This window comes from Paraburkholderia sp. BR13444, assembly GCF_040948755.1.
In the GTDB taxonomy this organism is placed as follows: domain Bacteria; phylum Pseudomonadota; class Gammaproteobacteria; order Burkholderiales; family Burkholderiaceae; genus Paraburkholderia; species Paraburkholderia youngii.
This window is the reverse complement of the sequence record NZ_JBFPKM010000002.1, coordinates 683,155-738,277: the sequence shown is the minus strand read 5'-3', so window position 1 is coordinate 738,277 and position 55,123 is coordinate 683,155. Positions and strand designations below refer to the sequence as shown.

The following is a 55,123-nucleotide window of genomic DNA, read 5'->3' as shown; positions in this document are numbered from 1 at the left end:
CTCCGAATTTTCCGTAGTCGGATGCGCGGTGCCTGTTTTGCGTGAAGCGGGAATAGCCAAAGCATTACGCTCGTTGCGACTGTTTCGTCGTAACGGAGATACAGATAGTGCGAGCGCGGTGCCGTCTGACTGTCGGTCAGCGATAGCAGCTTTGGCGGCCCGGTATTGGCCGCCGAACAGCGCCTTCTCTCCGAATCATCCCTCGCCCATAGACGGACCGTGAATCCACCGGTTACCTTTCTCACCGCTTATTTGGATGTTTAATTGAGGGAAGTGAAAATGAGTTTAATCACCGATATCCTCGCGGCGAGAGGCCCAACGATGGTCAGAATTTCCGATGTACTGGACTATTCAGATGACCTGTCCTTGGTGCTGTCCAAATTCGGCCTGACGCCCGACGAGAAGATGCTTATGCCCCAGGATAGAGCCGGGGCCATTGCTATTCTTACGAATCTGCTATGGAAAGAACAGGCTTATGATTGTGAGCGCATGAACAGGGGTAAAGCGGAAGAGCTTGCTGAAAGAATAATTTCTGAAAATGAATCAAAAGACAGTAGGTATTTTTCAAACAAGGAATCGCCATTGTCGAATTCATGGAATGGTCTTACGGACTCGACATTTGACTCGGGTATTATTATAAGTGGTGGAGATGGTCAATATTTCTGTATCTGGTTTGAAGATGAAGATTGATTTGACGCCTTCAGATAAATCATGGAAAACCAGTCAACTTATCCAGAGCTCAGTCATTTTCTTCGGAGCCTACCTCAATCAAGATTACGAACTTTCAGGAGACACAATCGCTGATGTCGTTGAATGCTACAAACAGGGAACGCCTGTGGACGCGCATGAAAGGATGTTGTCTGAGATGGGGCGATTCAAGCGCGAGCACCCTGACCCGGACAGGGCATTTGAGGAGACTTACGGGCAGGACTTTTCGCCAGACCTGTGGGGGCGCACGGCCGCCTCATTTTTTGAGGAGTTGACGAGGCTCCTGAGCGAGTAAGCTTCCAACCGCGCCATCTTGCGGCGCGTCTACACCGATCGCCCGCCTTCTTCTGCGGGCGTTTTTTCACGCCTCCAACGCCGCCCGCGCACACAACTCATCCGTCACAAGCCCCGACAACCACCCACCCTTGAGCACCGCGATCAACGCCTCACGCTTGCGCTGTCCGCCCGCAAACCCGATGGTCGGCCGGCGCGGCGGCGCGTCGAGCGCGATGCTCGTCACGCGCCGGCCGGTCGGCGATTCGACGTGCGCGCCGGCCGCATCGATCGGCAGGCCCAGCATTTCGGCGACCGCGCCGTTGTGCATCAACTCCTTCACCTCGCCTTCCGTGATGAAGCCGTCCTCGTGCAACGGACAGGTCATGCCGATGTTGCCGATGCCGACGAACGCCACGTCGGCCTGCGCGGAGAGCGACTCGACGATCCGATAGAGACGGTGATTGCACCACTGCGCGCGCTCGGCCTCGCTGTCGGCGAGCAGCGGCGCGGGCAGCAGAAAATGCTTGCCACCGGTCTTTTCGGAAATGTGCAGCGCGACGTCGTAGCGGTTCGAGGAGCCGTCCTGCGCGATCGCGCCGACCATCGATACCAACCGGTGCTGCGGACGGTCCAGCTGCGCGATCTGATCGACTGCGGCCTTCAGCGTGCGGCCACTGCTGACCGCGACGACCATCGGCTTTTCAGCTGTCAGATAACGCTCCATCACCTGCGCGCCGGCCACCGCGAGCTTGCGGTCGAGTTCCTCGGGTGTATCGCCATCGATCGGCACGACCTCGCACATGCTGAGGCCGTAGCGTTTCGACAGCTGATCGGCGAGCGACAGACAATCGGCGAGCTTGTGATCGACCCGCACGCGGATCAGGTTCTTTTCGACCGCGAATGCGACGAGCCGCTGCGCGACCGGCCGCGACACCTGCAGCTTCTCGGCGATTTCGTTCTGGGTATTGCCCGCGACGTAGTAAAGCCACGCGGCGCGCGTGGCGAGATCGAGTTTTTCTGTGGACCTGGGCACGATGAGATTTCGCTTGAAGTGTGCCGATGATAGCGGCCGGCGGCGCGTCTGTCGCGCAGGCCGGCCGCGGATGACGCTCAGGCGAGCGGGGCGCGGGCAGGATCGAACAGCGGCCGTACGTGGCGATACAGCGCGCGATACGCTGCGAGGCGCGTGCGCAATTCCGCGTGGCGGCGCGGATTCGGCGTGAACTCCTTTTCCACGGGCGGCTTGGTCAGCACGGTGGCTGGCTCGCCACCTGCGGCGAGCCAGCCAAGACGCGCCGCGCCGAGCGCCGCGCCGGTTTCGCCGCCGCCATGCTTGACGGTGACGGTGTCGAGCGCATCGGCGAGCAACTGGGCCCAGTAATCGCTGCGTGCGCCGCCGCCGAGCAGCGACAGCACTTTCGCTTCGGTGCCGGCCGCGCGCAGCGCGTCGAGGCCGTCGGTCAGCGCGAGCGTCACGCCTTCGAGCACCGCATAGCCGAGCAGCGCGCGGTCGGTGGCGTGAGTCATGCCGAAGAATACGCCTTGCGCGTAGGGGTCGTTGTGCGGCGTGCGCTCGCCCGACAGATACGGCAAGAAGAGCGGCGCGGTGGTCAACGCCTCGGCGGGCAGCGCCTCGATTTCGGCGAGCAGCGTCGGCTCGTCGGTCGACGTGAGCTTGCAGACCCAGCGCAAACAACTCGCCGCCGACAGCACCACGCTCATCTGATGCCAACGGTCCGGGATCGCATGACAGAACGCGTGCACGGCGGAAGCCGGGTTCGGCCGGAAGCTGTCGCCGACCACGCACAGCACGCCCGACGTACCCAGCGACACGAAGCCGTCGCCCGGCTGCGTCGCGCCGATGCCGATCGCGCTGGTCGCATTGTCGCCGCCGCCGGCCGCGACGATCACGTCGTCGCGCAGGCCGAATTCGCGCGCGAGTTCCGGCAGCAGCGTGCCGGCCGGCGCGCTGCCTTCACGAAGCGCAGGCATCTGCGCGCGCGTCATGTTGCAGGCAGCGAGCAGCGAATCGGACCAATCGCGTTTGGCGACGTCGAGCCACAAGGTGCCGGCCGCGTCCGACGGATCGGACACCTTCCCGCCCGTCAGTTGCAGGCGCAGATAGTCTTTCGGCAGCAGCACGCAGGCAGTCCTGGCGAAAATCTCCGGTTCGTGACGCGCGACCCACAGCAGCTTCGGCGCGGTGAAACCGGGCATCGCCAGATTGCCGGCGACGCTGTGCAGATCCGGCGCGCGTTCGGTCAGCTCCGCGCATTCCTTGTCGCTGCGCATGTCGTTCCACAGGATCGCGGGCCGCAGCACACGATTCTCCGCGTCGAGCAGCACCGCGCCGTGCATCTGCCCCGACAGGCCGATGCCGCGAATCTGCGCGAACTCGTCGGGATGACGCTCGCGCAACGCGGCGAGCGCGCTGCGCGTGCCCGCCCACCAGTCTTCGGGATTCTGCTCGGCCCAGCGCTGGTGCGGACGCGAAACGGTGAACGGCGAGCCTGCGGTGCCGATCACGCGGCCATCGGAGGCGAGCAGCAGAACTTTCACTTCGGACGTGCCGAGGTCGATGCCTAGGTACATGGGAGCGAAACCTTCGTCGTTGGAGATGCGCTACTTTATCCGCACATCGCGCGCGCTGTCATGCGCATTAAGCCTGGCTCGTCAAGCCGCGCCGCGTTTCGCGAGCCAAGCGTCGACACGCGCGAGCGCGCCCGCGAGCGCCGCTTCGAGCTCGGGCGTCTGCGCCATGCCGCCCCACAGCAGCCGGTCGGCCGCGAATGCGCGCAGCGGATCGGGCGCCGAGAAAAAGCCGTGCGCGACGCGCTCGTCCATCAGGCCGTCCTGATACGCGTAGGGCAGCTTGCCCGTGTGCCAGCGCTCCAGAAAGCGGAAGAACAACGCGGGCAGCATCGCGGTCGCCGCCGGCGTGACGCCACGCTCGAAGCATTCGGCGAGTGTCGGCGCGATGAAGCCGGGCAGCTTCGAGAAGCCATCGGCGGCGACGCGCTGGTTCGTATCGAGAATATGCGGATTGCTGAAGCGCTCGAGCACGACGTCGCGATAGCGTTCGAGATCGAGCGGGCTCGGTGTCAGACACGGGATCACGTCCTCGGTCACGTAGTCGTATGCGAACTGGCGGATGTCGGCGTCGAGCGTGCCTTCGTGGATGTAGTTCAGGCCGACCAGCGTGCCCGCCCACGCAATGCAGCTATGCGTCGCGTTGAGGATGCGGATCTTCGCTTCTTCGTACGGCAGCACCGAATCGACGAGTTCCGCGCCGACCTTCTCCCAGGCCGGCCGTCCCGCGATGAAGCGATCTTCGATCACCCACTGGATGAACGCTTCGCCCATCACCGGGCTCGCGTCGTCGACGCCGGTCGCGGCCTTCACGCGCTCGCGCACGTCGGGCGTCGGACGCGGCGTGATGCGATCGACCATTGAGCACGGGCACGAGGTGTTGTCGTCGAACCATTGCGCCAGTTCGTTCGCGCCGCGTCGTTCGAGAAACTCGCTCATGCCCGCATGAAAGCGCTCGCCGTTGCTGCGCAGGTTGTCGCAGGTCTGCAGCGTGACGGGTCCAGCGCCGCGTTTCACGCGCGCGCCGAGAATCGCCGCGAGTGCGCCATAGATCGTCTTGTGGCCGCCTGCGAGGTCGGCGGCGAGATCGGGATTCGCGGTGTCGAGCCGGTCGTGTTCGTCGAGGTAATAGCCGCCTTCGGTCACGGTGAACGCGATGATCTTGCAGGCAGGATCGGCACCCGCTTCGATCAACCCATCGAGGCTTTCGCTCCACGGCAGCACGCGCTCGATCGAGCGGATCGTCTCGTAGGCGCGCTGGCCTTGCGGCGTGACCGTTTCGAGCGTGTAGACGCCGTTCTGCGCAGCGAGCGCTTCGAGCACCGGGTTCATGTCGCCGCGGATATTGCCGACGGTCAGCGACCAGTGCGGCTCGCTGGCCGCGCCCGCTTCGTTCAGCCGGTGCAGATACCACGCCTGATGCGCGCGATGAAACGATCCCGCGCCGATATGCAGGATCACGTGTGCGGCCGCGCCGCTGCCTTGCCCGCTGTTCATGTCGTGTCTCCGGAAACTACGGCGCTCGTGGCGCGCGTTTTGTGCGTGCAGAGCATTTGCTCTGTATGTGAGCGAATGATCGTACCCGGCGAAACGAAAGTCAAGGCAACGGGGCGGGGTTTTGATGGCGCAGCGCGGCATGCTGGATGCGCGGGCGGCAGCGAGCAGTGTCCGAGGCTGGAACACGCGCTGCGCCCCTCATATTGCATTGCGTCAAATTTGACCACGCGCGCGTCCGGATTAACCCCAGTGCAAAAAAGTATCGGTCCGCGGTTTCTTTTTAAGTGGTCGCCAACGCGTTTGGCGGTTACTTTTCGCTTTACAAGATCAAGATCGGCGGCGCCTCACATGCGCCGCTTCATGGAGGCAGACAGTGCAACCTGATCTCGAAATCGTGGCCGTACGCCACGACGAGTCGTTCAAAGTGTGGTCGCATGGCTATCCGTATCGCACGGTGCGCTGGCACTTTCATCCGGAGTACGAGATCCATCTGATCGTCGCGACGACTGGCAAGATGTTCGTCGGCGATCACATCGGCAGCTTCGCGCCCGGCAATCTCGTGCTGATGGGGCCGAACCTGCCGCACAACTGGGTCAGCGACGTGCCCGAAGGCGAGAGCGTCGCGCAGCGCAATCTGGTCGTGCAGTTCGGCCAGGAGTTCGTGTCGAACTGTCTTGAGAGTTTTCCGGAGTGGCGTCAGGTCGAGGCGATGCTTGCCGATGCGCGTCGCGGCCTGTCGTTCGGTCACGAGACCTCGGCGCAAATCAAGCCACTCTTTCTCGAACTGCTCGGGGCGCGCGGACTGCGCCGGCTCGTGCTGTTCATGTCGATGCTCGAGATCCTGATGAACGCGCCGGATCGCGACACGCTCGCGAGTCCCGCATACCAGGCCGATCCGACCAGTTTCGCGGCGACCCGCATCAATCATGTGCTCGCGTATATCGGCAAAAACCTCTCGAACGAATTGCGCGAGTCGGAGCTTGCGCAACTCGCCGGCCAGAGCGTCAGCGCGTTTTCGCGTTATTTCCGCCGCCATACCGGGCTGCCTTTCGTGCAGTACGTGAATCGCATGCGCATCAATCTCGCGTGCCAGTTGCTGACCGACGGCGAACTGAGCGTGACCGACATCTGCTTCAAGGCGGGCTTCAACAACCTGTCGAATTTCAACCGGCAGTTTCTGGCCATGAAGGGCATGGCGCCATCGACGTTCCGCCGTTATCAGCAACTGAACGATGCGAGCCGCGACGCTTCCGAGCAAGCGGCCGCGCGTGGCCGGGGCATCGACAACGCGCCGGCGATCGTGCTCGCGCCGGGCTTGCCGCGTAGCGGCGTCGCATATCCGGTCACATAGTGCCCGCCCGGTAGTCCGCTGTTTTAGTCCACTCGCGTTTCAACACGCATCGATCGCGCTGTGCGCCCACAGCGCGAGGGGGCGTGCTCACTTCAAAAAATGGAGACAACCATGAAGCCGTCTACTCTTTCGCTCAATTCTTCGACGATGTTCGCGCGCCGCATCTGCGCGCTCGCGTTCGGTTTGTCGCTCGTCGCCGTGTCGGCTGCGCAGACCGCGCAGGCCGCGCCGCTGAAAATCGGCATGACGTTTCAGGAACTCAACAACCCGTACTTCGTGACGATGCAAAAAGCGCTGAACGACGCGGCCGCGTCGACCGGCGCGACCGTCGTCGTCACCGACGCGCATCACGACGTCAGCAAGCAGGTCAGCGACGTCGAAGACATGCTGCAAAAGAAGATCGACATCCTGCTCGTCAATCCGACCGACTCGACCGGCATCCAGTCGGCGGTCACGTCGGCGAAGAAGGCGGGCGTCGTCGTGGTCGCGGTCGATGCGAACGCGAACGGCCCGGTCGATTCGTTCGTCGGCTCGAAGAACTACGACGCGGGCGTGATGGCTTGCGACTACCTCGCGAAGTCGATCGGCGGCAGCGGCGAGGTGGCGATTCTCGACGGCATTCCGGTCGTGCCGATTCTCGAACGCGTGCGCGGCTGCAAGGCGGCGCTCGCGAAGTCGCCGGGCGTGAAGCTCGTCGATACGCAGAACGGCAAGCAGGAACGCGCGACCGCGCTGTCCGTCACCGAGAACATGATCCAGGCGCATCCGAATCTGAAGGGCGTGTTCAGCGTCAACGACGGCGGTTCGATGGGTGCGCTGTCGGCGATCGAATCGTCGGGCAAGGACATCAAGCTGACGAGCGTCGATGGTGCGCCTGAGGCGATCGCCGCGATTCAGAAGCCGGATTCGAAATTCGTCGAGACGTCGGCGCAGTTCCCGGCCGACCAGGTGCGCATCGCGCTCGGCATCGCGCTCGCGAAGAAGTGGGGCGCCAATGTGCCGAAAGCGATTCCGGTCGACGTGAAAATGATCGACAAGAGCAACGCGAAGGGCTTCAGCTGGTAAGGCAAGCGCAGGCCGCCACGCGTGGCGATCATGCGCGGCGGTGCGCAGCAAAGGAACTCGCGATGGATACGCTTCTGAAGCTCGACAACATCAGCAAGAGCTTTCCCGGTGTGAAGGCGCTGCAAGACATTCACCTGGAGATCGCGCGTGGCGAGATTCACGCGCTGCTCGGCGAGAACGGCGCGGGCAAATCGACGCTGATGAAAATTCTGTGCGGCATCTATCAGCCGGACGAAGGCACGATCACGCTCGACGGCGAGCCACGCCACTTCGCGAACTACCACGACGCGGTGGCCGCGGGCGTCGGTATCGTGTTTCAGGAGTTCAGCCTGATTCCGTATCTGAACGCGGTGGAGAACATGTTTCTCGGCCGTGAAATGCGCAATCGCTTCGGCCTGCTCGAACGCGCCAGAATGCGCCGCGCGGCGGCCGCGATTTTTAAGCGGCTTGGCGTTGCGATCGATCTGTCGGTGCCAATCAGGGAACTGTCCGTTGCGCAGCAGCAGTTCGTCGAAATCGGCAAGGCGTTGTCGCTCGATGCGCGCGTGCTGATTCTCGACGAACCGACCGCGACGCTGACGCCGGCCGAAGCCGCGCATCTGTTCACGATCATGCGCGAGCTGAAGCAGCAGGGCGTCGCGATGATCTTTATCTCGCACCATCTCGAAGAGATCTTCGAGGTGTGCGACCGCATCACGGTGCTGCGCGACGGCCAGTACGTCGGCATGACCGAGGTCGCGCAATCCGACGTGAGCCGGCTCGTGCAGATGATGGTGGGACGCCGCATCGAAAGCAGCTTTCCGCCGAAGCCGGCGCCGCGCGCCGATGCGAAGATCGTGCTCGACGTCGTGCGCTTGCAGTTGTTCAAAGACAGCCCCGAGTTGAGCTTCACGCTGCGCGAAGGAGAGATTCTCGGCTTCGCGGGACTCGTCGGTTCGGGGCGCACCGAGACCGCGCTCGCGGTGATCGGCGCGGAGCGCGCGTACGTGAAGGAGATTCGTGTCAACGGCACCGCCGCGAAGCTCGCCGATCCGGCCGATGCGCTGCGCGCGGGCGTCGGCATTCTGCCCGAGAGCCGCAAGACCGAAGGGCTCATTACCGACTTCTCGATCAAGCAGAACATCTCGATCAACAACCTCGGCAAGTACCGGTCGCTGCGTTTCTTCATCGACCAGCGCAGCGAGGCGCGCGCGACCGCCGACATCATGAAGCGCGTGGGCGTGAAGGCGCCGACGATGCACACCGAAGTCGCGACGCTGTCGGGCGGCAATCAGCAGAAGGTCGTGATCGCGCGCTGGCTCAATCACCACACCAACATCCTGATCTTCGACGAACCGACTCGCGGCATCGACGTCGGCGCGAAGGCCGAAATCTATCTGCTGATGCGCGAACTGACCGCGCGCGGCTACTCGATCATCATGATCTCGTCCGAGTTGCCGGAGGTCGTCGGCATGTGCGACCGCGTCGCCGTGTTCCGGCAGGGCCGCATCGAAGCGCTGCTCGAAGGCGACGCGATCGAATCGAACGCCGTGATGACCTATGCGACCGCCGGTTCGCTTGGAGCTTCTCATGAACATGCCTAATCCTTCCTCTTCACCGAAAACATCGAGCGTCAGCAGCGACACGCCGGGCGCGCCGGTGCGCTTCACCTGGGCCGCGCTGAAACGCTCGACGCTGTTCTATCCGTTCATCGGCCTCTTGGTGGTCTGCATCGTGATGGTGTTCGCGAGCGATAGCTTTCTGTCGGCCGCAAACATCGAGAACGTGCTGCGCCAGGTGTCGATCAACGCGATCATCGCGGTCGGCATGACCTGCGTGATCCTGACGGGCGGCATTGATCTGTCGGTCGGCTCGGTGATGGCGCTCGCGGGCACGCTGTCGGCCGGGCTGATGGTCGCGGGCATGAACGGGGTGGCCGCGCTCGCGATCGGCCTCGCGGTCGGTCTCGGCTTCGGCGCGGCCAACGGCTTTTTCGTCGCGTTCGCCGGCATGCCGCCGATCATCGTCACGCTCGCGACGATGGGTATCGCGCGCGGCCTCGCGCTGATCTACACCGGGGGCTACCCGATCGACGGTCTGCCCGAATGGGTCAGCTTCTTCGGCAGCGGCAAGATTCTCGGCATCCAGGCGCCGGTCGTAATCATGGCGGTGATCTATGTGATCGCATGGGTGCTGCTCGAACGGATGCCGTTCGGCCGCTACGTCTATGCGATCGGCGGCAACGAGCAGGCGACGCGCTTGTCCGGCGTGCGTGTCGCGCGCGTGAAGCTGATCGTCTACACGATCGCCGGCTTGACGTCCGCGTTCGCCGCGATCGTGCTGACCGCGCGTCTGATGAGCGGCCAGCCGAACGCCGGCGTCGGCTTCGAACTCGACGCAATCGCCGCCGTCGTGATGGGCGGCACGTCAATCTCCGGTGGACGCGGCTCGATCATCGGCACGCTGATCGGCGCGCTGTTACTCGGTGTGCTGAATAACGGCCTGAACATGGTCGGCGTCAATCCATACGTGCAGAACGTGATCAAGGGCGGAATCATTCTGCTCGCGATCTATATCAGCCGCGACCGCAGAAAGTAACGCTCACTTCCCCCCATCTTTTTTGCAGGACCATGCAATGACGACTCCATCCGACCAGCAGAACATGACCGCCATCGTCTGTCATGCACCGAAAGACTATCGCGTCGAGCAGGTGCAGAAGCCACGCGCCCGCGCGCACGAGCTGGTGATCCGCATCGCCGCGTGCGGCATCTGCGCGAGCGACTGCAAATGCCATTCGGGCGCGAAGATGTTCTGGGGCGGCCCGAGCCCGTGGGTCAAGGCGCCGGTGATTCCGGGCCACGAGTTCTTTGGCTATGTCGAGGAACTGGGCGAGGGCGCGGCCGAGCATTTCGGCGTGCAAAAAGGCGAGCGCGTGATCGCCGAGCAGATCGTGCCGTGCGGCAAGTGCCGCTACTGCAAATCAGGCCAGTACTGGATGTGCGAAGTGCACAACATCTTCGGCTTTCAGCGCGAGGTCGCTGACGGCGGCATGGCGGAGTACATGCGGATTCCGCCGACCGCGATCGTCCACAAGATTCCCGACGGCATCTCGCTCGAAGACGCAGCGATCATCGAGCCGCTCGCGTGCGCGATTCACACGGTCAATCGCGGCGATCTGCAACTCGACGACGTCGTCGTAATCGCGGGCGCGGGGCCGCTCGGTCTGATGATGACGCAGGTCGCGCATCTGAAGACGCCAAAGAAGCTCGTCGTGATCGATCTCGTCGAAGAACGCCTGGCACTTGCTCGCGAATACGGCGCGGACGTGACGATCAATCCTCAGAAGGACGACGCGCTCGCGATCATTCGTTCGCTGACCGACGGCTACGGCTGCGACGTCTATATTGAAACGACGGGCGCGCCGATCGGCGTGAACCAGGGGATGGACCTGATCCGCAAGCTCGGGCGCTTCGTCGAATTCTCGGTGTTCGGCGCGGATACGACGCTCGACTGGTCGGTGATCGGTGATCGCAAGGAACTCGACGTGCGCGGCGCGCACCTTGGTCCTTATTGCTATCCGATCGCGATCGATCTGCTCGCGCGCGGACTTGTCACGTCGAAGGGCATCGTCACGCACGGCTTTTCGTTGGAAGAATGGGACGAAGCGATCAGGATCGCGAATTCGCTCGACTCGATCAAGGTGCTGATGAAGCCGCGCGCATGAATCTCGTGTGCGGCGTTTCAACGGAGACTCTATGAACTACGTCATCGGCGTCGATATCGGCACGCAGAGCACGAAAGCGTTGCTGGTCGACGAGCATGGCGCGATCGTCGCGCAGCATGCGTCGAGCTATCAACCCGATACGCCGAAGCCGTTGTGGGCCGAGCAGTGGCCCGCGGTATGGCTGAAGGCCGTGGTTGAATGCGTGGCCGCGTGCGTCGGCGAGGCGAAGGCGGCCGGCATCGCGCCGGGTGCGATCAAGGCGCTGTGCGTGAGCAGCCTGTACGGCGGCTCTGGCATCCCGGTCGATAACGACATGCGGCCGCTCGCACCGTGCCTGATCTGGATGGACCGGCGCGCGACCGCGCAGGTGGACTGGGTGCGCGAGAACGTCGATCTCGAACGGCTCCATACGATCACCGGTAATGGGGTAGACAGCTACTACGGCTACACGAAGATGCTGTGGCTGCGCGAGAACGAGCCGGACGTGTGGGCGCATACGCGCTACTTCCTGCCGCCGAACGCGTACGTGATCTACATGCTGACCGGCGAGGTCGCCGTCGATCACAGCTCGGCTGGCAATATCGGCGGCGTCTACGATATCGCGCGGCGCGACTGGTCGGACGAAGCGCTCGACATGCTCGGCATTCCCGCGACGATGATGCCGGAGCGGCTCGTCGAATCGTCGGAGGTGGTGGGCGGCTTGTTGTCGCAATGGACCGCGCAGCTTGGGCTCGATGCAGGCACGGCGATCGTCGCGGGCGGCGTCGATGCGGCGATGGCGACGTTCGCGGCCGGTGTCACGCGCGCCGGGCAGCACGTCGCGATGATCGGCACCAGCATGTGCTGGGGCTATATCAATCAGCGTGTCGACGCGCGCCACGGTTTGGTCAGCATGCCGCACGTTTTCAACGGGCAGCACGATATCTACGTATTCGGCGGGGCGATTACCGCGGGCGCGTCGGTCAGCTGGTATCGCGAGCAGTTCTGTCACGCGGAGATCGAGGCCGCGCGCGCGACACCGCATGGCGATCCGCATCGGCTGCTTGAAGAAACGGCCGCGCAAGTGCCGGCCGGTGCCGACGGCGTGCTGTTCCTGCCGTATCTGATGGGCGAGCGAAGTCCGGTGTGGGATGCGAAGGCGAGCGGCGCGTTCGTCGGGTTGTCGCTGTTTCATACGCGTGCGCATCTGTATCGCGCGGTGCTCGAAGGGGTGTCGTTCGCGCTGAAACACAACATCGAGGCGGGGCACAAAGGCGCGCAATCGCTCGACGACAAGCTGATCGTCGTGGGCGGCGCCGCGCATTCGGACCTGTGGATGCAGATCATCGCCGATGTCACCGGCTATCCGGTCTACACGATCGAGCAGGACGTGGAAGCGGCGATGGGCGCGGCGTTGCTCGCCGCGCTCGGCGTCGGCCTCGTGTCGCGCGAAGCGGCGCAAGGCGGCTGGGTCACGCTGATCGAGCGCGCGCAGCCCGACGCACGGCGCATGGCGCTATACGAGCAGCGCTTCGGTGTCTACGTGGATCTCTATCCGGCGTTGAAGCCGGTCATGCATCGCTTGCAATCATCATGAACGCTACTTTCGATTTTTCCGGACGCTCGATCCTGGTGACGGGCGCCTCCAGCGGCATCGGCCGCGCGACGGTCGCGGCGCTGTGCGCGAGCGGCGCATCGGTCGTCGCGGCCGCGCGCAACGTGAACGAGCTCGCGCGGCTCGCCGAGGAAACCGGCTGCGAGCCGTTGAAGCTCGATGTTAGCGACGAAGCCGCAATCGACGAAGCATTCGCGTCGCTCGAACCGTTCGACGGGCTCGTCAATTGCGCGGGCATCGCGTTGCTGGAACGCGCGGTGGATACCACGGCCGCGAGCTTCGATCGCGTGATGGCGGTGAATGCGCGCGGCGCGGTGCTGGTCGCGAAGCACGTCGCGCGTGGCATGCTCGACGCGGGGCGCGCGGGCAGCATCGTCAACGTTTCGAGTCAGGCGGCGCTCGTCGCGCTCGACGATCATCTGAGCTATTCGGCGTCGAAGGCGGCGCTCGATGCGGTCACGCGCGCGTTGTGCATCGAGCTGGGGCCGCACGGGATTCGGGTGAATAGCGTGAACCCGACGGTCACGCTGACGCCGATGGCGGTGCTGGCGTGGAGCGATCCCGTCAAACGCGATCCTGCGTTGCAGGCGATTCCGCTCAGGCGCTTTGCTGAATCCGCCGAGGTCGCGGCGCCGATTCTGTTTTTGTTGAGCGATGCGGCGTCGATGGTTAGCGGGGTGTGTTTGCCGATTGATGGTGGTTATACCGCGCGCTAGGGGGTGTCAAGCGCCGTCGGTTGCCTGGTGAAATGAAAGTAGACGGAAGCCCCGCCAGACGGCGGGGCCGTCCGGCGGGCGGAAGTGCAGGCTACTCACTCAGAAGAAGACGTTTAAGTTTGTCGAGAAAAGACTCAGTGGTCTTGTCCCACAGTGTCGGGTCGCACTGATAGCCAAAGTTTTCCTCAAACGCTGCGTCAAGGTTCCCCGAGTGATCGCTCTTGAATCGGTCTATCTCGGCCACCGTAGCGTTAATCTCTTCCGGTGTGCATTCGCATGTAAAAGACAAAACCAATTCTTCAATTGTGTTTCCGAACAAGTCGAAATCTTCATGGAAACGGCCACAAATCAATTGAAACAAATTTTCGTATCTCATAGATCAATGTCCACGCGGAATCAACGCTGAGCGACGCGGCGTCGAGGGCCCCCGTTGAAGCGCAGGCTTACTCACTTAGAAGGAGACGCTTAAGCTCGTCAAGAAAAGATTCGGTGGTGTGACCCCACAGCGTCGGATCGAACTGCCTGCCGAATTCCTGTTCGAACGCAGCGTCAAGATTTCCAGCGTGATCTCTCTTGAATCGGTCTATGTCGGCCACCTTCGCATTAATCATTTCTGGCGTGCATCTGCTTACACAAGCCCGAACCAACGCTTCAATTGTGTCTCCCCAGTAGTCGGAATCTTCATTGAAGTAGACTCCGATCAATTGAGCTAGATTGTCGTAGCTCATGTATCGGCATTCACTCGAAATCAGTCACTGAGCACCCCGAACACGACACACCCGGCTTTGCTCGCCATCGTCGGATCTGGCAAAGCGCAAAGCGCACCCGCACCGACCATTTCCAGCACGCCGCCGACGACCTGTAAACCGCCCCAAAGCCGGTTGGAAAGCATTTCCGACTGGCTGATCGACTGACGAGATAGCACGGCCGCGAGTTGCGGAGCACTCAGTACAACCTTCACTCCTTCGGCGTTATCGGCACCGGGCATATCGAAACCCTCTGATGTTTTTTATGGGGTTCCGATGCTGCCATGCTGACCATCTCTCAAGAGTCGGAGAACTCCGAACTTTCCTCAGCCCGATGAACGGTGCCTGTTATGCAACAAGCGGGAATAACCGCGGCATTACGCTTGCCGTGATTTGCCGGTCATACCCTGTCTGACACGCGCCAACCGTTACAGCATCGTCCGCACATGCCAAAGCTCCGGGAACAGCACGACATCGAGCATCTTGCGCAGATACGGCGCGCCGCTAGTGCCGCCGGTGCCCTGCTTGAAGCCGATGATGCGCTCGACGGTCGTCACGTGTCGGAAGCGCCATTGGCGGAACGCATCCTCGAGATCGACCAGTTCTTCCGCCATCTCGTACAGCTCCCAATGCTCGGACGGATTGCGATACACCTCGAGCCACGCGGCCTCCACCGACGCATCATGTTCAGTAGGCCTGGTCCAGTCACGTTCGAGCCGCGCGGGCGAAATCTTGAAGCCGCGGCGCGCAAGCAGCCGCACCACTTCGTCGTAGAACGACGGTGCTTCGAGCGATGCCTTCACTTGCGCGTATACGTCGGCGCGATGCGCATGCGGCTTCAGCATCTGCTCGTTCTTGTTGCCGAGCAGGAACTCGATCTGCCGGTACTGATACGACTGGAAGCCCGACGAAGTGCCGAGGTACGGCCGCATCGCCGTGTATTCAGACGGCGTCATCGTCGCGAGCACGCTCCACGCCTGCACCAGTTGCTCCATGATCCGCGACACGCGCGCGAGCATCTTGAACGCCGGCGGCAGCTCGTCGCGATGCACGGCCGCGAGCGCCGCGCGCAACTCGTACAGCGCGAGCTTCATCCACAGCTCGCTCGTCTGATGCTGGATGATGAACAGCATCTCGTTGTGATCCGGGGACAACGGATGCTGCGCGTCCAGCACCGTGCCGAGCGACAGATAATCGCCGTAGCTCATCGACTCCGAGAAGTCGAGCTGCGCGTCGTGCCAGCCGCTATCGGTCGTGCTCGATGCCGGCGCCGAAGCCGTCTGTGCGTGCCCGAACGGACAGCGTTGTGCCGCCGTTTCTTCTGGCAAGCCCGGCGTGTGCATGTGATCGGTCATTCTGTCGTCCTCAGGTAACGGCGCCGCGCTGGGCGAATTCAGGAGCTTTCCAGGCCTCGCGGGTGAGCACGTCGCGCAACGTTTCGACGGCGTCCCAGACGTCGACGAAACGCGTGTACAGCGGCGTGAAGCCGAAGCGCAGCACGTGCGGCTCGCGATAGTCGCCGATCACGCCACGCGCAATCAGCGCCTGCATCACCTCGTAGCCGTGCGGATGCTCGAAGCTCGCATGCGAGCCGCGCTGCGCATGCTCGCGCGGCGTCACGAGCTTCAGTGGAAATTCGCTGCAACGCGTCTCGACCAGTTCGATGAACAGATCGGTCAGCGCGAGCGACTTCTCGCGAACCGCCTGCATGTTGGTTTGCAGGAACACGTCGAGCCCGCATTCGACGAGCGCCATCGACACCATCGGCTGTGTGCCGCACAGGAAGCGGCCTACGCCGTTGTCGGGCTGATACGTCGGATTCATTTCGAACGGCGCGCGATGCCCCCACCAGCCCGACAGCGGCTGCGCGAACTCGTTCTGGTGGCGCTTGGGCACCCACACGAACGCGGGCGAACCGGGGCCGCCGTTCAGATACTTGTAGGTGCAGCCGACCGCGTAGTCGGCGCCGACGCCGTTCAGATCGACCGGCACCGCGCCCGCCGAATGCGCGAGATCCCATAGCGCGAGCGCGCCCCTGTCGTGGATCAGCTTCGTCAGCGCGGCCATGTCGTGCATATAGCCGGTCCGGTAGTTCACGTGCGTGATCATCGCGATCGCGGTGTCGGCGCCGATCGCGTCGGGCAGCTCGGACGGATCGTCGACGAGGCGCAGCTCGTAGCCGCGATCGAGCTGTTCGATCAAACCCTGCGCGATATACAGATCGCTCGGGAAATTCGAGCGCTCGGAAACGATCACGCGACGCTGCGGATCGCGCGCATTCGCGAGCCGCAGCGCGGCCGACAGCAGCTTGAACAGGTTGATCGAGATCGTGTCGGTGATCACGACTTCGTCTTCGGCTGCGCCGATCAACGGCGCGAGCTTGTTGCCGAGCCGGCGCGGCAGCACGAACCAACCGGATTTGTTCCAGCTGCGGATCAGCCCTTCGCCCCATTCGGCGGCGATCACGGTTTGCGCGCGCTGCGCGGCGGCGGCCGGCGGTACGCCGAGCGAGTTGCCGTCGAGATAGATAGTCGTCGGCGATAGCGCGAACTGGTCGCGCAGCGCTGCGAGCGGGTCGGCGCTGTCGAGCGCCACGGCTTCGTCACGATGGTTCATGGTGGTTCGATGGGTTGGGTTGTCGGGTCAGTAGCTCGCCGCGGGCGTGGCCTGGCGCGAGCCGGGTAGTGCGCGCAGCACCGCGCGCACCGGGCTCGCGTCGAGCGTGGTCAGCTTCAGCGGCAGCGCGATCAGCTCGTAGTCGCCGGGTTCGACAGCGTCGAGCACAATGCCTTCGAGAATCGCCATCCGGTGCGCGCGAATGCGGTGATGCGCGTCCATCGTCTTCGATTCCTGCGGATCGAGCGATGGCGTATCGATGCCGATCAGCTTCACGCCACGCGCGGCGAGCAGATTGACGGTCTCGGGCGCGACCGCGCAGAACGCGCTGTCCCACTCGCGCGTCGGCGCATTCCTGTAAGTGCGCAGTAAGACTCGCGGCGGCAGATCGTCGAGCGAGCCGGTCAGGTGTTGTGGCGTCACAACAGGCGACGCGCCGATACAGTCAATCACTCTGCATAAACCGAGATATGGGTCGAGCGGCACGTCGCCGATCGCGGCGCCGTCGGCGTCGTAGTGCAGCGGCGCATCGGTATGCGCGCCGGTGTGCGGCGACATCGTCAGACGCGCGACATTGACCGGCGAGCCAGCCTCCATGCGCCAGACGCGTTCGATGCCGACCGGCGTGTCGCCCGGCCAGACGGGCGTGGCGGGATCGACGGCGGGGGTGATGTCCCAGAGTGCTCGCATGACGGTTTCGACGGAAGGTGACTATCTCTAAATGATAGAGGTCAAGCCGTGAAATGTGATTGCGAAAAAATCTCCTAACCAGCCGTGTCTTGGAACATAATTTGAGCCAAACCGGAAAGGGAGACCGAATATGAACGCGATCTCGCTCGACGCCACCGATTGCCGTATCTTGACGGTGCTTCAGCAGGAAGGACGGATCAGCAATCTCGACCTGGCGGAGCGCATCTCGCTGTCGCCATCAGCCTGTCTGCGACGCCTGCGTCTGCTGGAGGAGCAGGGCGTCATCGAACACTACCGCGCGTGTCTGAACCGCGAAGTTTTGGGGTTCGAGCTGGAAGCGTTCGTGCAGGTGTCCATGCGCAACGACCAGCAGAACTGGCACGAGCGCTTTGCCGAGGCGTTGCGCGACTGGCCCGAAGTGGTCGGCGCGTTCGTCGTGACCGGCGAAACCCACTACCTGCTGCGCGTGCTCGCGCACAACCTCAAACACTATTCGGATTTCGTGCTCAACCGCCTGTACAAGGCGCCGGGCGTGATGGACATCCGCTCGAACATCGTGCTCGAAACGCTGAAGGAAGATTCGGGCGTGCCGGTGTCGCTCGTGAAGAAGAGCAGCGGGCACGGGGCCACGCATAGCGACCGTTGACGATGACGAGGGGGCGCGCCGTTTTTGGCGCGTCCGACCGACAAGCACTACCGACGCGAGGGGCGCGCCGCGCCGCTCAAAGCGGCTTCAGGCCGTGGAACTGTCCGCTCTGGAACACGAGCGGCAGCATGTCCGCGGCATTTTCGTGCACGCCGCAGCGCTCCACTTCGCCGACGAAAATCACGTGGTCGCCTTCGTCGTAGCGGCTGCGGTTATGACATTCGAACCACGCGAGCGCGCCGTCGAGCACCGGCATGCCGGTGTCGCCCGCCGCGTGCGATACGCCCTCGAAGCGGTCGCCCTTCACGGTCGCGAAGCGCTTGCACAGATCGAGCTGCGTCGAAGACAGCACATTGATCACGTAGTGACTGTTGGCGCGGAACACCGGCATCGACGCCGAGCGCGTCGCGAGACTCCACAGCACGAGCGGCGGAGAGAGCGACACCGAGTTGAACGAGCTGGCCGTGATGCCGATCAGCTGGCCGGACGCGGCGCGCGTCGTGATCACGGTGACGCCGGTCGCGAACTGGCTGAGCGCCTGTCTAAACGCGGACTGGTCGAAGTTGGGTGGGCTCGCGCTCTTCATCGGGGCAGGGTCCCCGGCGCGCGCCGTGTGAAAGACGGACTTAAGCGCGAATCGAGGCGCGGATAACAACGCGGATATGTGCGGCTGGCAGCGGATGTTTCGAAAGTCATGGTGAAAATCATCGATTTCCGCCAATTTTAACTGTAATCGCCGCGCGCGCCGCACGACGTTGCGTACGGTGCGCAATCCGGCGTTCGCTCGTTCACAGTCGAGAACGAACCGGCCGCCGTGTTTCGTGCGGACACGCCGATTGTCATGCTTCGTCTCGCCGCATTTTTCGCTTCGCTTCACTGAACACGCGTTCGCCTGGGCGCGGCGCTTGCTGTTGTGCTGCATGGTTATTCACCCGTCGCGCGACGCCCTTTCTATACTCGATATCTGCACTGCGGGATTCGCGTGGAATGGCGCGACGCGTTGCAAACGGCGCCGCGCGACGGGTGCATCAGTTGTGCCTTTTAGTCCGCGTTTTCGGCCATATATTCGGATGCGGTGGCAGACCCGGCGGCGCTGCGCAGGCCGACTGCCGATCATTGTGTGGATCTGATCCTGGGGTGAAGCTTATGAACGAGACGGCAACGCTCGGCGGTGGATGTTTCTGGTGCCTCGAAGCGGTGTATCTGGACGTCGAGGGCGTCAACGCGGTGGAGTCGGGTTACGCGGGCGGTCACACGCGCCGTCCGAGCTACGAGCAGGTCTGCGACGGCGACACCGGTCACGCGGAAGTGGTCAGGGTCGACTTCGATCCGGCGAAGATCAGCTATCGCGAGATTCTCGACATCTTCTTCGCAATCCACGATCCGACCCAGGTGAACCGGCAGGGTAACGACGTCGGCACGCAATACCGTTCGGTGATCTTCACGCATTCCGATGCGCAGCGCGAAACCGCGCTGCAGGCGATTCGCGAGATCGGCGAACAGGGCATCTACGACGGCAAGATCGTGACCGAGGTGCTGCCGCTCGACGACAACTACTGGCCCGCCGAGGCTTACCATCAGAACTATTTCGCGCAGCATCCGAATCAGGGCTACTGCTCGTTCGTGGTCGCGCCGAAGGTCGCGAAGTTCCGCCAGAAGTTCGCGCATCGGATCAAGGCGCGCTAACGGCGCAGCGCGAGGATCGGAGTCGGCAGCGGGCGGATACGCAAGAACGCCCGCTGCTGTTCGTCACTGCGGTTCCTGTGCTTGCGACCGCGCGTCATCAACGCCGGCGCCATCATTCCCGCGTCCTTGGGTGACACGCACGCAGGCTTCGATAATCTCTTCGGCCAGCTTCACGCAGCTGAGCGGCGCCGATCCCTCCGCCTTGTTGTTGACCGCGATCACCACCGGCTGACCGGCCAGCGCGTAGCGCGCGGCCAGCTCGGCGAGCGACGCGCGCGTCGCCGGATCTTCGTCGACGAGCCGGTTGAACGGCTCGTACTTCGCCTTCGCCTGTTCGTATTTGAAGCCGCCGTGCAGGCTCCAGCGCACGATCAACGGACCGGCCGGCTCGCCGTCGAGCAGCGCGAGCGCCGCGGCCTGTCGCAGCGGATCGGGCATCCGTGCATGAATGCCGACGCAGTAGCGCACGCCCTCCGTCTTCAGCATCCGGATGAAGCGTGGCGTGAGCAGACTCGCGTCGCGAATCTCGACCGCGTAGCAACTGCCGTCGGGCAGCCTCGGCAGCGCGCTGAAAAACTCTCCCAGACGCTCGATGAGCTCCGCCGGCTGCGCGAGCATCTGATCCGGCAGCGGCGAGAACTGGAACACCAGCGCGCCGGCCTTTGCACCGAGGCCTTCGACACAGGGCGCGACGAAGTCGTCGATCGCCATCTGCGCGTTCAGAAAGCACGGGTTCAGCGACACCGGCTCGCCGCGCTCGGCGCGCACGGTGGCGTCGGTGATCGTCATCGGCGCCTTGACGATGAAGCGGAAGTGCTCGGGCACCTGCTGCGCGTAGCGCAGGTATTCGGTGACCGTCAGCGCCTGGTAGAACGAGCGGTCGATGCTGACCGTCTTCAGCAGCGGATGCGCGCCGTACGCGCTCAAGCCCTCGCGCGACAGTTTGCTGTTGCTGTAGTCGTCGCCATAGACGATGCCGCTCCAGCCCGGGAACGACCATGTGGACGTGCCGAGGTGGATCTGTGGCGGCAATTGCGCCGCGAGCGCGAGCAGTTCGGGCGAGGGCGGCGCGGCGAGCACGTCGCGGCCGCGGCGTCTCTTCGGGGCGTCGGTGGGGACGGGTGCGGAGGCTGGTTCAGCAGCGGGGCTGTCGGGCGGGGCGGCGTCTTCGAACAGCGACGCGGCAGCGTTGGCCTTTGCGGGCTTCGGCGCACGCTTGCGCTCTGGCTGCGCGGCAGCGCTTGCGATGGAGTCGGCCTCGCTCGTGGACACGGCCGGCGCTTCTACAGCAGCCTCCACCGGCATCCCGAACAGATCGAACTGCTGCGCGGCGTCGTGCGCCGCATCGTCCGCGCTGCCGTCCTTGCCGTTCAACGGCTCTTCAACGTCACTCGTCCTGCTCTGGTCCATCAATGTCCGGCCTGCTGTTGATCAGAAATGCGCAGCGGCGCGCGCTTCATGCACGCCGCCGCGGCGTAACCGGTCACAGCACGGTCACAGCGGTTTTTCGTACATGTAGCGGCGCGACCACGGCAGGGTTTTCGCGCTGCGGCCGGCTTTGCGGCACACCACCTGGAAGATCGACACGTCGTCGTTTTCGAACGCATACGCGCAGCCAGCCAGATACACGCGCCAGATGCGGAATTTTTCGTCGTCGACGAGCTTGCGCGCCTGATCCGCGTGGGCTTCGAAATTTTCCGCCCAGATGTCGAGCGTGTGCGCATAGTGACGGCGCAGGCTTTCGACGTCAATCGGCTCGAGTCCGCCGCGCTGCATCGATTCCAGCGCGAGGCTGATATGCGGCAGCTCGCCGTCCGGGAACACGTAGCGGTCGATGAACTCGCCGCCGCCGAGCGCGGTTTCGCCGCTATCGGCGTCGCTCGACGTGATGCCGTGGTTCATCGCGATGCCGTCGTCGGTGAGCAGATCGTGCATCTTCTGGAAATAGCCGGGCAGGTTCTTGCGGCCGACGTGCTCGAACATGCCGACGCTCGTGATGCGGTCGAACTGCCCCGGGATGTCGCGATAGTCCTGCAGGCGGATTTCGATCTGTTTCTCGAGGCCCGCCGCCTTGACGCGCGCGGTGGCGAGATCGAACTGGTTCTGCGACAGCGTGACGCCGACGCACTTCGCGCCGAACTTCTGCGCGGCGCGCAGCACGAGCGCACCCCAGCCGCAGCCGATGTCGAGCAGACGCTGGCCGGGCTGCAGCTGGATTTTGGTCAGAATGTGATCGATTTTCTTCAGCTGCGCCGTTGCGAGGTCTTCGGTGCCGGTCTCGAAGTACGCGCACGAGTAGACCATGTTCTCGTCGAGCCACAGCTTGTAGAACTCGTTCGACACGTCGTAGTGATACTGGATGGCTTTTTTATCCGACGTCTTCGAATGATTGAAGTAGCGCCGCACGCGCGCAAGCTTGCCGGCGCTCGTCACGGTACTGTGTGCGAGCTGATAGCCGATATTGATGATGTCCGACAGCTTGCCCTCGATGTCGATCTTGCCTTTCACATAGGCTTCGCCAAGATTGTCGAGGCTCGGTTCGAGCAGATAGGGCAGCGCGGTTGCGCTCTTCACGTGTAGCGTGACCTGGGGTGCGGCGAACTGCCCGAAGTCGTGTTGCTGACCGTCCCACAGCACGAGGCGTGCGGGCAGGTTAGCTGTGGTTTTGACATCTTCAACCCACTGCGCCAGCTTTTTCTCCCAGAACATGTGATCTCTCCGTGTCCGTTGATTTAAAGCAAAGCTATGTGGATCGCGATAGGGCGCGGCGCATTCCGCGGGCCGCGCAACGCAATCCCGCCGACGAGCGCCGCTACGATGGCGGCACGGCCGGCGTCATTCGTCCCATCATCGTCCGGTCAGGGTTGCAGGCGTGCGATCAGCCAGTTGGCGCCTTCATCCGCGCGCGTGAAAAGCAGCCGATCGTGCAGCCGCGATGGCCGCCCCTGCCAGAATTCGATCGCGTCGGGCACCAGACGGTAGCCACCCCAGTGTGGCGGACGCGGAGGATTTTCGCCGTATTGCAGGCTGATTTCACGTTCGCGTACTTCGAGCTGCGAACGGCTTTCAATTACCTGACTCTGGTTCGATGCCCATGCGCCGATCCGCGAGCCGAGCGGACGCGATGCGAAATACGCGTCACTTTCTGCCTCGCTCGTTTTGACGACACGGCCCTCGATGCGCACCTGGCGTTCGAGTTCGATCCAGTGAAACAGCAGGCTCGCGTAGGGGTTCGCGCTCAGTTCGCGGCCCTTGCGGCTCTCGTAGTTGGTGAAGAACACGAAACCACGCTCGTCGACGCCTTTGATGAGCACGATGCGTGCCGAAGGCCGGCCGCGCGCGTCGACCGTGGCAAGCGTCATCGCATTCGGCTCGGGCAGCTTGGCGTCGATGGCCTGCTGGAACCACGTGTCGAATTGACGGAACGGATCGTGGTTGACGTCGGCAACGTCCAGTGAGCCCAGCGAGTAGTTTTTTCGAAGCTCGGCGAGTGAGATCATGTTCTTATGCGAACGCTACAGTGGGCCAAGTATAGCTAAGGCGCCAGGTTTTTGCGCGCGAGCGGATCAACGTATGGCGGCCGCATGCTGCGAGCGCCAAGCCTGCAACGTTGGGTCGCTGCTCGGGGTCCTGCGCGGCTGCTTTCACGTGTTCAGGCAAAATACGGGCTGCGCGCCTGATTGGCCAAAGCGAATTGCCAACGCGCCGCCGCCTGTTACGTTCCGCCTGTGTTTTCGAGCCCTGCCATCATGTCCAGCACCACCGCGCAATCCGATCTTACTACCAGCCTTGACGCGAACGAAACCGCCGACCGCGCCCGCCGGTTCGGCGGCATCGCCCGTCTGTATGGCGCGTCCGCGCTCGCCGCGTTCGAGGGGGCGCACGTCGCGGTGATCGGCATCGGCGGGGTGGGGTCGTGGGTCGCGGAGGCGCTAGTGCGCAGTGCGCTCGGCACGCTGACGCTGATCGATCTCGACAACGTCGCGGAAAGCAACACTAACCGGCAGATTCACGCGCTCGACGGCAACTACGGAAAACCGAAGGTCGAAGCGATGGCCGAGCGCATCACGGCGATCAATCCATACTGCGACGTGCGGCTGATCGAAGACTTCGTCGAACCGGACAATTTCGCGGCGACGCTCGGCGGCCGCTTCGACTATGTGATCGACGCGATCGACAGCGTGCGCACGAAGACCGCGCTGATCGCGTGGTGCGTCGAGCGCAAGCAGCCGCTGATCACGGTCGGCGGCGCGGGCGGTCAGCTCGACCCGACGCGTATCCGCATCGACGATCTGGCGCTGACGATTCAGGACCCGCTGCTGTCGAAGGTGCGCGGGCAGTTGCGCAAGCAGCACGGCTTTCCGCGCGGGCCGAAAGCGAAGTTCAAAGTGAGCGCCGTGTATTCCGACGAGCCGCTGATCTATCCGGAAGCGGCCGTCTGCGACATCGATGAAGAAGCCGAGCACGTGAGCACGTCGCCCGGACATACGGGGCCGGTCGGTTTGAACTGCGCGGGGTTTGGGTCCAGCGTGTGCGTGACCGCGAGCTTTGGTTTCGCGGCCGCGGCGTATGTGTTGCGGGAGCTGGCGAAGAAGGCGACGGTTTAGGTTTAGGTGGCAGCCTGGGCGGCGGTTTCAACCGCTCCGACCCAGGCCGCCATCGGGCGAAACATCACGAACGATCAATTCAACGACGCGCTCAGCTTGCGTCGCCACTGCGCCACCAGCTCCGGCTGATGCGCGGCCAGATCGAACACCGACAACATCGTCTTGCGGCCGACATCGTCGCGGAACGCGCGGTCGCGCTGCACGATCGCGAGCAGATGTTCGAGCGCCTGAGCATATTTGTGCCGCGCGATAAACGCATTCGCGAGATCGAAGCGCGCTTCGAGATCGTCGGGATTGCCCGCGACACGCGCTTCGAGCGCATCGGTGGGCGGCAGGTCCGCGGCGGCGTCCACCGCGTCGAGCCTGGTTTTGATCGCGTTGAAACGCGCGTCGATGCCTTGCGTGGTTTTCGGCGACAGCAAATCGACTTCGTTGCGCGCCTCGTCGATGCGGTTGTCTTCGAGCAGCAACTCGATGCGGTCCATGCGCGCGTCGTCGAACCCCGGGTCGTACGCGAGCGCCGCTTGAAGCAGGTCGTAGGCGTCGTCGCGGCGGCCTTCGGCGAGCGCGGTCTGCGCTTCGATGCGCGCTCCCGGCGCGCCCTGCGGCACGAGCCGGTCGAGGAACTCGCGCAACTGTCCTTCCGTCAGCACGCCGATGAACTGATCGACGGCCTGGCCGTCGGCGAACGCGATCACGTGCGGAATGCTGCGCACCTGGAAGTGCGCGGCCAGTTCGTGGTTCTCGTCCACGTTGACCTTCACGAGCTTCCATTTGCCGGCGGCTTCGGCTTCGAGCTTTTCGAGCATCGGGCCGAGACTCTTGCAGGGGCCGCACCACGGCGCCCAGAAATCGACCAGCACCGGGGCCAGCATCGACGCCTTGATGACGTCCTGTTCGAAAGTGGCCAGAGTGGTGTCCATTGCGTCCTCGTCGATAGAAACGGTTTGTGGCTAGCTGGGGCCGAATCGCGCGATTTCAATGCGGTCCTGCGCATGCGGCCCCGGCGCCGTTACTTGCGCTGCGGCAGCGGAATCCATTCGGTTTCGCCGGGCACGTGGCCCATTTCCTGATTCGTCCATGCGAGCTTCGCGGCTTCGATCTTCTCGCGCGAGCTCGCGACGAAATTCCATTCGATGAAGCGCTCGCCGTCGAGCTTCTCGCCGCCGAGCAGCATCACGCGCGCGCCGTGTGTGCTCGCGAGCGTGACGGTTTCGTCCAGCGCGAGCACGGCCATCTGGCCCACTTCGAGCGTGGCGCCGTCGATCTCCAGATCGCCTTCCACCAGATATACGCCGCGCTCCTCGTGCTCCGGTTCGAGCGCGAACGCGCTGCCCGGCGTGAAGTCGGCGGCGACGTACAGCGTGCCCGAGAACGTCGCGACCGGCGACACCGCGCCGAACGCGGTGCCCGCGATCACGCGCAGCGTCACGCCATTGCGCTCGACGACCGGCAAGGTCGCCGCCGCATGATGCGCGAACGACGGCTCGGCGTCTTCATCGGCGAGCGGCAGTGCGACCCAGGTCTGGATGCCGTGAATTCGCTGGCCGCGCGCGCGGTCTTCGGCCGGCGTGCGCTCCGAATGGACGATGCCGCGTCCGGCCGTCATCCAGTTGACGTCGCCGGGGACGATCTTCTGCTCGGAGCCGAGGCTGTCGCGATGCATGATCGCGCCGTCGAACAGATAGGTGACGGTCGCGAGGCCGATATGCGGATGCGGGCGCACGTCGAGGCCGGTGCCGGGTTCGAGGGTCGCCGGGCCCATGTGGTCGAAGAAGATGAACGGGCCGACGAGGCGCGCCGCCATCGCCGGCAGCACGCGTCGCACGGCCAGATTGCCGATGTCGCGTAGGTGCGGTGTGAGAACGGCTTTGATCGAGGAAGTCATGGGCAGGCTCGACGGGAAAGTGGAAGAAGAAAGCTCGAATGGACGATTCTACTGCGCGTCGCGCGCGGCCGACGGCAACGGTGCACGCTAGCCATCAGCGGGCGCGATGAACCGGGATCGCAGCCTCGGCTACACTGCCGGATCGAACCATTTCATTGGAGACCTGGATGTCGCCCAGGGACTTGCTGCTCGCGCTGATCGTCGTGCTCGCGTGGGGCGTCAATTTCGTCGTGATCAAGGTCGGCCTGCATGGCGTGCCGCCGATGCTGCTCGGCGCGCTGCGCTTTGCGCTCGCCGCGGTGCCGGCGGTGTTCTTCGTCAAGCGGCCGCAGATGCCGTGGCGGTGGCTGTTCGCCTACGGCGCGACGATCTCGTTCGGGCAATTCGCGTTCCTGTTCTCGGCGATGTACGTCGGCATGCCGGCGGGACTCGCGTCGCTGGTGCTGCAGGCGCAGGCGTTTTTCACGCTGATTTTCGCGGCGCTGTTTCTGCACGAACGCTTCCGTTTGCCGAACGTCGCGGGTCTGCTGATCGCCGCGGCGGGGCTCGCGGTGATCGGCCTGCAAGGCGGCCACACGATGTCGCTCGTCGGGTTCGTGCTGACGCTATGCGCCGCGTGCATGTGGGCGCTCGGCAATATCGTCACGAAGAAGGTCGGCAAGGTCGATCTGGTCGGACTCGTCGTGTGGGGCAGCCTGATTCCGCCGCTGCCGTTTTTCGCCGCGTCGTTCGTGTTCGAGGGACCGCGCGAGATCGCCGCCGCGCTGACCGGTATCAGCGCGCTGTCGATCTTCGCGATCGTCTATCTGGCGTTTATCGCGACGTTGGTCGGCTATGGCTTGTGGAGCCGTCTGCTGTCGCGCTATCCGGCGAGCCAGGTCGCGCCGTTCTCGTTGCTGGTGCCGATCGTCGGTCTCGCGTCGGCGTCGCTGCTGCTCGGCGAGGAACTGTCGGCGATGCAGGTGGCGGGCGCATTGCTCGTGATGGCGGGGCTCGCGGTCAACGTGTTCGGTGACTGGGTCGTGCAACGCTTGATGCCGGCGCGCTGAGCAACGGTTGCGCCACGCGTTGCGCGAGTGAATAGAAAAAAGGCCGTGAGGCCTAATGACGTTCGGTCAAGCGACTGAACGGCATTTCGTTTTTTTGGCGCAAAGCAGTTGTAAACGGGACGGCGGCGTCGGCTACCCGCACGCCAGGCACGCACCCGAAGCACTGAGCTTCATCCGCGCGTTGCATACCATTCAGTACGAAATGGCCTAGGCGGACGTGACGCGCTCGTACGGCAAACTGCCCGCGTTGCTCAGGCGCTTGCGAGCGCGGCTCAAGCAACTTCCCAATGAGAAACGGCCCGGGCGCACCTGCGCTCGGATCGTCAAATCCAGATCGTTTCGCTATACCGTTCGCGTTCTCAAAAGAGACCTTAATTGGACGGCATACGGCTCAATGCCGCTTTTTTGTTGGACGGTGATGTTGGAGAAATGCACCTGAAAAATAAGATAGGCAGAGCAGCTGCGAATATCTGTCAAAGCGGTTTTATCTCAATTTAAAGTCGTTGACTGTGTCGCGTTTTAGATGATTAATTCGTCGGATGTGTTCTGAAAAATAGCGTGATTGGCTGTGCGAACGAGGCGTTGCGGTGAACAGCGATTCGAAATGTCAATGCAGGTAACGCGAAAAAGACACCAGGAAATGAAGGAGAAACGTTGATGGCTATTCCATTCCCGGCGACGCTCGCGCGCGCAGCAAACGCAATGGCGCAGGCAATGCCACTGCCTATTCCGGGCCCCACCGCCGCACCGTCTGCTGGTCCTGCAGGCAGCGGCGGCACTGGTGCGGGTGCAGACGGCGGATGGGGCGAACTACCGCGTGATCGCTCCCGCGAGCGTGAGAGACCGTGCAAGTGCCCGCCTGAGAAGGGCGGCGAAAAGGTACAAAGGATCACGGAATGAATCCTGAGCCGCGACGCTACCAGGCCCGCATCACAGGGTTTGAGTACGGGATTGTGTCGGACGGGACAGGCAGGGAAGCCAGCCAGGGCTGGAATATGGAATGGGCATGGCTTGGCACAGACTTTGATGGCTTTCAGCCTTCCCAATGTCTCTTGCAGGAAGCCAAGGGGAATTACGACCAATTTATCGGTGGAAATGGAAGACCGCTTGAGTTTTTTAAAGGCTTTACAAACATGGCTGAACAAATCAAAAAGCAAGGCACGATTGCACTCAGCAATCCACCCGCCAAACTGATGTGGTATTTTCAGACATCTAAAACGAGAGAGTTTATGTTGCCACCACTGCAGAGATTTGGCGTTTCTTCCGTTTTCCAGCCGTGAGAAAATAATGAACCTGTCAGAACAACATCGTGATCGGACTGATTTACCCAATGCAGATTGGCAAACTCACTTGAGTCGCCTGCGGCCTGTCATCGACCTACTGAAACGCAAAGATAGGGAGTTGAGCGAATGGTATCTACAGGGCGAGAGCGAGCAAGAGGCACTTCAGCATCGCGCCTATGACGACCAAGTTCCATCAACGACTGCAATCGATGCTCTTTCGAAAGAGTACGCGGGGAAAAGCAAAGACGATCCAAAATCAATCGGAATATGGAATGGGGTTAGATCAGATCAGGTTGGCGCATCAATAACAGTCGAGATTGATGGCGGAGAGATTTTTTCGAAATCGCTTGACATATCCCTTAACGAGAAGATGGGAAATCGGAATTCCCGCCTGGGCGACTATAACTCTGTAGCAGAGGTTCTTTCTAAAATTGTGGAAATCTATGGGTCGTTCTACATCACATTCGGCCCGTACTTCTATTTCAAGGAAAAAGTGTTTGAAGATCGTCCTGGCGTTAGCTGGATGCTCTACTTACCCCATACTCTGACAGCCGCCCAAGTGCCAGAAGCGCGCGCCCTTATCCCTGTCATGCGGGAAGACAAGCATCAAGGCACGATCATTGTCAGTGTGACGGATGAGGTATTCGACGTGAACAACCGCGATCACGTCAAGGCGGCTAACGATATCGAAATTCGTCTCGCAGACCAGGATGTGTTGCCACGATTCGTTGACCTCTGAGCTTTGACGTGCATCCAATCGCTGCCGACATCACGTCATGCGGCTCTTGGCGAGCGGCGGATTCGCCGCGAAATAGCGCTTGATGCCGGTCAGAATCGCGTTGGCCATCTTGTCGCGATACGCGTCGTCGTTCAGGCGCCGCTCTTCATCCGGATTGCTGATGAACGCGGTTTCGACGAGGATCGACGGAATGTCCGGCGCCTTCAGCACCGCGAAGCCGGCCTGCTCGACCGAGCCCTTGTGCAGCTTGTTGATGTCGCCGATCTCCTTGAGCACGAAGTTGCCGTAGCGCATCGAGTCGCGAATCTGCGCGGTGGTCGACATGTCGAATAGCGCTCGGTTTACGGTGGCGTCGTCGGATTTGATGTTGATGCCGCCGATCAGGTCCGACGAGTTTTCCTTGTTCGCCATCCAGCGCGCGGCCGCGCTCGACGCGCCGTGCTCCGACAGTGCGAAAACCGACGAGCCCTTCGCCTCGGGCGTCGTGAACGCGTCCGCATGGATCGACACGAACAGGTCCGCGCCGACGCGCCGCGCCTTCTGCACACGCACGTTCAACGGCACGAAGAAGTCGGCGTCGCGCGTCATCATCGCGCGCATGTTCGGCTGCGCGTCGATCTTCGCGCGCAGCTTCTTCGCGATGTCGAGCGCGACGTGCTTCTCGTAGGTGCCTGACCCACCGATCGCGCCCGGGTCCTCGCCGCCATGACCCGGATCAATCGCGACGGTGAGCAGTCGCACGGTGTTGCTGCGGCCCGACTTCGGCGTGGTGAATGCGTAGGTGTCGCCGTTGTCGCCGAGGTTGTCGTTGTTGCTGTCGAGGCCGCGTGCGGTGTCGTTGCCGTTGGCGCTGCCACCCTTGTTGCGGGCGATCACGCTGGGCGGCGCGGACGGCGCAGAGGGTGTGGGCTGCCTGCCGGCAATGGCGGGTGCGGACGGCGCCGGCGTGCCGCGCGCGGGCGGACGCGGTACGCCCGCGGCGCCATTGCCAGCACCACTACCCGCGCCACCGTTCTGCGCGTAATGCTCGAAGAACGCCTCGCTGTTGTCGACGGGCGGCGGCGTGCCGGGGCCGGAAAGCGTCGCCGGCGGCGCACCGTTTTCTTCGTTGAGCGCCTGCTGCTTGCGCTCGGACTGCGCGAGCAGGTCCATCAGCGGATCGGGCGCGACTGCCGGATACAGGTCGAACACGAGCCGGTACTTGTACGCGCCGACTGGCGGCAGCGCGAACACCTGCGGCTTCACCGAGCCCTTCAGGTCGAACACCATTCGCACCACGTGCGGCTGATACTGCCCGACCCGCACCGACGATATCTGCGGATCGTTCGGTGTGATCTTCGACACCAGTTCCTTGAGCGCCTGATCGAGATCGAGGCCGTTCAGATCGACGACGAGCCGGTCCGGTCCCTGCAGCAGTTGCTGCGTGTTCTGCAGCGGCTGATCGGATTCGATCGTCACGCGCGTGTAGTCGCGCGCGGGCCACACCCGCACGCCGAGCACCGAGCTCGCAAACGCGAGGCGCGGCGCGACGAGGCCGAGCACCAGCGTCGACGCACCCGCGCGCAGGATCTGCCGGCGCCGCCAGTTATGCGTTGCGCCCGCTGCCGATTCGATCGAATGGAACGGTTTGATTAACATCTTTCGAGACATGCCTTTCCTGATTCGCTATAAGCGCGTGCGACGAGTGTGCGTGCGTCCGCGTTTGCGTCCATGTTGCCGACGAGCCCGAGCGAGAAGACGAGATCCGGCACACCGAGCAGCGGTCCCGCGCGTTGCGGCCATTCGACGAGGCAGACCGCGCCGCTATCGAAATATTCGCGAAAGCCCGCGTCGGCCCATTCGGCCGGATCGGAGAATCTGTACAGATCGAAGTGATAGAGCGCGAGTTCCCCAGCGGGCCGCGCGAGCACATACGGTTCGACGAGCGTGTAGGTCGGACTGCGCACGCGGCCGGTGTGGCCGAGGCCGCGCAAGGTCGCGCGCACGAGCGTGGTTTTGCCGGCGCCGAGATCGCCGACGAGTTGGACTTGCAGGCCGTGGAACGCGAGGTCGGTTGCGGTGCCGCGCTGTGCTGACTGTGCCTGATGCGAGGCCGCGCGTACGCTTTCGATCGCCTGTGCGAAGCGCGCGCCGAACGTCTGCGTGGCGGCTTCGTCCGCGAGCGCGAAAGAGCGTTCGAGCAGCACCGGAGCGGACGGTAGGGTCGCGTGATCGGGATTGACGGGCATTCTCGTAAAATGGCGTGATGAACCGAAGTCCGAAGTCCCCTGTTTCCTGCACGCCCGCCTCGGCCGATGATGCCGTGCGAGCTTCTGATGCAACGTCCCGTTTCGATGAGGCGGCGCTTCGTGCGCTCGCGCTCGACATCAAGACGTGGGGCCGTGAACTCGGTTTCGGGGCGATCGGCATTAGCGATACCGATCTGTCGGCCGCCGAAGCGCCGCTTGCAGCGTGGCTCGAAGCGGGTTGCCACGGCGAGATGGATTATATGGCCAAACACGGCATGAAACGCGCGAGGCCCGCCGAGCTTGTGGCCGGCACGCGACGCGTGATCACCGTGCGCATCGCCTATTTGCCTGCGCGGACGCTGGAAGCAGAGGCGGCTGAAAGCATGCCGCAAGACGTAAGGCCACCCCCGTCACGCGCGACACCCCGCGCGCGCGACTGGCGCGCGGCCGAGCACGCGCGGCTCGCGGACCCATCGACGGCGGTCGTGTCGATCTATGCGCGCGGCCGCGACTATCACAAGGTGATGCGTCAGCGCTTGCAACAACTGGCCGACCGCATCGAAGCGGCGACCGGGCCGTTCGGCTATCGCGTGTTCACCGATTCGGCGCCGGTGCTCGAAGTCGAGCTCGCGCAGAAGGCCGGCATCGGCTGGCGCGGCAAGCACACCTTGCTTCTGCAGCGCGACGCCGGCTCGCTGTTCTTCCTCGGCGAGATCTACGTCGACATCCCGCTGCCGACCGACGCCGAAACCTCGCCCGAGGCCGCGCCCGAAACGCCGGGCTCGCATTGCGGCAGCTGCGCGCGCTGCATCGGCGCCTGTCCGACCGGCGCGATCGTCGCGCCGTACAAGGTCGACGCGCGGCGCTGCATCTCGTATCTGACGATCGAGCTGAAGGGCAGTATTCCGCGCGAGCTGCGGCCGCTGATCGGCAATCGGGTGTATGGCTGTGATGATTGCCAGCTCGTGTGTCCGTGGAACAAGTTCGCGCAGGCCGCGCCGGTCGCCGATTTCGACGTGCGGCACGGGCTCGATCGCGCGTCGCTGGTCGAACTGTTCGCGTGGAGCGCGCAGGAGTTCGATACGCGCATGCAGGGCAGCGCGATTCGCCGCATCGGCTACGAGTGCTGGCTGCGCAATCTCGCGGTCGGCATGGGCAACGCGTTGCGCGCCGCGCCCGGAGCTCTCGGCGCCGACGCGCGCGATGCGATCGTGCGGGCGTTGAAGCAGCGAGCCGACGATCCGTCGGCGCTCGTGCGCGAGCATGTGGAGTGGGCGCTGGAAGCGGCGTAAAGTCGTGGCAATTCGGTGCCGGCAATCCGGCACGCTAGAGGAGCAGGCAATCATGTTCAACGCAGTGATCGATGCGCCGTTCGGCAAGGTCGGCATCCGGCTCGAAGGCGAGGCGGTGCGCGAGATCGTCTATCTGCCCGACTCGACGCGCAACGTCGCGCCCGAGACACCGCTCGCACGCGAGGCGGCCGAACAGATCGAGCGTTACTTCGAGAGCGCGTCGGCGAAGTTCGAGCTGCCGCTCGCCGAGTGCGGCACCGCGTTCCAGCGGCGCGTGTGGCAGGCGATCTGCGACATCCCGCCGGGTGTCGTGCTGACTTACGGACAACTCGCGAAGCAGCTCGGCAGCGTGCCACGCGCGGTCGGCCAGGCGTGCGGCGCGAATTTCTTTCCGATCGTGATTCCTTGTCACCGCGTGGTGAGTGCGAGCGGCATCGGCGGCTTCGCGCACGATGGCGGCGACGGCTTCTTTCGCGACGTGAAGCGCTGGCTGCTCGCGCATGAAGGTGTGCCATACGTATGAGCACGACCCCCGATACGGCTGAACACGTCGAAGACACAGCCGCCGCATCGCCGCTGCTGTTGAGCAGCTCCGCATCGATCGACGCATTTTGCGACGCGCTGTGGCTCGAACACGGCCTGTCGCGCAACACGCTCGACGCGTATCGCCGCGACTTGCGCCTGTTCTGCGAATGGCTCGCGCACACGCGCAATGCGTCGCTCGACACCGCGAGCGAAGCCGACCTGCGCGCCTACAGCGCGGCGCGGCAAAAGGACAAGGCGACCTCGGCGAACCGCCGTCTGTCGGTGTTTCGCCGCTATTACGCTTGGGCGGTGCGCGAGCATCGCGCGGCCGCCGATCCTACGGTGCGCCTCCGCTCGGCGAAGCAGCCGCCGCGTTTTCCGTCGACGTTGAGCGAAGCGCAGGTCGAAGCGCTGCTCGGCGCGCCCGACCTCGATACGCCGCTCGGCTTGCGCGATCGCACGATGCTCGAGCTGATGTACGCGAGCGGATTGCGCGTGACCGAACTGGTCACGCTGAAGACCGTCGAGGTGGGACTCAACGAAGGCGTCGTGCGCGTAACCGGCAAGGGCTCGAAGGAGCGGCTGGTGCCGTTCGGCGAAGAGGCGCACTCTTGGATCGAGCGCTATCTTCGCGAGGCGCGCCCGGCGCTGCTCGGCGCGCGCGCGGCCGATGCGCTATTCGTGACGGCACGCGCCGAAGGCATGACGCGCCAGCAGTTCTGGAACATCATCAAGCGGCACGCGCAGGCCGCGGGTGTGCATGCGCCGTTGTCGCCGCATACGTTGCGGCATGCGTTCGCGACGCACCTGCTCAATCACGGTGCCGATCTGCGCGTCGTGCAATTGCTGCTCGGCCACACCGATATTTCGACGACGCAGATTTATACGCACGTCGCGCGAGAGCGTCTGAAATCGCTCCATGCGCAGCATCATCCGCGCGGCTGAGCGCGACGTGAGGCGCGCGGGCCTGCGCTCGCGTCACACCAACTCGCGCAACCGGTGCTTAAGAATCTTGCCGGTCGATGCGGCCGGCAGCGCCGCGAGCACCTTCACTTCGGTCGGCCGCTTGTACGGCGCGAGCCGCTCGCCGCACCACGCGATCAACTCCGCGGGCGCGACCGTCGCGCCGGCAATCAGCTCGACGAACGCGATCACCTCCTCGTTGCCCTCGACCGCGCGTCCGATCACCGCCGACTGCACGACCTGCGGATGCGCGTTCAGCACGTGCTCGACCTCGGCCGGATACACGTTGAAGCCCGAACGGATGATCAGCTCCTTGCTGCGCCCGACGATATGCAAGGCGCCGTCCGCGTCGCGGCGCGCGAGGTCGCCGGTCTTCAGCCAGCCATCCTCGGTGACGGTCGCGCGGGTCTGCTCGGGGTTGCGGTAGTAGCCGAGCATCACGTTCGGGCCGCGCACCCACAGTTCGCCAATCTCGCCCGGCGTGGCTTGCGCGCCGTCGAGTCCGACGAACTTCACTTCGACGCCCGGAATGACTTCGCCGACCGAGCAATCGGCGCGCGGTGCGTCGACCATCGTCTGAGATACGGTCGGGCTGCTTTCGGTCATGCCGTAGCCGTTGTGCAGCGGCAGACCGTACACGGCTTCCGCCTGCGCCTTCAACGCGGCGTCGAGCGGAGAGCCGCCCGAGTACGCGAAGCGCAGCCGCGGCGCGGACCATGCGTGGCCGTGCGTGTGCAGATGTTCGAGCAGCTTCGCGTGCATCGCCGGCACGCCCTGGAAGATCGACACCTGCTCGTCGGCGAGGGCGCGGCGCACCGCTTCCGGCACGAAGCGCGGCGCGAGCCGCAATGTCGCGCCCGCATGCAGGCTGCCGAGGCATACCGACGCGAAGCCGTACACATGCGAGATCGGCAGCACCGCATAGACGACGTCGTCGGGCCCGACCTGGCGCAGCCGGCTCGACACAGCCGCGATGTACAGCAGATTGCGATGCGACAGCATCACGCCCTTCGGTGCTCCGGTGGTGCCGGTCGTGTAGATCAGTGCCGCGCATTGGCTGTCGCTGGCGGCTTCGACGGCTTCGGCCTGCACGCTGCCGTCCAACGCATACGACCATGCGCCGATGTCCGGTGACAGCGTGGGTGCCGGTGTCGCTCGATGACGCTCAGCATGCTGGCACGCGTCGGGTGAGCTTTCGACCGCATACGCGACGATGCGCGGTTGCGCATGCGCGCGGATCGAATCGAGTTCGGCCGCCGAGAGGCGCGCGTTCGACACCAGCGCCCACGCATCGAGCATGGCGGTCGCGAACAGCAGCACGACCTGCGCGATGCTGTTCTCCGCGACGATCATCACGCGATCGCCGCCGCGCACGCCCCATTCGCGCAACAGCGCGGCGGCGGCATCGACGGCCTGTAGCAGTTGCGCATTGGTCAGGCGGCGCGCATCTTCAATCAGCGCGACATGCCGCGGATCGCGTGCGGCGGCGAGCGCGGGAATGTCGCTAATGCGAGCGGGCAGCGCGGCGAGCAGCGCGGGGATGTCGATCGTGGAACGGATGGATGAAGCCTGGTTCAACGCTGTCTCCTAGCTGTGCGCGCACCATCTCGCACCATGCCGGCATAATTTCGAACGATCGTGCCACAAGCGTCGAGCCCGCACAATTGCCGGTTCGGCAAATAGCCGTTGTGCAATCTCGCCATTACAATGCGCCGATGAGCAAATCCAGACACGTGTCCGAAACCCCCGCCACGCAGCTGCTGCGCCGTCACGGCGTCACGTTCGGCGAGCATTCTTACGACTACGTCGAGCATGGCGGTACCGCGGAATCGGCGCGCCAGCTCGGCGTCGACGAGCATCATGTCGTGAAGACGCTGGTGATGGAAGACGAGCACGCGAAGCCGTTGATCGTCCTGATGCACGGCGATCGCACCGTCAGCACCAAGAACCTCGCGCGGCAGATCGGCGCGAAGCGCGTCGAGCCGTGCAAGCCCGAAGTCGCGAACCGGCACTCGGGTTATCTGATCGGCGGCACCTCGCCGTTCGGTACGCGCAAGCAGATGCCGGTGTATGTCGAGTCGACCATTCTCGAGATGGACAAAATCTGGCTGAACGGAGGGCGGCGCGGCTTTCTCGTCAGCATCGAGCCGAAGGTCCTCACGGATCTGCTCGCGGCGAAGCCGGTGCAGTGCGCGAGCGTGGACTGACGCCGACGCGCCAGTTGACGTTTGCCTGAATGTTTTTCGCGCGGACGCCTTCGGTAAAATGTGCGCCGCCTTGTTTCGACGGGCGTACCCTGTTGCGGTTGGGGTATCGAATGTCAGACCGCGATCCTTATAAGAGTCCTAGATGCAAAACCTGATCGTCGCTGTCGTTGCCTATCTGATCGGTTCGTTGTCGTTTGCCGTGATCGTGAGCGCCGCGATGGGTCTCGACGACCCGCGCTCGTACGGCTCGGGCAACCCGGGCGCCACCAACGTGCTGCGCAGTGGCAGCAAGAAGGCCGCGATTCTGACGCTGATCGGCGACGCCTTCAAGGGCTGGCTGCCGGTGTGGCTGGTCGTGAATTTCGGCGCGCGCTACGGGCTCGACGAGCACTCGATCGCGATTGCGTCGCTCGCGGTGTTTCTCGGCCATCTGTATCCGATCTTCTTCCGCTTCAAGGGCGGCAAGGGTGTCGCGACCGCCGCGGGCGTACTGCTCGCGATCAACCCGACACTCGGCGTCGCGACCTTGCTGACCTGGATCATCGTCGCGTTCTTCACGCGCTATTCGTCGCTGGCGGCGCTGTGCTCGGCGCTGTTCGCGCCGCTTTTCTACGTGTTTCTGTTCGGGCCGCGCGTCGTTGCGCTCGCGGTTCTGGCGATGAGCCTGCTGCTCGTATGGCGCCATCGCGGCAATATCGCGAAGCTGATGAAGGGGCAGGAGAGCCGTATCGGCGACAAGAAGAAGGCCGCCAGCCCGGCGGCGGGCAACGATCTTTGAATTGGGCTGAGCCGCATCGCCCGGCCTGAGGTGAAGCGGCTCGAAGACTTTGCGCGCGGCGCGGCGCGGCGCTTTGCGTTGCAAGCCTCGCGCGCCGTGCCGCTTAGTCGCGGAAGTTGTTGAAGTCGAGCGGCGTGTCGGTCACGTCCTTGCGCAGCATCGCGATCACGCTTTGCAGATCGTCGCGCTTCGCACCGGTGATGCGCACCGCATCGCCCTGAATGCTCGCCTGCACCTTGATCTTGCTGTCCTTCACCAGACGCACGATTTTCTTCGACAGATCGCCCGACACGCCCTTCTTGATCTTGATGACCTGCTTGACCTTGTCGCCGCCGATCTTCTCGATCTTGCCGTAGTCGAGGAAGCGCACGTCGACGTTGCGCTTGGCCATTTTCGACAGCAGCACGTCCTTCACCTGGCCGAGCTTGAAGTCGTCGTCGGCGTACGCGGTGATTTCGTTTTCCTTGTGCTCGACGCGCGCGTCGGACCCCTTGAAGTCGAAACGCGTCGAAATTTCCTTGTTGGACTGCTCGATCGCGTTCTTGACTTCGATCATGTTCGCTTCGCAGACGACGTCAAACGATGGCATTGCTTTCTCCCAATAGTGCGGCAGTGCGCGACGCGGCCGGTCGGCTGCGCGCGAGGCACTCGCTATAATCACGGACCGGACGTCATTTTACCGACGCCGCTCTCTTTTGCCCAAGGCCGCCGCGCGGCGCCGCTCGTGTCGTCAGGCTCGTCATTGGTCGTTTTTCGTTGTTTCCTGTCGCTTCCCGTTGTTGCCCTGCTGCCATTCCGATGCCCCAATCCGCTCTTGCCGCTCCCGTCGTCGCGTCTCTCCTGGCCGGCTATTCGCTGAAGGCCCACAACACGTTCGGCTTCGACGTGCGCGCGCAGTTCGCGTGCCTGATCGAGCGCGAGGAGCAGTTGCCCACCGCGGTGCGCGATCCACGCGTCGCGGGCCTGCCGCGCCTCGTGCTCGGTGGCGGCAGCAACGTCGTGCTGAGCGGCGACTTCGCCGGGCTCGTGCTGCTGGTGGCGCTGCGCGGCCGCCGCGTGGTGCGCGAGGATCAGCATGCGTGGTATGTCGAGGCGGCCGGCGGCGAGCCGTGGCACGAGTTCGTCGCGTGGACGTTGGCGCAGGGTATGCCCGGCCTCGAGAATCTCGCGCTGATACCGGGCACGGTCGGCGCGGCGCCGATCCAGAACATCGGCGCGTATGGGCTCGAAATGTGCGAACGCTTCGCGTCGCTGCGGGCAATCGAGCTCGCGACCGGCAACGCCGTCGAACTCGACGCCGATGCGTGCCGGTTCGGCTATCGCGACAGCTTCTTCAAGCGGGAAGGGCGCGAGCGCTTTGTGATCACGTCGGTCACGTTTCGTTTGCCGAAGGCATGGCAGCCGCGCGCGGGCTACGCGGATCTCGCGCGCGAGCTGGCGGCGCGGGGTCCTGCGGCGAGCCAAGGGAAAGCCGATGGTGCGGCCCCGCAGCCGACCGCGCAGGCCATTTTCGATGCGGTCGTCGCCGTGCGGCGGGCGAAGCTGCCCGATCCGCTCGAACTGGGCAACGCGGGGAGCTTCTTCAAGAATCCGGTGATCGATGCCGCGCAGTTCGAGGCGCTGAAGCGCCGCGAACCGGAAATCGTGTCGTATCCGCAGGCGGACGGGCGGGTCAAGCTGGCGGCCGGCTGGCTGATCGACCGATGCGGCTGGAAGGGCCGCGCGATGGGCGCGGCGGCCGTGCATGAACGCCAGGCGCTGGTGCTGGTCAATCGCGGCGGCGCGAGCGGCACGGAAGTGCTGGCGCTGGCGCGGGCGATCCAGCACGAAGTGTTCGAGCAATTTGGCGTGGAGCTGGAGGCGGAGCCGGTTTGCCTATGAGCGGAAGCGCGCTCGTTTCGCGCTGACTGGCCGCGCTGAGCTTCACCGTCGACAATGCACAAAGGCGCCGGGAGTTTCCTCCCGGCGCCTTTTTTGTAACGTGGTCCCGGCTGGTGCCCGGGCGAACGCCTCGCTCAATGATTGAGCTTGCCGAGCAGCAGGTATTCCATCAACGCTTTCTGCACGTGCAGACGGTTTTCCGCTTCATCCCACACGACGCTCTGCGGTCCGTCGATCACTTCCGCGCTGACTTCCTCGCCGCGATGCGCGGGCAGGCAGTGCATGAAGAGCGCATCGGGATTCGCGCGCGCCATCATGTCGGCGTCCACGCACCAGTCGGCGAAGGCCTTCTTGCGCGCTTCGTTTTCGGCCTCGAAGCCCATGCTGGTCCACACGTCGGTGGTGACGAGATCGGCGCCCGCGCAGGCTTCGTTGGGGTCGTCGAACTCCTCGTAAAACGGCACGCTTTCCGCCGAGACGAGCGCACGGTCGAGCTTGTAGCCGGGCGGCGTGGATAGGCGGAGTTTGAAGCCGAGGATCTGTGCGGCTTCGATCCATGTGTACAGCATGTTGTTCGCGTCGCCGACCCACGCGACCGTTTTGTCGCGGATCGGACCGCGATGCTCGAAGTACGTGAAGATGTCCGCGAGCACCTGGCACGGGTGATACTCGTTCGTGAGCCCGTTGATCACCGGCACGCGCGAATTTTCGGCGAAGCGCTGGATGATGTCCTGGCCGAACGTGCGGATCATGATGATGTCCACCATGCGCGAGATGACCTGGGCGGCGTCTTCGATCGGCTCGCCGCGGCCGAGCTGCGTGTCGCGCGTGCTCATGAACACCGCGTGGCCGCCCAGCTGGAAGATGCCGGCTTCGAACGACAGGCGCGTGCGCGTCGAATTCTTTTCGAAGATCATCGCCAGCGTGCGGTCGTGCAGCGGGTGATAGGTCTCGTAGTTCTTGAATTTGCGTTTCAGGATGCGCGCGCGTTCCAGCACGTACTCGTAGTCTTCCAGCGAGAAGTCCTTGAACTGCAGGTAGTGGCGAATTTTCTTGGCGGTCATGAAACAAATACGGCGGTCTCACCCGGCAGGGTTGCCGGACTGTGCCGCCGTGGGTTTGGTGGTAACTCAATCCAGCATAAAGGATTTCGCCCTGTTTGACGAGTCGGCTGGAAGGCTGTGAAAGAGATTAGAAAGCTGGTAGAAGGCCTCGTGTTGGGCTGCGCGGGGTCATCGGACGGTGCTTGTGTGCGCTGCGGAAAAGGGCCCGCTGCGCTATAATTTAAGGGTTATCCCATAGCCCAGCAGGCCGGCGTTTCGCATCAAGAAACGCGGCTGGCGCGGCGCGGAAAGTCTGTCACGGCGTGGCCGTCATGACAGGCGCCAGAGCGGTTCAGCCGGTTCGCCGCAGCGGTTCTCGTGGTGCGGCTCGTCATTGTTGCGTTAGCGCCAAGGTCCCACGCACGTCGCGGGTGGCTGCAAGCGCTTGCCGTGCATGCCGCTTGCGGTGAATTCGAGCGTGCAACCGGTGTCGTCGGTTGATCGTCATTCCGCTGGGCAGTCACACAGGTATTTCTACATGGCCGAAGCAGCTCCAATCGAATATTTCATTCAGGGCATTACATCGACCGGAAAAAGATTTCGGCCGAGCGACTGGTCGGAGCGGCTCGCGGGCGTCATGTCGTCGTTCGGGCCCGGCGTGAGGAAGGGGCCGAACGCCTATATGCAGTACTCGCTGTACGTGCGGCCGACCATGATCGGCGATCTCAAATGCGTGATTCTCGATTCGCGGCTGCGCGACATCGAGCCAATGGCCTTCGATTTCGTTCTGAACTTCGCGAAAGACAACGACCTCCTCGTCACCGAGGCATGCGAACTGGAACTCGAGCATGCGCCTGCGCCGCAAGCCAAACGGCATGCGATCTGACGCAAGCTGGCCGGATGGGCAAAAGCAAAAAAACAAAAACCCGCAAGCAGCGGGTTTTTTTGTGGCTGGTCATCCGGCCAAAACAAAAAAGCCCGCCAAAGCGGGCTTCTTGTGCAGCGGAAACAGGAGCTAGCCCGCCGAAGCGGGCCGACTGGAATTACTGCGCTGCGGGCGCTTGCAGACCCTTGATGGCTGCAGCGAGGCGGCTCTTGTGGCGAGCTGCCTTGTTCTTGTGAATGATGTTCTTGTCGGCGATGATGTCGATGGTCTTCGACGATGCCTTGAAGATTTCGGCGGCCTTAGCCTGGTCGCCTGCGTCGATTGCCTTGCGGACAGCCTTGATAGCCGTGCGGAACTTCGAGCGCAGTGCCGAGTTGTGCGAGTTTGCCTTCGCGGCCTGGCGGGCGCGCTTGCGTGCTTGTGCGGAGTTAGCCATGACGGTTCCTTATCCTGTTCCTGTTTCCAGTACCCGGCCTTCAACGATGAGGCGAGGTGCTGCTTCTCGATCCGAACCCTTGGAAGCGATTGCCCAAGGGCGCAAAAGTGTCGAAAAATCGATCGAACTACGCGAAAGCGGGCCCGTGTTTCCAGGCTTCCGGATGTATTGACAGGCGGGGCTGCGCCAACCTGAGAATCCCGTCCGAAGACCGTGCGAAAACTGAGCAAGCTTCGAAACCGACGATTATAGCAACAAAATCAGGCGCGTGACAACGGGAAACGCGCGACGGCGTCGCAATGACGGGAGTGGCGTCATGTTGACGCTGAAGTGCTGGCGCAGCACGGAAAGCCGCTGAAAATACAAAAATCGCACTTTCTAGCCGATTGCGGCGAACGTCCGCGCTGCAAATCGGTCCGAATCGCGTTCCGGCTCGTCGCCCGCATTAGCGGGACCCGTATAATAAGCGCCCCATGAATCTATTCCGAGCCCTGCTGACGGTCAGCGGCTTCACGCTGCTGTCGCGCGTGACCGGACTGGCCCGTGAAACGCTGATCGCCCGTGCGTTCGGCGCCAGTCAATACACCGACGCTTTCTACGTCGCCTTTCGCATTCCGAACCTGCTGCGCCGCATTTCCGCCGAAGGCGCGTTCTCGCAGGCCTTCGTGCCGATCCTCGCCGAGTTCAAGAACCAGCAAGGCCACGACGCCACCAAGGCGCTCGTCGACGCGACCTCGACCGTGCTCGCGTGGGCGCTCGCCGTGCTATCGGTGATCGGCGTGGTCGGCGCGTCGGGCGTCGTGTTCGTCGTCGCTTCGGGCCTCGCGCGCGAGGGCCACGCATACCAGCTCGCGGTCACGATGACGCGCATCATGTTCCCGTACATCATTTTCATTTCGCTGACGTCGCTGGCGTCGGGCGTGCTGAATACGTACCGGAACTTTTCGTTGCCCGCATTCGCGCCGGTACTGTTGAACGTTTCGTTCATCGTCTCTGCGCTGTTTCTCGCGCCGCGCCTGCAAACGCCGGTCTATGCGCTCGCGTGGGCGGTGATCATCGGCGGCGTGCTGCAATTCGCGGTGCAACTGCCGGGCCTCAAGAAGATCGACATGGTGCCGCGCATCGGCCTGAACCCGCTGCACGCGCTCGCGCATCGCGGCGTAAAACGGGTGCTCGCGAAGATGGTGCCGGCGATGTTCGCGGTGTCGGTTGCGCAGATCAGCCTGATCATCAACACCAACATCGCATCGCACATCGGCCCGGGCGCGGTGTCGTGGATCAACTACGCCGACCGGCTGATGGAGTTTCCAACCGCGCTGCTCGGCGTCGCGCTGGGCACGATCCTGCTGCCGAGCCTGTCGAAGGCGCATGTCGATGCCGATTCGCACGAGTATTCGTCGCTGCTCGACTGGGGGCTGCGCGTGACGTTCCTGCTCGCCGCACCAAGCGCGATCGCGCTGTTTTTTTTCGCCCAGCCGCTGACAGCGGTGCTGTTCAACTACGGCAAGTTCGACGGCACCGCGGTCGTGATGGTGAGCCGCGCGCTCGCCGCTTACGGCGTCGGCCTGATCGGCCTGATCCTGATCAAGATCCTCGCGCCGGGCTTCTACGCGAAGCAGGACATCAAGACGCCGGTGAAGATCGGCATCGGCGTGCTGGTCGTCACGCAGCTGTGCAACTACGCGTTCGTGCCGCTGTTCGCGCATGCGGGTCTCACGCTGAGCGTCGGGCTCGGCGCTTGCGTGAATGCGTTGCTGCTGTTCATCGGTCTGCGCAAACGCGGCATCTATACGCCGTCGAGCGGCTGGCTCAAGTTTTTCGTGCAGCTGCTCGGCGCGTGCCTCGTGCTTGCCGGCGTAATGCGCTGGCTTGCGATCAGCTTCGACTGGGTCGGCATGCATACCCAGCCGGTCAGCCGGATGGTGTTGCTCGGTGCGTGTCTCGTGCTGTTCGCCGCGCTATATTTCGGTATGCTTTGGCTGATGGGCTTCAAGTACGCGTATTTCAAAAGGCGAGTGAAGTGATCACCATGTCGCGGGTTCTCGATTATTTCAGTACGCTCGTCGCCGAAGACGAGAGCCTGCCGCTGACCGAGACGGCGCTCTCGCTGGCGCAGGACGCCTATCCTGACCTCGATCTGCAGTCGGTGCTCGCCGAGATCGACGAGCTGGTGCTGCGGCTGCGTCGCCGGATGCCAGACGACGCCGACATCCGTCAGAAGGTTGGCATCCTCAATCGGTTCTTCTTCCGTGAACTCGGTTTCGCGAGCAATCTGAACGATTACTACGACCCCGACAACAGTCATCTGAACGTCGTCCTCAAACGTCGCCGCGGCATCCCGATTTCACTCGCGGTGCTCTATCTGGAGATGGCCGAGCAATTCGGCGTTCCGGTGCGCGGGGTGTCGTTTCCGGGCCACTTCCTGCTGCGCGTGACGACGCCCGACGGCGACGTGATGCTCGATCCGACCACCGGTCATTCGCTGTCCGAAGCGCAGATGGTCGAGATGCTCGAACCGTACGTCGCGTCGGCTGGGGATTCGGTCGGCCGGGCGCTGCGCATGCTGCTGCAACCGGCCACGCGTCGCGAGATCGTCGCGCGGATGCTGCGCAACCTGAAGGCGATCTATCTGCAAACCGAGCGTTGGCAAAGACTGCTCGCGGTGCAACAGCGGCTCGTCATTCTGCTGCCGGACAATATCGAGGAAGTGCGCGATCGCGGTTTCGCATATGCGCGGCTCGACTATCTGCGGCCCGCGCTCGAGGACCTTGAAAGCTACCTCGGGGATCGCCCCGATGCGGAAGACGCCACCGTGGTCGAGTCGCAGCTGCATGAATTGCGGCAGCGCACGCGGCACGATGGCGGCGAATAGCGCCGCGAGCTTTCACGCTGCATAGAAGGCAAACGCCTGCACATGTCGTACATGTACAGGCGTTTTTTTATCGCCAGGCGCTCTTCACTTCGGCTGCATACGGATCGCGCCGTCCAGCCGAATCACCTCGCCGTTCAGCATCGGATTGTCAAAGATCTGCTTGGCGAGCATCGCGTATTCGGCCGGTTTGCCGAGGCGCGGGGGGAACGGCACCATCGCGCCGAGCGCGTCCTGCACTTCCTGCGGCATGCCGAGCAGCATCGGCGTTTCGAAGATGCCGGGGGCGATCGTCATCACGCGGATCGCGTTGCGCGACAGGTCGCGCGCGATCGGCAACGTCATGCCGACCACGCCACTCTTCGACGCGGAGTAGGCCGCCTGGCCGATCTGGCCGTCGAACGCGGCGACCGATGCGGTGTTGATGATCACGCCGCGCTCGCCGTTGGCGTTCGGCTCGTTCTTCGACATCTGCGCGGCGGCGAGCCGGATCATGTTGAACGTGCCGATCAGGTTGATCGAGATCGTGCGGGTGAAAAGATCGAGCGAATGGGGGCCATCCTTGCCGACGGTCTTCGCGGCCGGCGCGACGCCCGCGCAGTTGACGAGGCCGCGCAGCACGCCGAGCTTCGTCGCGGCTTCGACGGCTTGTTGCGCGTCCTCTTCCCGGCTCACGTCGCATTTGACGAATACGCCGCCGAGCTCCTTGGCGAGCGCCTCGCCCGCATCCAGATTCAGGTCGGCGAGCACGACCTTGCCGCCGTTCTCGACCAGCAGGCGCGCGGTGGCAGCGCCGAGCCCTGATGCACCGCCGGTGATCAGGAACACGTTGTCACGAATTTCCATGTCTTCTCCTTCGCTACGATTGTTCAGTGCAGTCTGGATCGAAGCATTTTTTCGACGATCGATTGTAGCGGCTGTGCTGCGCTGCGGAAAGCGACGTGGGTCGCGGACATGCGAGCGCTAGGGAAGACCAACTGGTTCTGCTGGACGCTCCGCACACAGCGCTTGCCGTTGCGGTTGGCGCGCTGAGCCAATAAAAAACCCGCCCAATGTGGGCGGGTTTTGGCCGAACGCAAACAGCGGAAATGTTTAGATCAATCCAGCTTACTTCAGCGCATCGAACGCACGGGCGCGAATTTCATCGACGCTGCCGAGGCCCGAAATGCGGCGATATTGGGGCGCCTTCACCGAACTCGACGCATCGCCGTTCTTCGCCCAGCTGTTGTAGTACTCGATCAGCGGCTTGGTTTGCGATTCGTACACTTCCAGACGCTTCTTGACCGTTTCTTCCTTGTCGTCGTCGCGCTGGATCAGCGGCTCGCCAGTCACGTCGTCGATGCCCTCGACCTTCGGCGGATTGAACGTCACGTGATACGTGCGGCCCGACGCGGGGTGCGAGCGGCGGCCGCTCATGCGCACGATGATCTCGTCGAACGGCACGTCGATCTCGAGCACGTAGTCGATCGCGACACCGGCCTGCTTCATTGCTTCGGCTTGCGGAATCGTGCGCGGGAAGCCGTCGAACAGATAGCCGTTCGCGCAGTCCGGCTGCTGCAGACGTTCCTTCACGAGGTTGATGATCAACTCATCCGTGACCAGCTCGCCGGCGTCCATGAAGCGCTTTGCTTCGAGGCCGAGCGGCGTACCAGCCTTGACGGCCGCGCGCAGCATGTCGCCGGTCGAAATTTGAGGGATGCCGAACTTTTCCTTGATGAAGTTGGCCTGAGTGCCTTTGCCAGCACCCGGTGCACCCAACAGGATCAAACGCATGGATATCTCCAGATCTATGTGAATTCTTTGTTTACGCAGCAGGCTTCCCGGCGATTCTCGCAGGCTCCGCATCGGCTACCGTTGACTAGCTCGCGCTGCACGTCGAAATGACGGCGCTGCAAGAACCGCACGGCGCGACCGGGATAACCCGAGTGTCGCCTGCGCTGGGAGGCGCGCATAACCGTTCGATTATGCCACGGCTTCCCGCGCTCAAGACCCGAATAAAGCCCGTACGCGCGCGAGATCGGCGGGGGTATCGACGCCCGGCAACGGCACGTCATGCGTGACAAGTACCGCGATGCGCTCGCCATGCCACATCGCGCGCAGCTGTTCGAGCGCTTCGACCTGTTCGATTGGCGAGATCGCGAGACTCGGGTACGTGCGCAGAAATTTCGCGCGATACGCGTACAGTCCGATGTGCCGGTATACGGCGGTGGGTCCGGGCGGCGCCGGCATCGACGCGACGTTGGGCCAGTGCGGCTGCCATGCGTCGCGCGCCCACGGGATCGGCGCGCGCGAGAAATACAGCGCGACGCCGCGCGCATCGGGCACGACCTTGACGACGTTCGGATTGAAAATTTCGGCGGGATCGGTGATCGGATGGGCGGCCGTCGCGATCGCGCAGTCGCTCGTCGTTGCGAGATGCGCGGCGACGCCGCGCACCAGCGCTGGGTCGATCAGCGGCTCGTCGCCCTGCACGTTGACGATGATCGTGTCGTCGCTCCACCCGAAGCGCGTCGCCACTTCCGCGAGACGGTCGGTGCCCGACGGATGGTCGGCGCGCGTGAGGACCGCGTCGAAGCCGTGGTCGTGCGCCGCGTCGAGCACTTCCTGCGCGTCCGACGCGACCAGCACCTGCTGCGCGCCCGATTCGCGCGCGCGCTCGGCGACGCGCACGACCATCGGTTTGCCGCCAATGTCCGCGAGCGGCTTGTTGGGCAGACGCGTCGACGCCAGACGGGCCGGCACGACGGCGATAAACGGATGAGGGGTGGTGTGGATCATCGGATCGGGAACGGTCGGCAATCAGGCCGAAGGAAGAGGCTGCGCGCGCGACGCGCACGCAGAGTCGGACGTAAGCCGGAGCGGCAAAAACGGCTACGGATCGATCGTGGAGCACATACGGGCGGGCGTTGGCGTTGACGAACCTGTGCCCCTTGACTCGCGCGCGAGCGAGACGACGCGGCGCAGGGTCAGGCGACCGAGCCGGGATTCAGATCGACCGGCGTGCCTTCGACGGTCTGCCGCGCTTCGTCGACGAGCATCACGGGAATGCCGTCGCGGATCGGATAGGCGAGCTTGTCCGCGTTGCAGATCAGTTCCTGCGCGGCGCGGTCGTAGCTGAGCGGGCCCTTGCAGATCGGGCAAACGAGGATTTCAAGCAGGCGAGCGTCCACGGACTTTCTCCACAACTAATGCAGTGAGGCGGTGATCAAGCGCGGCTTCGACCGGGACTACCCAGATGCGCGCGTCGTGCCAGGCCCCCAATTTTACCGCATCCTTTTCGGTAATCAGGATCGCGTCGGCGTCGACGTCGGTGAACGGATTGCGCTCGAACGCGTAGTGATCGGGCAGTGCGCGCGTCGTGGGCGCGATGCCGGCCGCGCGCACTGTCGCGAAGAAGCGTTCCGGCGCGCCGATGCCGGCCGCGGCCAGCACACGTTGACCGGCGAATTGCGCGAGCGGGCGGCGCAGCGCGGGATTGTCGAGATGCCACGCGTCGGCGGGCGCGAGCTGCAGTGCGAACGTGTTCGGCCACGCGGGCAGCGTGCGCGCGTACGGATCATTGATCAGCGTCGCGTCGCGGCGGCGCGACAACGGCTCGCGCAGTGGCCCGGCCGGCAGCAGGAAGCCGTTGCCGCCGAGCCGGTGATCGAACACGACGAGTTCGACGTCGCGCGCGAGTCGATAGTGCTGCAAGCCGTCGTCGCTGACGATCACGTCGACGTCGCGATGCGCAGCGCACAGCGCCTGCGCGGCGGCGACGCGATCGGGACAGACCCATACGGGTGCGCCGGTGCGGCGCGCGATCAGCAACGGTTCGTCCCCGCCGACGCGCGCCGAAGAACCGGGCGTGACCTGGGTCGGCGTGCTCACGCGCGCGCCGTAGCCGCGCGACACGATGCCAGGCGTGAAGCCCGCGGTGCGCAACGCTTCGACGAGCGCGATGACGGTCGGCGTCTTGCCGGTGCCCCCCACCGTCACGTTGCCGACCACCACCACCGGCACGCCGACGCGCACCGACTTCAGCCAGCCTTGCGAAAACGCGGCGCGGCGCGCGGCCGCGACCGCGCCGAACACGCAGGCAAGCGGCGTCAGCGCCCACGCGAGCGGGCCGCGTTGCTGCCATTCGCGCGCGAGGCGCGCTGCGAGACGGTCGCTGAGTTCGCTCATGGGCGGGTTGCGGGCAAGGACTGCGTGCCGTGCGCACTACGCGGGGTCAACTTCAACGCGGTTCTCCGGGCAATCGAATGCGAATACGGTCGAAAAATCAGGTGCAAACCGCGCGGCGAAAGGGCTCGTGCTGATTGGCCTCAGGCCGGCAAGCTCCCTGGCTCGCTGCGCGATCGGCATGCCGTCGAGCCCGCAACTCTAGCGCGCGGGCGTCCCGGCCGGCAAGTCGCGCAGGGCTCGACGGACGCTGGTCTATGCTATGTGCGGTCGCCCACAGTCTGTGGATAACTTTGTGGAGAACCTGCCATCCGATCGTCCGGGAGGGCCATTCCGTGCGCTTTGGATCGAAGTGCTCGCTCTCTATTGAGATGCAAACGCCATATAAATCAAGGGTCTGCCAGGAATCTATTGGCGTTGGCGGGCGTTCTGGCGGAATTCGTCAGGCGGTTCCCGCCATGTGGACACTTTTAACAATCCTGCGATTCCGGCTGGACGCCGCTCGTCGCTCGGTCTATCGTCTGTCCGGCCAGCGCTATTTATTCCTCGCATGAACCCCGAAAATCCTTTTGCTTCGGCGGCCACACCAGGCGGTGAGGTCGTCGTTCCCGTCTCCGCGCTCAATCGCGCGATCGGCATGATGCTCGAACGCTCGTTTCCACTCGTATGGGTCGCGGGCGAAGTGTCGAACTTCACGCGCGCTGCGAGTGGTCACTGGTATTTCTCGATCAAGGACGCACAGGCGCAGATGCGCTGTGTGATGTTCCGCGGTCGCGCGCAGTACGCCGAATTCATGCCGCGCGAAGGCGATCGCATCGAAGTGCGCGCCCTCGTGACGATGTACGAACCGCGCGGCGAATTGCAACTGAATGTCGAAGCGGTGCGCCGCACCGGTCAGGGGCGTCTGTACGAAGCATTCCTGCGGTTGAAGGCGCAACTCGAAGCCGAAGGGTTGTTCGCCGTCGAGCGCAAACGCGCACTGCCGACGCATCCTCGCGCGATCGGTATCGTCACGTCGTTGCAGGCGGCCGCATTGCGCGACGTGCTGACGACGCTGTCGCGCCGCGCGCCGCATATTCCGGTGATCGTTTATCCGGCGCCGGTGCAGGGTTCGGGTGTCAGCGCGAAACTGGCGGCGATGGTCGAGACGGCTGGCGCGCGCCGCGAGGTCGACGTGCTGATCGTGTGTCGCGGCGGCGGCTCGATCGAAGATCTGTGGGCCTTCAACGAAGAAGTGCTCGCGCGCGCGATTGCGGAAAGCGTGATACCGGTGGTGAGCGGCGTCGGCCACGAGACCGATTTCACGATTGCCGATTTCGCCGCCGACGTACGTGCGCCGACGCCAACCGGTGCCGCCGAACTCGTGAGTCCGCAGCGCGTCTTGCTGTTGCGCGAACTCGATCATCGGCACGCGACGCTTGCGCGTGCGTTCGGCCGCATGATGGAGCGGCGCGCGCAGCAGCTCGACTGGCTGGCGCGCCGGCTCGTCTCGCCGGCCGAGCGGCTCGCGCGGCAGCGTACGCATTTGCAGCAATTGCGCGTGCGGCTCGCGTCGGCGGGCGCGCGGCCGGTGCGGGACGCTCGAGCGCGCTTCTCGCTGCTGCAGATGCGCTGGCAACGCTGGCGTCCGGATCTCGCGGCCGAGCGCACGCGCGTCGACACGCTGGCGCAGCGCCTGAATGCGGCGCTGTCGCGCCAGCATGAACGTCAGGTCGCGCGTATCGATATGCTCCTCGCGCGACTCGAAGTGCTGAGTCCACAGCGCACGCTCGAGCGCGGTTATGCGGCCGTGCTCGACGCGCAAAGCGGTCGGGCGATTCGCACGCCGTCGTCGCTGAAACCCGGACGTCGTTTGACGATGCATCTCGCCGAAGGCTCGGCCGACGTCGCGCTCGCCGACGTGCAGGCGCGTCTGACCGAGGGCTTCTGACGTTTTGCCGGTGGGCGCGTTGCGCCCATCTGCTGTCATGTCCTGCCTGCCGACGACCCGGGCACGCGCCATGCGCACCCTTGCGAAGGGCCTTGCGCACGGCGTGTTCGACATGCCGGACATAAAGGCCGGTCGTTTGCGGGGTTATTCCAACTCGCCTACAATCGAGTGCTCGATAGCGTCATCCGCAGACTCCCCACAACAGATACAGAGAAGGAAAGCACCATGGAACATACGCTCCCGCCGCTGCCGTTTGCGAAAAACGCGCTCGCTCCGCACATGTCGGAAGAGACGCTCGAGTTTCACTATGGCAAGCATCACCAGACCTATGTGACCAACCTGAACAATCTGATCAAGGGCACGGAGTTCGAGAACCTGTCGCTGGAAGAGATCGTCAAGAAGTCGTCGGGCGGTATCTTCAACAATTCGGCTCAGGTGTGGAATCACACGTTCTTCTGGAACAGCCTGTCGCCGCAAGGTGGCGGCGCACCGACCGGCGCGCTCGCTGACGCGATCAACGCGAAGTGGGGTTCGTTCGACAAGTTCAAGGAAGAGTTTGCGAAGACCGCGGTCGGCACGTTCGGCTCGGGCTGGGCATGGCTCGTGAAGAAGGCCGATGGTTCGCTCGACCTCGTGTCGACGAGCAACGCCGCCACGCCGCTCACCACCGACGCCAAGGCTCTGCTGACGATCGACGTCTGGGAGCACGCTTACTACATCGACTATCGCAATGCGCGTCCGAAGTTCGTCGAAGCGTACTGGAACATCGTCAACTGGGACTTCGCGGCGAAGAACTTCGCTTGAGATTACCGGTTGCAGCTCGTCGTCTGATGTCGTGATCCTTGCGGTCGCGATTGAAGATGGTGGGTAGAGACGAAAGCCCTCCATCGCGAGGGCTTTTTCTTTTTCTGAGGCGATTGGAACGGGCGGGATCGCTTCTGAAAGAAGTTTGTCACAGTTGGTAACTGCGATTTCGCGGGGCGCTAAGTGGACCTCGGCCGCCGCCCGTCGGCTTCGCCGAGCTGGCGGGGGCGCCGCAGGCAATGCAAGCCGCTGCGGCGGCGACAATGAGCCGGGTGATTGAGGCGGCCAACGCGCGGTCGATTGGCTTGGGCGGCGGGGATCGTTTGACGCGAGTGTGGGCGGCGTTCGTTGTGAATTGATTGCCCGCCCATTTACAAGCATCACTTGATATGTAACGTACCCAACTCCGCGACGACGCGCAGCCGGGTCGAGGCCAACCGGCCGTGCAAAAAACTTTCTGTAACTGAGCCGTAACCACGGAATTTTGCGATTAGCCTAACGTTTGAATTCCAATCCTCCGAAGTGCACCACCATGATTTCCAGCAATAAAACGATCGGCCTGGCGATTCCCGCCGCAGTCATCGCGCTCGCGTTAGGCGGTTGCGCAGTGGCGCCACCGAGCGGCCCGAGCATAGCCGCGATGCCGCGCGCCGGCGAGCCGCTCAGCCAGTTCCAACAGAATGACTACGCGTGCCGCGACTACGCGAATCAAACGACGAATCCGTCCGGCGCTGCGCAGGCTGCCACCACGAACAGTGTGAACAGCGCGGCGTTCGGCACGCTCGGCGGTGCGGCGGTCGGCGCGCTGCTCGGCGCCGCGGCGGGCAACGCCGGCGCGGGCGCGGCGATCGGGGCGGGCAGCGGCCTGCTGATAGGCGGCGCGAACGGTGCGAATGGCGCCCAGTACTCGGCGGCCGGCATGCAGGCCCGCTATGACACCGCCTACGCCCAGTGCATGACATCGAAGGGCGAGACGATCGCTCAGCCGCAGCCTTACTATTCGACGCAGCCGGTGTATGTCGCGCCCCGTCCTTACTACTACGCACCGCCTCCGCCCGTCATGTATGCGCCTTATCCGGCTTACTGAGCGGTGATAGTGGGGCGGCGGGCTTGCTCGTCTTGCATTGTCGGCCGGTACCGGGTTTCAATGCGTAGCCCGGTTGGGCGGTAGCTTGTAGCGACGATCGTCAAATCCGCGCCGCTACTTACTCCGTGCTGTCCGTCGACGCCGCTTTGCGCGGACGACGACTGCGAGACGCCGTTTTACGGGCCGCCTTCCTGGCGGCCTCAGATCCTTCTTCCGAATCGACTGCTGGAGCAGGGGCCTCGGCCGGCGCCGCGATCTCAGGGACTTCCTCGATGGTGCGCGGCGTACTTTTCTTCACTTTCTTCGCGGCGGTTTTGCGGGATGCGCGCTTTTTGGCGCTTTCACGCTGTGCGAGTTGGTCGCTGTCGGCGGTCTGCTCGATTTCTTGACCGAAGACGACTTGTTCAGCGGCTGTATCCGCTGCCGCTTTTACAGCGCGAGCTTCGGTCTCTTCAGCTATCGGTTTAACGACGAACTCATCTGGGAGCGGCGCGTGTTCACGCGGATCCTGCCGCTGGAGCTGCTCGGCGGGCTGCGCCTGTTCGGTGAGAGCCGGAGCGCCAGCCGCAGGTTCTTCATCAGTCGTCTCGTGGTGACCGCGCTTGCCGTGCGCGGCCTCCTGACCTCGCCCCGCCTTGCGGTTGCCGCGGTCCTTGCGACGCGACTTGTGCTTGCCGCCCGACTCGGACGCGGCCGCTTGCGCGGCCTGCGCTTGATACGAATGTTCCGCCGCCTGTTCAGCGGATGCCGCCTCAGCCGACCCCGTTTCGGCAGACTCCGCCGCGGTTTCGCCGATAGTTTCACCGGCTGCTTCGCTCGCGACGTTCACAGCCGTGCTTCGATAAACGTACGCGCCTGATTTTTCATCGCGGCCGAATTCGAGCAGCCCGCGCGCCTGCGCCTCTTCCAGCAGATTGCCGAAAGCGCGAAACCCGTAATACGTTTCGTTGAAGTCCGGTTTGCGCCGTTTGATCGCGTTCTTCAGCACGGACGCCCAGATCTTGCCGCTGTCGCCACGTTCGGAAGCGAGTGCGTCGAACGTCTGCACCGCAATTTCAACGGCCTTGCTGCGACGCTTCTCCAGATCTTCCTTCGGCGGGGCTTTCTCTTCATCAGCCGCACGTTTGGCTGCCTGCTGCGCGCTCTGCTGCTGGCGCGACGATTCGCGCCTCGCGACTGCGCGCTGACTTTCGCGTACGAGATCGTCGTAAAAGAAGAACTCGTCGCAGTTCGCAATCAGCAAATCCGAGGTGGACTGCTGCACACCGACGCCGATGACCTGTTTGGCGTTCTCGCGCAGCTTCGACACGAGCGGCGAAAAATCCGAATCACCACTGATGATGACGAACGTATTGACGTGCGATTTCGTATAACAGAGATCGAGCGCATCGACGACAAGCCGAATGTCGGCGGAATTCTTGCCCGATTGGCGCACATGGGGAATCTCGATCAACTCAAAATTGGCCTCGTGCATGGCCCCTTTGAAACTCTTGTAGCGATCCCAGTCGCAATACGCCTTCTTGACGACGATGCTACCCTTCAGCAGCAGGCGCTCGAGTACAAGCTTGATATCGAACTTGTCGTATTTCGCATCGCGCACGCCAAGCGCGACATTCTCGAAGTCGCAGAACAGCGCCATGCTGACGTTTTCGTTGGATGACGCCATGTGTATCTCCATTGAAGCGGTCGTCGAAGTCGACGAATCGCGACATGATAGCGATTCCAGCGAAGGTGAGCAGCTTTTGTGGTGCGCTCGCACCGATAGGTGGATGGGAATTTGCAGCAAGCGGTTTGTCCGGCGGCCCAGCGAGCGGCTCCATGTCAGTTCCGTTACAGGGTGTCGCGACGACCTGCGTTGTTCCACGTCGCGCGAGCTTCCAGCACGTCATCGATCAATCCGTATTCCCGCGCTTCGAGCGCCGACATGAAGTTGTCGCGGTCGGTATCGCGCGCGATATCTTCGATGCTGCGTCCGGTGCGCTCGGCCATCATCGCATTGAGACGCGCTCGCACATACAGCACCTCCTTCGCCTGGATTTCGATGTCCGCCGCGGTGCCCTGACCACCGCCGGAAGGCTGGTGAATCATAATGCGGGCATTGGGTAGCGCATACCGTTTGCCGCGTTGACCCGCGGTGAGCAGAAAGGTGCCCATGCTCGCGGCAAAGCCCGTGCACAAGGTCGAGACCTCCGGCTTGATGAACTGCATGGTGTCGTAAATCGCGAGGCCGTCATACACCGAGCCGCCGGGCGAGTTGATGTAAAAGGAAATATCCTTGTCGGGGTTCTCCGATTCGAGAAACAGCAATTGTGCGACGATCAGACTGGCTGACTGCTCGTTCACGGGCCCGACAAGAAACACGATGCGCTCGCGCAGCAGGCGGGAGTAGATGTCATAGGCGCGCTCGCCCCGGCCGGATTGTTCGATCACCGTGGGCACGAGGCCCAGGGCGGAGACAGACGGGTAACTGGAAGGCATGGGTTCCTCGTTCAGGATGGATGGCACGGGCATTCGGGGATGCGCAGGCGGCCTCGGGGCAGCAGCCGCGTGGCATGCGCCGGTTCTTGCTCATTTGACGAAG

54 protein-coding genes and 2 pseudogenes are annotated in these 55,123 nt (G+C 63.6%); 28 read left to right on the top strand and 28 right to left on the bottom strand.

Annotated features, from left to right (window positions below; all coding sequences use genetic code 11):
- Window positions 1–279: 279 nt before the first annotated feature.
- Together AB3X95_RS07780 and AB3X95_RS07775 are read left to right on the top strand one after the other, a co-directional pair.
- On the top strand, window positions 280–690 hold the full coding sequence (locus tag AB3X95_RS07780; RefSeq protein WP_184226420.1) for a hypothetical protein: 411 nt from the start codon (window positions 280–282) through the stop codon (window positions 688–690).
- Complete coding sequence (locus AB3X95_RS07775) at window positions 680–1,003, top strand: contact-dependent growth inhibition system immunity protein (RefSeq protein ID WP_184226419.1); 324 nt, start codon at window positions 680–682, stop codon at window positions 1,001–1,003. Before AB3X95_RS07780 ends, AB3X95_RS07775 begins: the two co-directional genes overlap by 11 nt.
- A gap of 66 nt (window positions 1,004–1,069) precedes the next feature.
- Here AB3X95_RS07775 and AB3X95_RS07770 read toward each other — a convergent pair whose 3' ends face one another.
- The 3 genes from AB3X95_RS07770 to dalD form a co-directional block, all read right to left on the bottom strand.
- On the bottom strand, window positions 1,070–2,017 hold the full coding sequence (locus tag AB3X95_RS07770; protein WP_176105172.1) for a sugar-binding transcriptional regulator: 948 nt from the start codon (window positions 2,015–2,017) through the stop codon (window positions 1,070–1,072).
- 77 nt (window positions 2,018–2,094) lie between these two features.
- A complete protein-coding gene (gene xylB, locus AB3X95_RS07765) occupies window positions 2,095–3,576 on the bottom strand; it encodes a xylulokinase (RefSeq protein WP_368621029.1) in 1,482 nt (493 codons plus the stop codon).
- A gap of 81 nt (window positions 3,577–3,657) precedes the next feature.
- Entirely contained in the window at window positions 3,658–5,070 is a 1,413-nt protein-coding gene (gene dalD / locus AB3X95_RS07760) for a D-arabinitol 4-dehydrogenase (protein ID WP_368621028.1), read from the bottom strand.
- A gap of 373 nt (window positions 5,071–5,443) precedes the next feature.
- On the opposite strand from dalD, the gene AB3X95_RS07755 reads away from it, so the two are divergent.
- The 7 genes from AB3X95_RS07755 to AB3X95_RS07725 all read left to right on the top strand — a co-directional run bounded on the left by AB3X95_RS07755 (window position 5,444) and on the right by AB3X95_RS07725 (window position 13,499).
- On the top strand, window positions 5,444–6,421 hold the full coding sequence (locus AB3X95_RS07755) for an AraC family transcriptional regulator (RefSeq protein ID WP_176365657.1): 978 nt from the start codon (window positions 5,444–5,446) through the stop codon (window positions 6,419–6,421).
- 111 nt (window positions 6,422–6,532) lie between these two features.
- The gene (locus AB3X95_RS07750) at window positions 6,533–7,486 is read left to right on the top strand and encodes a substrate-binding domain-containing protein (protein ID WP_368621027.1); all 954 of its coding nucleotides are present in this window, start codon (window positions 6,533–6,535) and stop codon (window positions 7,484–7,486) included.
- Window positions 7,487–7,548: 62 nt separating this feature from the next.
- Complete coding sequence (locus AB3X95_RS07745; protein WP_368621026.1) at window positions 7,549–9,069, top strand: sugar ABC transporter ATP-binding protein; 1,521 nt, start codon at window positions 7,549–7,551, stop codon at window positions 9,067–9,069.
- Window positions 9,056–10,063 (top strand): ABC transporter permease, encoded by a 1,008-nt coding sequence (locus AB3X95_RS07740; protein WP_176121728.1) that lies wholly within the window; start codon window positions 9,056–9,058, stop codon window positions 10,061–10,063. Before AB3X95_RS07745 ends, AB3X95_RS07740 begins: the two co-directional genes overlap by 14 nt.
- Before the next feature lie 37 nt (window positions 10,064–10,100).
- Window positions 10,101–11,189: an alcohol dehydrogenase catalytic domain-containing protein gene (locus AB3X95_RS07735; RefSeq protein WP_176105179.1), complete on the top strand. Its 1,089-nt coding sequence runs from the start codon at window positions 10,101–10,103 to the stop codon at window positions 11,187–11,189.
- Between the two features lie 31 nt (window positions 11,190–11,220).
- Window positions 11,221–12,765 carry an FGGY-family carbohydrate kinase gene (locus AB3X95_RS07730; protein ID WP_368621025.1) on the top strand — a complete coding sequence of 515 codons (1,545 nt, stop codon included), beginning with the start codon at window positions 11,221–11,223 and terminating at the stop codon, window positions 12,763–12,765.
- A complete protein-coding gene (locus AB3X95_RS07725; protein WP_368621024.1) occupies window positions 12,762–13,499 on the top strand; it encodes an SDR family oxidoreductase in 738 nt (245 codons plus the stop codon). Before AB3X95_RS07730 ends, AB3X95_RS07725 begins: the two co-directional genes overlap by 4 nt.
- Window positions 13,500–13,590: 91 nt before the next feature.
- On the opposite strand, the gene AB3X95_RS07720 is transcribed toward AB3X95_RS07725, so the two are convergent.
- From AB3X95_RS07720 to kynB, 6 genes and pseudogenes are all read right to left on the bottom strand, one after another.
- Window positions 13,591–13,875: a contact-dependent growth inhibition system immunity protein gene (locus AB3X95_RS07720; protein WP_018437801.1), complete on the bottom strand. Its 285-nt coding sequence runs from the start codon at window positions 13,873–13,875 to the stop codon at window positions 13,591–13,593.
- A gap of 67 nt (window positions 13,876–13,942) precedes the next feature.
- The gene (locus AB3X95_RS07715) at window positions 13,943–14,227 is read right to left on the bottom strand and encodes a contact-dependent growth inhibition system immunity protein (RefSeq protein WP_368621023.1); all 285 of its coding nucleotides are present in this window, start codon (window positions 14,225–14,227) and stop codon (window positions 13,943–13,945) included.
- Between the two features lie 32 nt (window positions 14,228–14,259).
- Window positions 14,260–14,487 (bottom strand): annotated as a pseudogene (locus AB3X95_RS07710) (hypothetical protein); the annotation flags it as partial.
- Between the two features lie 186 nt (window positions 14,488–14,673).
- Window positions 14,674–15,600: a tryptophan 2,3-dioxygenase gene (gene kynA / locus AB3X95_RS07705; protein WP_368621022.1), complete on the bottom strand. Its 927-nt coding sequence runs from the start codon at window positions 15,598–15,600 to the stop codon at window positions 14,674–14,676.
- A gap of 10 nt (window positions 15,601–15,610) precedes the next feature.
- Window positions 15,611–16,861 carry a kynureninase gene (gene kynU, locus AB3X95_RS07700; protein WP_176365664.1) on the bottom strand — a complete coding sequence of 417 codons (1,251 nt, stop codon included), beginning with the start codon at window positions 16,859–16,861 and terminating at the stop codon, window positions 15,611–15,613.
- A gap of 27 nt (window positions 16,862–16,888) precedes the next feature.
- On the bottom strand, window positions 16,889–17,551 hold the full coding sequence (gene kynB / locus AB3X95_RS07695) for an arylformamidase (RefSeq protein ID WP_368621021.1): 663 nt from the start codon (window positions 17,549–17,551) through the stop codon (window positions 16,889–16,891).
- Window positions 17,552–17,681: 130 nt separating this feature from the next.
- Here kynB and AB3X95_RS07690 point away from each other — a divergent pair, with 130 nt between their 5' ends.
- Complete coding sequence (locus AB3X95_RS07690; protein WP_176105186.1) at window positions 17,682–18,197, top strand: Lrp/AsnC family transcriptional regulator; 516 nt, start codon at window positions 17,682–17,684, stop codon at window positions 18,195–18,197.
- A gap of 76 nt (window positions 18,198–18,273) precedes the next feature.
- Here the strand turns inward: AB3X95_RS07690 and AB3X95_RS07685 are convergent, their stop codons facing one another.
- Window positions 18,274–18,783 carry a flavin reductase family protein gene (locus tag AB3X95_RS07685; RefSeq protein ID WP_176105187.1) on the bottom strand — a complete coding sequence of 170 codons (510 nt, stop codon included), beginning with the start codon at window positions 18,781–18,783 and terminating at the stop codon, window positions 18,274–18,276.
- A gap of 560 nt (window positions 18,784–19,343) precedes the next feature.
- Between AB3X95_RS07685 and msrA the strand changes: the two genes are divergently transcribed.
- Window positions 19,344–19,883, top strand: coding sequence for a peptide-methionine (S)-S-oxide reductase MsrA (msrA, locus tag AB3X95_RS07680; protein ID WP_176384452.1), 540 nt, complete (start codon window positions 19,344–19,346; stop codon window positions 19,881–19,883).
- Window positions 19,884–19,946: 63 nt separating this feature from the next.
- On the opposite strand, the gene AB3X95_RS07675 is transcribed toward msrA, so the two are convergent.
- The 3 genes from AB3X95_RS07675 to pdxH form a co-directional block, all read right to left on the bottom strand.
- A complete protein-coding gene (locus AB3X95_RS07675) occupies window positions 19,947–21,293 on the bottom strand; it encodes a DUF72 domain-containing protein (RefSeq protein WP_368621020.1) in 1,347 nt (448 codons plus the stop codon).
- Window positions 21,294–21,377: 84 nt separating this feature from the next.
- Complete coding sequence (locus AB3X95_RS07670; protein ID WP_368621019.1) at window positions 21,378–22,592, bottom strand: class I SAM-dependent methyltransferase; 1,215 nt, start codon at window positions 22,590–22,592, stop codon at window positions 21,378–21,380.
- A 149-nt stretch (window positions 22,593–22,741) separates the two neighbouring features.
- Window positions 22,742–23,383 carry a pyridoxamine 5'-phosphate oxidase gene (pdxH, locus tag AB3X95_RS07665; RefSeq protein WP_176135999.1) on the bottom strand — a complete coding sequence of 214 codons (642 nt, stop codon included), beginning with the start codon at window positions 23,381–23,383 and terminating at the stop codon, window positions 22,742–22,744.
- A 249-nt stretch (window positions 23,384–23,632) separates the two neighbouring features.
- On the opposite strand from pdxH, the gene tcdA reads away from it, so the two are divergent.
- Entirely contained in the window at window positions 23,633–24,490 is an 858-nt protein-coding gene (gene tcdA / locus AB3X95_RS07660; RefSeq protein WP_368621018.1) for a tRNA cyclic N6-threonylcarbamoyladenosine(37) synthase TcdA, read from the top strand.
- 74 nt (window positions 24,491–24,564) lie between these two features.
- Here the strand turns inward: tcdA and trxA are convergent, their stop codons facing one another.
- Both trxA and AB3X95_RS07650 read right to left on the bottom strand, forming a co-directional pair.
- Entirely contained in the window at window positions 24,565–25,413 is an 849-nt protein-coding gene (trxA, locus tag AB3X95_RS07655) for a thioredoxin (protein ID WP_176105193.1), read from the bottom strand.
- Between the two features lie 89 nt (window positions 25,414–25,502).
- Window positions 25,503–26,378 (bottom strand): pirin family protein, encoded by an 876-nt coding sequence (locus AB3X95_RS07650; RefSeq protein ID WP_176121714.1) that lies wholly within the window; start codon window positions 26,376–26,378, stop codon window positions 25,503–25,505.
- Window positions 26,379–26,545: 167 nt separating this feature from the next.
- On the opposite strand from AB3X95_RS07650, the gene AB3X95_RS07645 reads away from it, so the two are divergent.
- The 4 genes and pseudogenes from AB3X95_RS07645 to AB3X95_RS07630 all read left to right on the top strand — a co-directional run bounded on the left by AB3X95_RS07645 (window position 26,546) and on the right by AB3X95_RS07630 (window position 29,449).
- Window positions 26,546–27,427: an EamA family transporter gene (locus AB3X95_RS07645; protein WP_368621017.1), complete on the top strand. Its 882-nt coding sequence runs from the start codon at window positions 26,546–26,548 to the stop codon at window positions 27,425–27,427.
- A gap of 142 nt (window positions 27,428–27,569) precedes the next feature.
- A pseudogene (locus AB3X95_RS07640) lies at window positions 27,570–27,803 on the top strand (DDE transposase); the annotation flags it as partial.
- 520 nt (window positions 27,804–28,323) lie between these two features.
- Entirely contained in the window at window positions 28,324–28,707 is a 384-nt protein-coding gene (locus tag AB3X95_RS07635; RefSeq protein ID WP_368621016.1) for a restriction endonuclease fold toxin 5 domain-containing protein, read from the top strand.
- A 7-nt stretch (window positions 28,708–28,714) separates the two neighbouring features.
- A complete protein-coding gene (locus AB3X95_RS07630) occupies window positions 28,715–29,449 on the top strand; it encodes an immunity 52 family protein (protein WP_368621015.1) in 735 nt (244 codons plus the stop codon).
- A gap of 30 nt (window positions 29,450–29,479) precedes the next feature.
- On the opposite strand, the gene AB3X95_RS07625 is transcribed toward AB3X95_RS07630, so the two are convergent.
- Window positions 29,480–31,099, bottom strand: a complete 1,620-nt coding sequence (locus AB3X95_RS07625) for an N-acetylmuramoyl-L-alanine amidase (RefSeq protein ID WP_176121710.1) — start codon at window positions 31,097–31,099, stop codon at window positions 29,480–29,482.
- The gene (tsaE, locus tag AB3X95_RS07620; RefSeq protein WP_176121709.1) at window positions 31,081–31,677 is read right to left on the bottom strand and encodes a tRNA (adenosine(37)-N6)-threonylcarbamoyltransferase complex ATPase subunit type 1 TsaE; all 597 of its coding nucleotides are present in this window, start codon (window positions 31,675–31,677) and stop codon (window positions 31,081–31,083) included. Before tsaE ends, AB3X95_RS07625 begins: the two co-directional genes overlap by 19 nt.
- A 17-nt stretch (window positions 31,678–31,694) precedes the next feature.
- Between tsaE and queG the strand changes: the two genes are divergently transcribed.
- The 3 genes from queG to xerD are packed head-to-tail and all read left to right on the top strand — an operon-like array spanning window position 31,695 to window position 34,439.
- Complete coding sequence (gene queG / locus AB3X95_RS07615; RefSeq protein WP_368621014.1) at window positions 31,695–32,969, top strand: tRNA epoxyqueuosine(34) reductase QueG; 1,275 nt, start codon at window positions 31,695–31,697, stop codon at window positions 32,967–32,969.
- Window positions 32,970–33,021: 52 nt separating this feature from the next.
- The gene (locus AB3X95_RS07610) at window positions 33,022–33,492 is read left to right on the top strand and encodes a methylated-DNA--[protein]-cysteine S-methyltransferase (RefSeq protein WP_176365671.1); all 471 of its coding nucleotides are present in this window, start codon (window positions 33,022–33,024) and stop codon (window positions 33,490–33,492) included.
- Window positions 33,489–34,439 carry a site-specific tyrosine recombinase XerD gene (gene xerD / locus AB3X95_RS07605; protein WP_368621013.1) on the top strand — a complete coding sequence of 317 codons (951 nt, stop codon included), beginning with the start codon at window positions 33,489–33,491 and terminating at the stop codon, window positions 34,437–34,439. The genes AB3X95_RS07610 and xerD overlap by 4 nt, the downstream gene beginning before the upstream one ends.
- Window positions 34,440–34,472: 33 nt before the next feature.
- Here the strand turns inward: xerD and AB3X95_RS07600 are convergent, their stop codons facing one another.
- Window positions 34,473–36,035, bottom strand: coding sequence for a class I adenylate-forming enzyme family protein (locus AB3X95_RS07600; RefSeq protein ID WP_368621012.1), 1,563 nt, complete (start codon window positions 36,033–36,035; stop codon window positions 34,473–34,475).
- Between the two features lie 137 nt (window positions 36,036–36,172).
- On the opposite strand from AB3X95_RS07600, the gene ybaK reads away from it, so the two are divergent.
- Together ybaK and plsY are read left to right on the top strand one after the other, a co-directional pair.
- Window positions 36,173–36,664 (top strand): Cys-tRNA(Pro) deacylase, encoded by a 492-nt coding sequence (ybaK, locus tag AB3X95_RS07595; RefSeq protein ID WP_176365674.1) that lies wholly within the window; start codon window positions 36,173–36,175, stop codon window positions 36,662–36,664.
- A 142-nt stretch (window positions 36,665–36,806) separates the two neighbouring features.
- Window positions 36,807–37,442, top strand: coding sequence for a glycerol-3-phosphate 1-O-acyltransferase PlsY (gene plsY, locus AB3X95_RS07590; RefSeq protein WP_368621011.1), 636 nt, complete (start codon window positions 36,807–36,809; stop codon window positions 37,440–37,442).
- A gap of 103 nt (window positions 37,443–37,545) precedes the next feature.
- Here plsY and AB3X95_RS07585 read toward each other — a convergent pair whose 3' ends face one another.
- Window positions 37,546–38,031, bottom strand: a complete 486-nt coding sequence (locus AB3X95_RS07585; RefSeq protein ID WP_018421633.1) for a YajQ family cyclic di-GMP-binding protein — start codon at window positions 38,029–38,031, stop codon at window positions 37,546–37,548.
- A 209-nt stretch (window positions 38,032–38,240) separates the two neighbouring features.
- On the opposite strand from AB3X95_RS07585, the gene murB reads away from it, so the two are divergent.
- A complete protein-coding gene (gene murB, locus AB3X95_RS07580) occupies window positions 38,241–39,323 on the top strand; it encodes a UDP-N-acetylmuramate dehydrogenase (protein ID WP_368621010.1) in 1,083 nt (360 codons plus the stop codon).
- 134 nt (window positions 39,324–39,457) lie between these two features.
- Here the strand turns inward: murB and argF are convergent, their stop codons facing one another.
- Window positions 39,458–40,387, bottom strand: a complete 930-nt coding sequence (gene argF, locus AB3X95_RS07575; RefSeq protein WP_176365677.1) for an ornithine carbamoyltransferase — start codon at window positions 40,385–40,387, stop codon at window positions 39,458–39,460.
- Window positions 40,388–40,904: 517 nt separating this feature from the next.
- Between argF and AB3X95_RS07570 the strand changes: the two genes are divergently transcribed.
- Window positions 40,905–41,252: a DUF3579 domain-containing protein gene (locus AB3X95_RS07570; protein ID WP_013090354.1), complete on the top strand. Its 348-nt coding sequence runs from the start codon at window positions 40,905–40,907 to the stop codon at window positions 41,250–41,252.
- Between the two features lie 157 nt (window positions 41,253–41,409).
- Here the strand turns inward: AB3X95_RS07570 and rpsT are convergent, their stop codons facing one another.
- Window positions 41,410–41,688, bottom strand: a complete 279-nt coding sequence (gene rpsT / locus AB3X95_RS07565; protein WP_013090353.1) for a 30S ribosomal protein S20 — start codon at window positions 41,686–41,688, stop codon at window positions 41,410–41,412.
- Window positions 41,689–42,161: 473 nt separating this feature from the next.
- On the opposite strand from rpsT, the gene murJ reads away from it, so the two are divergent.
- Together murJ and AB3X95_RS07555 are read left to right on the top strand one after the other, a co-directional pair.
- Window positions 42,162–43,712: a murein biosynthesis integral membrane protein MurJ gene (gene murJ, locus AB3X95_RS07560; RefSeq protein WP_176121701.1), complete on the top strand. Its 1,551-nt coding sequence runs from the start codon at window positions 42,162–42,164 to the stop codon at window positions 43,710–43,712.
- Window positions 43,713–43,717: 5 nt separating this feature from the next.
- A complete protein-coding gene (locus AB3X95_RS07555; protein WP_176110260.1) occupies window positions 43,718–44,560 on the top strand; it encodes a SirB1 family protein in 843 nt (280 codons plus the stop codon).
- Window positions 44,561–44,644: 84 nt separating this feature from the next.
- Here AB3X95_RS07555 and AB3X95_RS07550 read toward each other — a convergent pair whose 3' ends face one another.
- From AB3X95_RS07550 to lpxK, 5 genes are all read right to left on the bottom strand, one after another.
- Window positions 44,645–45,403, bottom strand: a complete 759-nt coding sequence (locus AB3X95_RS07550; RefSeq protein ID WP_176121700.1) for a 3-hydroxyacyl-CoA dehydrogenase — start codon at window positions 45,401–45,403, stop codon at window positions 44,645–44,647.
- 261 nt (window positions 45,404–45,664) lie between these two features.
- Window positions 45,665–46,330: an adenylate kinase gene (gene adk, locus AB3X95_RS07545; RefSeq protein WP_176121699.1), complete on the bottom strand. Its 666-nt coding sequence runs from the start codon at window positions 46,328–46,330 to the stop codon at window positions 45,665–45,667.
- 210 nt (window positions 46,331–46,540) lie between these two features.
- Window positions 46,541–47,335 carry a 3-deoxy-manno-octulosonate cytidylyltransferase gene (gene kdsB, locus AB3X95_RS07540; RefSeq protein WP_368621009.1) on the bottom strand — a complete coding sequence of 265 codons (795 nt, stop codon included), beginning with the start codon at window positions 47,333–47,335 and terminating at the stop codon, window positions 46,541–46,543.
- Between the two features lie 188 nt (window positions 47,336–47,523).
- The gene (locus AB3X95_RS07535) at window positions 47,524–47,727 is read right to left on the bottom strand and encodes a Trm112 family protein (RefSeq protein WP_007180583.1); all 204 of its coding nucleotides are present in this window, start codon (window positions 47,725–47,727) and stop codon (window positions 47,524–47,526) included.
- Window positions 47,708–48,724, bottom strand: coding sequence for a tetraacyldisaccharide 4'-kinase (gene lpxK / locus AB3X95_RS07530; RefSeq protein WP_176121697.1), 1,017 nt, complete (start codon window positions 48,722–48,724; stop codon window positions 47,708–47,710). Before lpxK ends, AB3X95_RS07535 begins: the two co-directional genes overlap by 20 nt.
- A 547-nt stretch (window positions 48,725–49,271) precedes the next feature.
- Between lpxK and xseA the strand changes: the two genes are divergently transcribed.
- The 3 genes from xseA to AB3X95_RS07515 all read left to right on the top strand — a co-directional run bounded on the left by xseA (window position 49,272) and on the right by AB3X95_RS07515 (window position 52,542).
- Window positions 49,272–50,651, top strand: coding sequence for an exodeoxyribonuclease VII large subunit (xseA, locus tag AB3X95_RS07525; protein ID WP_176121696.1), 1,380 nt, complete (start codon window positions 49,272–49,274; stop codon window positions 50,649–50,651).
- A 225-nt stretch (window positions 50,652–50,876) separates the two neighbouring features.
- Window positions 50,877–51,455 (top strand): superoxide dismutase [Fe], encoded by a 579-nt coding sequence (gene sodB / locus AB3X95_RS07520; RefSeq protein ID WP_013090345.1) that lies wholly within the window; start codon window positions 50,877–50,879, stop codon window positions 51,453–51,455.
- A 532-nt stretch (window positions 51,456–51,987) separates the two neighbouring features.
- Complete coding sequence (locus AB3X95_RS07515) at window positions 51,988–52,542, top strand: glycine zipper family protein (protein WP_176365682.1); 555 nt, start codon at window positions 51,988–51,990, stop codon at window positions 52,540–52,542.
- Between the two features lie 118 nt (window positions 52,543–52,660).
- On the opposite strand, the gene AB3X95_RS07510 is transcribed toward AB3X95_RS07515, so the two are convergent.
- Window positions 52,661–54,208, bottom strand: coding sequence for an NYN domain-containing protein (locus tag AB3X95_RS07510; protein WP_368621008.1), 1,548 nt, complete (start codon window positions 54,206–54,208; stop codon window positions 52,661–52,663).
- Between the two features lie 164 nt (window positions 54,209–54,372).
- Window positions 54,373–55,020: an ATP-dependent Clp endopeptidase proteolytic subunit ClpP gene (gene clpP, locus AB3X95_RS07505; protein ID WP_176105216.1), complete on the bottom strand. Its 648-nt coding sequence runs from the start codon at window positions 55,018–55,020 to the stop codon at window positions 54,373–54,375.
- Window positions 55,021–55,123: the final 103 nt, after the last annotated feature.

Bases quoted from the DNA above. Each gene is read 5' to 3' on its own strand.
- AB3X95_RS07780 (WP_184226420.1), top strand. From the start codon at position 280: ATGAGTTTAATCACCGATATCCTCGCGGCGAGAGGCCCAACGATGGTC.
- AB3X95_RS07775 (WP_184226419.1), top strand. From the start codon at position 680: ATGAAGATTGATTTGACGCCTTCAGATAAATCATGGAAAACCAGTCAA.
- xylB (WP_368621029.1), bottom strand. From the start codon at position 3,576: ATGTACCTAGGCATCGACCTCGGCACGTCCGAAGTGAAAGTTCTGCTG.
- dalD (WP_368621028.1), bottom strand. From the start codon at position 5,070: ATGAACAGCGGGCAAGGCAGCGGCGCGGCCGCACACGTGATCCTGCAT.
- AB3X95_RS07750 (WP_368621027.1), top strand. From the start codon at position 6,533: ATGAAGCCGTCTACTCTTTCGCTCAATTCTTCGACGATGTTCGCGCGC.
- AB3X95_RS07745 (WP_368621026.1), top strand. From the start codon at position 7,549: ATGGATACGCTTCTGAAGCTCGACAACATCAGCAAGAGCTTTCCCGGT.
- AB3X95_RS07740 (WP_176121728.1), top strand. From the start codon at position 9,056: ATGAACATGCCTAATCCTTCCTCTTCACCGAAAACATCGAGCGTCAGC.
- AB3X95_RS07735 (WP_176105179.1), top strand. From the start codon at position 10,101: ATGACGACTCCATCCGACCAGCAGAACATGACCGCCATCGTCTGTCAT.
- AB3X95_RS07730 (WP_368621025.1), top strand. From the start codon at position 11,221: ATGAACTACGTCATCGGCGTCGATATCGGCACGCAGAGCACGAAAGCG.
- AB3X95_RS07725 (WP_368621024.1), top strand. From the start codon at position 12,762: ATGAACGCTACTTTCGATTTTTCCGGACGCTCGATCCTGGTGACGGGC.
- AB3X95_RS07720 (WP_018437801.1), bottom strand. From the start codon at position 13,875: ATGAGATACGAAAATTTGTTTCAATTGATTTGTGGCCGTTTCCATGAA.
- AB3X95_RS07715 (WP_368621023.1), bottom strand. From the start codon at position 14,227: ATGAGCTACGACAATCTAGCTCAATTGATCGGAGTCTACTTCAATGAA.
- kynA (WP_368621022.1), bottom strand. From the start codon at position 15,600: ATGACCGATCACATGCACACGCCGGGCTTGCCAGAAGAAACGGCGGCA.
- kynU (WP_176365664.1), bottom strand. From the start codon at position 16,861: ATGAACCATCGTGACGAAGCCGTGGCGCTCGACAGCGCCGACCCGCTC.
- kynB (WP_368621021.1), bottom strand. From the start codon at position 17,551: ATGCGAGCACTCTGGGACATCACCCCCGCCGTCGATCCCGCCACGCCC.
- AB3X95_RS07690 (WP_176105186.1), top strand. From the start codon at position 17,682: ATGAACGCGATCTCGCTCGACGCCACCGATTGCCGTATCTTGACGGTG.
- AB3X95_RS07685 (WP_176105187.1), bottom strand. From the start codon at position 18,783: ATGAAGAGCGCGAGCCCACCCAACTTCGACCAGTCCGCGTTTAGACAG.
- msrA (WP_176384452.1), top strand. From the start codon at position 19,344: ATGAACGAGACGGCAACGCTCGGCGGTGGATGTTTCTGGTGCCTCGAA.
- AB3X95_RS07675 (WP_368621020.1), bottom strand. From the start codon at position 21,293: ATGGACCAGAGCAGGACGAGTGACGTTGAAGAGCCGTTGAACGGCAAG.
- AB3X95_RS07670 (WP_368621019.1), bottom strand. From the start codon at position 22,592: ATGTTCTGGGAGAAAAAGCTGGCGCAGTGGGTTGAAGATGTCAAAACC.
- pdxH (WP_176135999.1), bottom strand. From the start codon at position 23,383: ATGATCTCACTCGCCGAGCTTCGAAAAAACTACTCGCTGGGCTCACTG.
- tcdA (WP_368621018.1), top strand. From the start codon at position 23,633: ATGTCCAGCACCACCGCGCAATCCGATCTTACTACCAGCCTTGACGCG.
- trxA (WP_176105193.1), bottom strand. From the start codon at position 25,413: ATGGACACCACTCTGGCCACTTTCGAACAGGACGTCATCAAGGCGTCG.
- AB3X95_RS07650 (WP_176121714.1), bottom strand. From the start codon at position 26,378: ATGACTTCCTCGATCAAAGCCGTTCTCACACCGCACCTACGCGACATC.
- AB3X95_RS07645 (WP_368621017.1), top strand. From the start codon at position 26,546: ATGTCGCCCAGGGACTTGCTGCTCGCGCTGATCGTCGTGCTCGCGTGG.
- AB3X95_RS07635 (WP_368621016.1), top strand. From the start codon at position 28,324: ATGAATCCTGAGCCGCGACGCTACCAGGCCCGCATCACAGGGTTTGAG.
- AB3X95_RS07630 (WP_368621015.1), top strand. From the start codon at position 28,715: ATGAACCTGTCAGAACAACATCGTGATCGGACTGATTTACCCAATGCA.
- AB3X95_RS07625 (WP_176121710.1), bottom strand. From the start codon at position 31,099: ATGTCTCGAAAGATGTTAATCAAACCGTTCCATTCGATCGAATCGGCA.
- tsaE (WP_176121709.1), bottom strand. From the start codon at position 31,677: ATGCCCGTCAATCCCGATCACGCGACCCTACCGTCCGCTCCGGTGCTG.
- queG (WP_368621014.1), top strand. From the start codon at position 31,695: ATGAACCGAAGTCCGAAGTCCCCTGTTTCCTGCACGCCCGCCTCGGCC.
- AB3X95_RS07610 (WP_176365671.1), top strand. From the start codon at position 33,022: ATGTTCAACGCAGTGATCGATGCGCCGTTCGGCAAGGTCGGCATCCGG.
- xerD (WP_368621013.1), top strand. From the start codon at position 33,489: ATGAGCACGACCCCCGATACGGCTGAACACGTCGAAGACACAGCCGCC.
- ybaK (WP_176365674.1), top strand. From the start codon at position 36,173: ATGAGCAAATCCAGACACGTGTCCGAAACCCCCGCCACGCAGCTGCTG.
- plsY (WP_368621011.1), top strand. From the start codon at position 36,807: ATGCAAAACCTGATCGTCGCTGTCGTTGCCTATCTGATCGGTTCGTTG.
- AB3X95_RS07585 (WP_018421633.1), bottom strand. From the start codon at position 38,031: ATGCCATCGTTTGACGTCGTCTGCGAAGCGAACATGATCGAAGTCAAG.
- murB (WP_368621010.1), top strand. From the start codon at position 38,241: ATGCCCCAATCCGCTCTTGCCGCTCCCGTCGTCGCGTCTCTCCTGGCC.
- argF (WP_176365677.1), bottom strand. From the start codon at position 40,387: ATGACCGCCAAGAAAATTCGCCACTACCTGCAGTTCAAGGACTTCTCG.
- AB3X95_RS07570 (WP_013090354.1), top strand. From the start codon at position 40,905: ATGGCCGAAGCAGCTCCAATCGAATATTTCATTCAGGGCATTACATCG.
- rpsT (WP_013090353.1), bottom strand. From the start codon at position 41,688: ATGGCTAACTCCGCACAAGCACGCAAGCGCGCCCGCCAGGCCGCGAAG.
- murJ (WP_176121701.1), top strand. From the start codon at position 42,162: ATGAATCTATTCCGAGCCCTGCTGACGGTCAGCGGCTTCACGCTGCTG.
- AB3X95_RS07555 (WP_176110260.1), top strand. From the start codon at position 43,718: ATGTCGCGGGTTCTCGATTATTTCAGTACGCTCGTCGCCGAAGACGAG.
- AB3X95_RS07550 (WP_176121700.1), bottom strand. From the start codon at position 45,403: ATGGAAATTCGTGACAACGTGTTCCTGATCACCGGCGGTGCATCAGGG.
- adk (WP_176121699.1), bottom strand. From the start codon at position 46,330: ATGCGTTTGATCCTGTTGGGTGCACCGGGTGCTGGCAAAGGCACTCAG.
- kdsB (WP_368621009.1), bottom strand. From the start codon at position 47,335: ATGATCCACACCACCCCTCATCCGTTTATCGCCGTCGTGCCGGCCCGT.
- lpxK (WP_176121697.1), bottom strand. From the start codon at position 48,724: ATGAGCGAACTCAGCGACCGTCTCGCAGCGCGCCTCGCGCGCGAATGG.
- xseA (WP_176121696.1), top strand. From the start codon at position 49,272: ATGAACCCCGAAAATCCTTTTGCTTCGGCGGCCACACCAGGCGGTGAG.
- sodB (WP_013090345.1), top strand. From the start codon at position 50,877: ATGGAACATACGCTCCCGCCGCTGCCGTTTGCGAAAAACGCGCTCGCT.
- AB3X95_RS07515 (WP_176365682.1), top strand. From the start codon at position 51,988: ATGATTTCCAGCAATAAAACGATCGGCCTGGCGATTCCCGCCGCAGTC.
- AB3X95_RS07510 (WP_368621008.1), bottom strand. From the start codon at position 54,208: ATGGCGTCATCCAACGAAAACGTCAGCATGGCGCTGTTCTGCGACTTC.
- clpP (WP_176105216.1), bottom strand. From the start codon at position 55,020: ATGCCTTCCAGTTACCCGTCTGTCTCCGCCCTGGGCCTCGTGCCCACG.